This window comes from Micromonospora sp. NPDC050686 (genome assembly GCF_040654475.1).
In the GTDB taxonomy this organism is placed as follows: domain Bacteria; phylum Actinomycetota; class Actinomycetes; order Mycobacteriales; family Micromonosporaceae; genus Micromonospora.
The window spans coordinates 1-54,343 of record NZ_JBFAID010000003.1; the positions used below are offsets into that span (position 1 = coordinate 1).

The following is a 54,343-nucleotide window of genomic DNA, read 5'->3' on the forward strand; positions in this document are numbered from 1 at the left end:
TCAAGAGGGTGTCGAGGTCTTGCGTCACAACATGATCATCGGCACCCTCCCTTCATGCCCAGACATCGACCCCTGACATCGGAACTACTCGTCTAGTCCGCAGCCGTTGAGCCCTCGCTTGTAGGTCGCTTCCGGCATGAGTCATGGCGTCCGCAGACGTCCGTGCCGTCCGTGATGGGTCCCGCGAACGTGCGTGAGAGTCCATCCGCGGGCATCAGCGTTGATGTCGGCGATGGATGTCAACGGCAATGAGGCGGGCCCGCGTCATGGCCCGTGGACCTCGGTCGGCCGGCGGGTCAGGGTGTTGGGGTTGTGGTTGGAGTGATGGCAGCCAGCCCAGCACCGGCGATCATCCAGGTCGAGAAGATCACCGCCGGGGCGAAGAACACATAGCCCATCACGAGCCCGGCCACTGCCATGCCGTGCCCGCTCTTACGGCCGTCATTTGTCTCGGGAAGGGCGATGTGGCCGAGGATCACCGCGAGCAGCGAGAAGATCCCGAACGAACAGCAGCTCAAGCCCGAGGATTCCCAGGATCATGCTAGCCACAGCAAGGCCAGAGGTCGGCCTCGCAGCCTCGACGATGATCGGCCGGATGGACGGTGGGTAGGTGTTGTATGTCAATCGAGTGCCTTTCGGTTGGCGGTAGGCAGGTCGCTCCGCTGGCCTTGTCGATCGAGCAGGTGACCTTCGTGTACCGGCCCTGAGCGCCTTGGTCAGGGCGACGCCTGCGGTCTGACTCCGATGCCGATGGTCGCTCTTCAACGCCTGCTAGACGCGGTTATCGCTAAGCACCGCCGACGCGACCTGCGCGACAAGACCCATCTGTACTGCAGGTTTTCGAGGATGTGCGCTGGCGGTCGCCGAAGCCCGATCGGCCAGCTGCGGTGGTGCCGGGCGCGGTCAAGGCCGGCTCACGATCATGCCCGCGACCGCGCACAACAAGGCCAGGAATGACACAACGGCGATGATCACCTTTTCTTGTGCGGTAAGCCCCCGCTTCGCCGCCGGGGCCGGCCGTGCGCCCTCCGTGAGCGACCATTCTCGAGCGAGCCATCGATGGTCTTCGACTGTGAGCCCTCGGGGACGTTGCGGCGGGCGGTGCCCCTCGTAGCGATACTGCTGCAGGGCGGACAACGCCTGGGCCGAGCGAACTGCCGGTGACCGCCGACTCGTTCCGTAGATTTCGTTCACTGGGCGGGTTTCGTAGAACCATTGGACTCCGAATGCCCCCACGTCTAGCCGCCAGTAGGGCACGCCGGGCATCGGCGGCAGCTGTCCGGGCAGCCATATCGGCGCGGGCACGGGTGGGTACGCCTCTGGCGGGACCTTGGCCCCTAGTAGCGGCCAGCCGGGCACGTGCGGCCAAGGATGCATGTTCCCCCCGCTGGTTAGGCCAGGGTTGTTGCCCTGACAGAACCACCAACCAAGATCCGCAAGACGCGTGCGATTGCGACAAACACAAACCGTCCCAGCGGGGAACGGCTCTACCCAAGCCCTACCATAGTTCCACAAACGGCTATAGCAGGTGACGGAACGGGGCGAGTGGGGCGACACTGAGACGAGAGCGACGTAGAGACGGCGAAGGGCCGGTCCCTGATGGGGCGGGCCCTCGCGTTTGTGCTGCTCAGAGGGCGGAGGATTGAGATTCGAACTCGTGAAGGCGTTAACCCAACACGCTTTCCAAGTCTGCCTGGTGTGGTTCGTGTCCGGTCGGCAGCGTTCTTGCCGCAGGTGGGGACGAGAGGCTGGATCTTGGCGATTGCCGTCGGCCGGCCATGAACGAGACGGGAACTGACTGGGCGTTTTGATCATTCCGGCTATGTATTGCTGCTTTCGTGGGCCTGGTCGCCGAGGCGTCGGCAGGGTCGAATGATCACCACTGAGGCCAGGTTCACCTGATTGATGCCGATGCGAGATGCCCTGCTTTGATCCACTGATCGTGTCTGGTTCACAAAGTTCGGGAATCGGCAGACCCGAAGCGCGATCCATCCACGTTCCACAGTAGACAACTCGTATGGCCGACCGACCTGCCTACCCCTCCGACCTGTCCGACGCCCGCTGGGCACTGATCGCACCACGACTGGACGCCTGGCGCCAGGCTCGTACCGATGCTGGCGTCGGGGGACGCAAACCCACCTACGACCTGCGGGAGATCTTCAACGCGATCCTCTACGTCAACCGCACCGGCATCGCCTGGCGCTACCTGCCGCATGACTTCCCGCCCTGGCAGACGGTCTACGGCTACTTCACCGCCTAGACAAGCGAAGGCATCTTCACCCAGATCAACTTGCCCTCGGCAACCACGGTCACCCACCTGCGGACCGTGTTGCGGACGCTGCTGTCCCAGACGATCACCGAAGGGCTGATCTCCCGCAACGTCGCCTCCCTGGTGAAGCTGCCACCGGTTCGCAAGCGCAAACGGAAGGCGTGGACGAGCGACGAGGCACGGCGCTTCCTGGAGTCGGCCCGCGCCGACGACGATCCGCTCTACGCCGCGTACGTCCTGGTCCTGGTGCTCGGTCAGCGCAAGGGCGAGATGTTGGGGCTCACCTGGGCTGACGTCGACCTCGACGCGGGGGAGTTGACGATTGATCGGCAGCTCCAGCGGGTGGGTGCCGAGCTGCTGCACCGAGAGACGAAGACCGCTGCCTCGGACGCCACCCTGCCGCTGCCGGACATCTGTACCGTCGCGCTCGGCCGCCGCCGCGTCGCGCAGACCGCTGCCCGGGACGCTGCCGGCCCGGCGTGGCAACGGTCGGACCTGATCTTCACCACCCGCTACGGCCGGCCGGTCGAGCCACGCAACTTCAACCGCTTTTGGGACCGCCGTTGCGACGCAGCCGGCGTCCGGCGGATCACCGTCAGGGACGCCCGGCGGACCTGCGCGTCGCTCCTGGCGGACCTGGACGTCCACCCCCGGGTGGCGATGCAGATCCTGAGGCACGCGCAGTTCGCCATCACCATGGAGATCTACACGGTGGTGTCCTCGGCGGCCACCCGCGACGCCCTAAAGCGGCTCGGCAGCGCGCTGGACCGATAAGGCGCTACTGCTGTATTTCGCTGCTGTACGAGCCGTGCTGACAAAGACAGCGGCCCTACAAAGGGTGGCTGACCTGCGGAAGAGTGGGCCGCCAGGGACTCGAACCCTGAACCTATGGATTAAAAGTCCACAGCTCTGCCATTGAGCTAGCGGCCCGCGGCCTCAGGCTACCGGACCTCGCTTCCAGTCGCGATCAGCGAGCCCCGCGGACTGCTCACGGTGGGGGGTGACGTGGACGTGCCGACGCAAGCACCGGCCGCAGTCAGCGAACCACGCCCGAGGCGGTGACGCTCCGCAACTCGCCGGAGTCCGGTCACACCTTCAGGACGTCCACGTCGTACAGCGCTATCGATGGATCGCGAGTAGCCAGCGTCAAATTCTCAGTGATCGCCTGAGCCACCAGCATGCGGTCGAAGGGATCGCGGTGGTGCGACGGCAGACGGCCGGCGACGATGGCGTGGGTGTGGGTCACCGGCAGCTCACGGAAGCCCATGTCTCTTACCCGCTCGGCGAGGTCTGGAGGGCCCGCGAGCTTCCCCGCCTGCTGTTTGATGGTGATCTCCCACAGGGTGACCGGGGAGAGGAAGATGTCCGGCTCGTGGCGTAGCCGGTCCAGGAACTCGGCGCCGAGGGTCGCGTCGCCGGTGATGGCCCAGAGCGCGACGTGGGTGTCCAGCAGCAGGGTCATGCGCCGATGCCGAAGTCAGCGGCAATCTCGGCGTTGGTCTGCGGCGAGTCCCAGTCACCGGAGAGGTCCAGCTGGCCGGCAAGGGAACCGACAGTGGTGCGATTGGCTCGCCGCACCAACGGCACGACCTTCGCCACCGGGGTGCCCGCCCGGTCGATGATGATCTCCTCGCCGCGCTCCACCCGTTCGATGATGCGCGAGAGGTGGGTCTTGGCATCATGCATGTTGTAGTGCACGGCCTCAGCCGACATGACGCGACCTCCTCGGTTAGCTAACAGCTTAGCCTGTCTGGTCGCCGGCTTTCCTGTCGATGGATCGGCGTGCCGGTTAGAGCCCGTTTAGCGGTGGCGAACCCCACCCGAGACACGGTTGGCTGTCCGGCATGACATCGCTGCGTACTCTCGTGCTGGCCGCCGCGACCCTGCTGACCGGGCTGATGGGTGGGCTCTTCTTCGCGTACGCCTGCTCGGTCATGCCCGGTCTGGCCGCGACCGACGATCGGACCCTGGTCGGGACCATGCGGTGGATCAACCGGCGGATCCTGAACGGGTGGTTCCTGACGGCGTTCCTGGGCGCGGCGCTGCTCGGCGGCCTGGCGGTGGTGCTGCACCTGGACGTCGGTGGGCCGGTGCTGGCCTGGACGGTCGCCGGCCTGGTGCTCTACCTCGCCACCCTGGTGATCACGATGGCCTGGAGCGTGCCGTTGAACAACCGGCTGGACGCGGCCGGGCCGGTCGACGGGATCGCCGATCTGGCGGCGGTGCGCGCCGGGTTCGAGCGGCCGTGGGTGCGGTGGAACCTGGCCCGGACGGTCACCAGCGTGGCGTCCTTCGCCTGCCTGGTGGTGGCGTTGGCGGTCGACGCGGCCTGAGGCGGGCATGGGCCGGCGAGGGCGGGGAACTGGTCACGGCATGCGGATGACCAGCAGGCCGGCCGTCGCGGCGTCCGGCGAGGAGACCGGGCCCGACGGGGTACGCGAACCGGCCGGTGAGGCGCACGCCTGGCAGCCCGGGCAGAACTCCACCGTGTGCGGGCTTCAGCTCAGCCGGACCCGGCTGCGCCGGTTCCCGCACGTGCCGTTCGACTACACGTCGACGGACCAGCTGACCGAGGCGGACCCGGTGCGGCATCTCTGCCCGCGCTGCGTGGCCGCGGTGGGCGGGCGGCGCCGGCAGGAGAAGAGCTGGGTACGGCACGCGCCCCGGCCGTGACCGGTTCGGTGGTTGGGGTCCGGTCCAACGGGTACGGGGGCAGGCATGCGGATCGTGATCGTGGGGGCCAGCGGCAACGCGGGCACCGCCCTGCTGCGCCGGCTGGGCCGGGAGTCCGGGGTGGAACTGGTCGGGGTGGCTCGCCGGCTGCCCGGCACGGACGCCGGTGAGCCGTACGACGGGGTGCAGTGGCACTCCTGTGACGTGGGTGCGCCGGGTGCCGCCGACAAGCTGGCCACGATCTTCGCCGGGGCGGCGGCGGTGGTGCACCTGGCCTGGCAGATCCAGCCCAGCCACGACCAGCGCACGCTGCACCGGACCAACGTGGGCGGCAGCCGGGCGGTCGTCGACGCGGTGCTGCGCGCCGGCGTCCCGGCCCTGGTGTACGCGTCGTCCGTCGGCGCGTACGCGGCCGGCCCGAAGGACCATCCGGTCAGCGAGCGGTGGCCGGCGACCGGGGTGCCCGGGTCGTCGTACAGCCGGGACAAGGCCGAGGTCGAGGCGCTGCTGGACGCCGTCGAGGCGGCGCACCCGACGCTGCGGGTGGTACGCCTGCGGCCGGGGCTGATCTTCCAGCGCGACGCCGGCACGGAGATCGCCCGCTACTTCCTCGGCCCGCTCGCCCCGGTCCGCCTGCTCCGGTACGGCCGCATCCCGCTGGTCCCGGCCCACCGCCGGCTGCGGATGCAGGGCGTGCACGCCGACGACGTCGCCGACGCGTACGCCCGGGCGGTGCTGGGTGACGCGCGCGGCGCGTTCAACGTCGCGGCGGACCCGGTGCTCAGCCCGGAGCTGGTGGCCCGGCACTTCCACGGCTGGACGGTGCCGGTGGCCGCCCCGGTGCTGCGCGCCGCCGCCCGGCTGACCTGGCACGCCCGCCTGCAACCGGTCGACGCCGGCTGGGTCGAGCTGGCCCTGGCCGCCCCGCTGATGTCCAGCGACCGCGCCGAAACCGAACTCGGCTGGCGCCCCCGGACGGATGCCCTGACCGCCCTGAAGGACCTCTTCGTCGGCATCTCCACTCGCGCCGGCACCCCCAGCCCACCCCTGTCCACCCGCCCGGATCTCCCCGGCCGCCCCACCGCCCTCCTCAAGGCCCACCCCCCAGGCCAAGGCAACCCCTACTGACCTACGCACCCCCCCCCCGAAGCGTTGATCATGAAGTTTGCGTCGCGTTGCCTGCGTGTCGCCCGACGCAAACTTCATGATCAACTCGGGCGGGTGGGCGGGTGGGCGGGTGGGTGGGAGGGGTCAGCGGGTGGTGGCGGAGGCGCCCAGGAAGAAGATGCCGGGGAGGCCCTTGGTCTGGAAGCCCTGGCTGGGGTTGCCGCGCAGGGTGGAGTTCTCGATCTTCAGGGTGCCGGTGCGGTCGTTGCTGACGAAGAAGGAGGCCGTGCGGCTGGGCCGGGCGGAGGCGCTCGGGGCCGGCGAGTCGCTCGGCGGGGCGGTGCCCCCGGGCGGGGTGGCGCCGCCCGGGGTGGCGGGCTCGGCCGACCAGGCCGCCGGGGCGGCCGCCGGTGGGTCGCCGCCGCAGGCCGGCAGGGTGACGACGGCGACGGCGAGGACGAGCGGGACGACAAGGGACTTCACACGCACCCGGCGAGCCTAGGGGCCGCGACACCGGCGGCACGAGCCGTCGGGAGAGTCTTAACCCGGTGCTAAGCCGGTGCCCGCTCCCGCCGCAGCGCCCGCCGGCCCGACGCGGAGGGCGTGGGGAGAGGGCGGTGTGCCCGGCGCAAAAGCGGGAAGCCCAGCCGTCGCGCGGCGGCGGCGGGGAGGGACATGGACGCCAGATCCTTCGTGGTGGTCGGCGGGACGAGTGGCCTCGGGCTGGCCGTGGCCCGGCTCCTCGTCGACGAGTACCGCGTCGCCGTGCTCAGCGACCGGGCCGACGAGGTCACCGCGATCACCGACGAGCTGGGCTGCGACGGCAGCGTCTGCGACGTCTCCTCGTACGAGCAGGTCCGGGAGGCGTTCGGCGCGCTGGCCGAGCGGTGGGGCGTCATCGACGGGGTGGTCGCCAGCGCCTCCATCTGGGCCGGCGGCGACCTGGAGGACCTCGCCCCGGAGCGGATCCGGCGGGCGGTCGAGGTCAACGCCCTCGGCACCACGTACGTGCTGAAGGAGGCGGTGCGCCACCTGCGGCGGCAGGGCTACGGCAACGTGGTCTGGGTGGGCGCGACGGCGGTGTCCCGGCCCCGGCCCGGCATCCCCGTCTACCGGGCCACCAAGAGCTACGGCAGCAGCCTGGTCGAGTCGCTGGCCGAGGCGCAGCAGAGCAACCGGGTCAAGGTGATGCAGGTGCATCCGGGGCCGATGCCCACCCGGTTGCAGGAACGCGTCGGCGACGAGTTCCGGGACGACCTGTACGCGCTTCCCGAGCAGGTCGCCGCGGAGGTCGTACGGCTGCTCCTGCTCGCCCCCGACGACCTGTACGTCTCCGGCGCGCGGGTGCTGCGCGCGGACGGGCGGTGGTGAACCCGGCGGGACCGCCCGGTCAGAAGTCGGCGAACAGGTACGGCAGCGCGCGCGGGAAGAGCCGGCGCAACTCGGTCACCGCGTCGGCGGGCACCGTGCCGAGCCCGCGCACCGCGACCTCCGCCGGGTCCAGCACCCCGTACGCCAGGGCGGAGAGCCCGGCGGCGGTGAGGGTCGCCGAGGGCACGCCCCGGGCGGCCCGATCGGCCACCAGCTCCAGCTGGCCGGTCGCCCCGTCGAGCAGGTACGTGCCGGCCAGCCACCGGTCGCCGGCCAGCTCGACCCGGACCCGCCCCGGGCCGGCCGGCAGGCCGGCCAACGCGTCCACCGACAGCAGCCGGGCCATCGGGGCGGCGGAGGCCGGCCCGGCCACCCGCGCCTCGACCCGGACGGACAGGTCGGTCAGCCACAGCTCGGGCAGCGCGTCGGCGGGGACCGCGAAGCTGACCCGCGTCACCTGGTCGACGTGCCGGGCGAAGAACTGCAACAGCAGCGCCCGGGCGTACGGGTCGTCGGCGAGCAGGTCGTCGGCGACCAACTCGCCGCCGTAGTTGTCGATCCGGTAGGTCACCGCGCCCATGGTGGCGCCGTCGACCTGGGCGGTGAGCAGCCAGCGGTCGTCCCGGTCGCGCAGCCCGACCGCGCGGAACTCGGGGAAGAGCGCGAAACCGTGCCGGTCGTCCAGACACCGCTCGGTGAAGGCCCGGTAGCGGCTCCAGCCGGCGGCGATCCGCTGCCAACCCAGCTCGCCGGGGAGGTCGGCGCGCAGCAGCGGGCCGAGGTCGGCCGGGGCGAGGGTGACCCGCCGCCGCGCGGGCAGCCCGACGTAGCCGAACCGCTCGTAGAACGAGGCCCGGAACGGATAGAGGGCGGTCAGCGCGTGGCCCTCGTCGCGCATCTCGTCGAGCAGCCGGTGCAGCAGCGTCCGGACGTGGCCCCGCCGGCGGGCCAGCGGATGGGTGGCCACCCCGGCCACCCCCGCCATCGGCAGCACCCGCCCGCGCAGGTTCTGCCGCATCGGGATCGCCGAGGCGGCGGCCACCGCCTCGCCGCCCTCCTCGGCCACCAGCGTCCGGTTGCCCGAGTTGTAGGGCAGGTAGGCGTGGAACTCCTCGGTCCGGGCCGCCGTCAGGGGGGACGCCTCGAAGGCGTACCCCTGGAGGGGGAAGCTGTCGGTCAGTCGTTCCTCGGCGGCCAGGCTGCGAATGCGCACCCGTCCATCCCAACCCGGCCCGGCGGGCGCCGCAACCGCATTGGGAGCCGGCCGTCGGCGGGCCCGCCCGGTCAGGGCCGCGTAACGTCGGTGACCACCACCGTCACGTTGTCCGGCGCGCCGGCCTGGTGGGCCAGCTTGACCAGTTGCTCGCCGCAGTGCTGGCGGTCGCCGTACACGGTCAGGGTCTGGCCGATCACCTCGTCGTCGACGTAGTCGGAGAGCCCGTCCGTGCAGAGCAGCAGCCGGTCGCCGGCGACGACGGTGAGCACGCCGACCGCGGGTGGGGCGTCCGAGCCCTGCACGGCCCGGGTGACCAGCGACCGCTGCGGGTGGTGCCGGGCCTGGTCGGGGGTGAGCGCGCCCTGGTCCACCAGCGCCTGGACGAACGTGTCGTCCCGGGTGAGCTGGGACAGCTCGCCGTCGCGCAGCAGGTAGCAGCGGGAGTCGCCGACCTGGGCGAGCACCAGGGCGTCGCCGGCCAGCAGCGCGGCGGTGAGCGTGGTACCCATGCCGTCCCGCGCCGGGTCGACCTCGATGGCCGCGCGGATGCGCTGGTTGGCCGTGCTCACCACGGCCCGCAGCGCGTTGCTGGCCTCGTCGGGGGTGTCCGGCGGGGTCAGCTCGTCCAGGATCCGGATCACGATCTCGCTCGCCACCTCCCCGGCGGGCAGGCCGCCCATGCCGTCGGCCACCGCCACGAGGCGGTCACCGGCGAGGGCGGAGTCCTCGTTGTTGGTGCGGACCAGGCCGACGTCGTTGAGGATGGCCGAGCGGAGGATCAGCGTCATGGGGTCAAGCTTGCCAAGAGAACCCCGCCGCCGTCTTCATGCACCGGTACGTAAGGCGGTTGCCGGTCTCCGCGCCGCCCGCCGGCTGATCCTCCCGGCCCTCGGGCGTACCCCGACGCGCGCGGCCCGCCGCGCCGCTGGTCCGCTAGGGTGCCGCCACGCCAACGACGACGGGGGTGGGCAAGTGGCGGGGCGACTGCAACCTGTGCTGGCCGGCGTGGTGACCGCCCTGGTCGGCTTCGCCAGCTCGTTCACGGTCGTGCTCGCCGGGTTGCGCGCGGTCGGCGCCGACGACGCCCAGGCGGCGTCGGGGCTGCTGGCGGTGAGCGTCGCCGCCGGGCTCTGCGCGGTCTGGCTCGGCCTGCGGCACCGGCTGCCGATGGCGATCGCCTGGTCCACCCCGGGGGCGGCGTTGCTGGTGGCGACCGGCCCGGTGCCCGGTGGATGGCCGGCCGCGGTGGGCGCGTTCCTGGTCGCCGGCCTGCTGATCACGGCCGCCGGGCTGGTGCCGGTGCTCGGCCGGGCGGTCGCCGCGATCCCCGCCCCGGTCGCCGCCGCGATGCTCGCCGGGGTGCTGCTGCCGCTCTGCACCGCACCCGTACGGGCGCTGGTGGAGACGCCCCGGCTGGCCGCCCCGGTCGTGCTGGCCTGGCTGCTGCTGCACCGCTTCGCCCGCCGGTGGGCGGTGCCGGGGGCGCTGGCCGCGGCGGCGGTGGCGATCGCGCTCACCACGTCCGGGCCGGGGCCGGACGGGCTCGACCTCGCCCCGACCGTCGTGTTCACCCCTCCGGCGTGGACGCTGCCGGCGGTCGTCGGCCTGGCACTGCCGCTCTTCCTGGTCACCATGGCCGCGCAGAACGTGCCCGGAATGGCGGTGCTCGCCGGCTACGGCTACCGGGCGCCGCTGGGCTCCGCGCTGCGGGTCACCGGGCTGGCCAGCGCCGTCGGCGCGCCGGCCGGCGGGCACGCGGTGAACCTGGCCGCGATCACCGCCGCGCTGGCCGCCGGGCCGGACGCCCACCCCGATCCGGAGCGGCGCTGGATCGCCTCGGTCACCGCCGGGGTCGGCCTGGCCCTGCTCGGCCTGGGCGCCGGTGCGGCGACGACGCTGGTGCTGCTCTCCCCGCCGATCCTGGTCGAGGCGGTCGCCGGGCTCGCGCTGCTGGGCGCGCTGGCCGGGGCGGTGTCCGCCGCGGTCGCCGCGCCGGAGGGCCGCGAGGCGGCCGTGGTCACCTTCGTGGTGACCGCCTCCGGGGTGAGCCTGCTCGGGGTGGGCGGGGCGTTCTGGGGGCTGGTGGCGGGCTGCGGAATGCTGCTGCTCTTCCGCCGGCGCGGCGCGGGCCGGGCGGAGCCGACCCCGGAGGTGCCCCCGCAGCGGGCCCGCACGACCTCGACACCGGCCGGCTGACGGGGTCCACGCCGGCCGGGCGGGGCGAGGATACTGAGCGGCATGGGAAAGACGTACCCCCGGATCGACGGCCGCCTCCGGGACTTCATCCTGGCCCAGCCCCTCTTCTTCACCGCCACCGCGCCGCTGGACGCCGACGGCACCGTCAACCTCTCGCCCAAGGGTCTGACCGGTTCGGTCGCCGTCCTCGACGAGCTGACGGTGGCCTACCTCGACTTCGCCGGGAGCAACGCCGAGACGGTCGCCCACCTGCGGGAGAACGGCCGGATCACGCTGATGTGGTGCGCCTTCTCCGGGCCACCGAACATCGTCCGGGTGCACGGCCGGGGTGAGCCGGTCTTCCGCGACGACCCCCGCTGGGCGGAGCTGATCGCCCACTTCCCCGACATCGACCACAGCCTGCACGGGCTCCGCGCGATCATCCTGGTCCGCGCCGAGCTGATCCGGGACACCTGCGGCTACGCCGTGCCGTTGATGAGCTACCAGCAGGACCGGGACCTGCACGCCCGGCGCTTCGCCCGGGAGGACGACGCGTCGCTGGACGCGTACTTCGCGGGGAAGGACCATGTGGCGACGAGCATCGACGGGCTGCCCGGGCTGCCGCTCCCGCTGCCGCCGACCCCGGTGGTGGCGCCGACCGCCCGGTGAGTCACCGCTCGGGCTGACGGCCGGCAGCCCTCACCGCTCGGGCTGACGGCCGGCGGACCTCACTGCTCGGGCTGGAGGTCGGCGGCCGGCACGTCGAGGCGGACCCGGCCGTCGGCGACCGTGGCGATCTGGTCGGCCAGCACGTAGACCGCGCCCGACCGGGCCAGGTCGCTGGTGACCTTGAGGTAGCCGGTGCGTAGCAGCCGGGCGGCGAGGTCGGCGGGCACGTCCGGCTCCTCGGCCGCGGCGGACTCGATCAGCTCGTCCAGGCTGCCGCCGGGGTCGGGGGTGGGCGCCTGGACGGTCACCGCGGTCGGATCGCCGCGCTGGACCAGGTCCACCGTGCCGACCTCCCGGCCGTTGGCGTCCATCACCGCCATCCCGGTGGTGACCCGGGACAGCACCGCCTGTTCCTCAACGCCCTGCTGCTCCATCCTGGCGCGGTTCCCGCCCCGCCCGCCCCCTAAACGCCTCCACCCCGCCCGCATCGATCTTGGCCGGTGTGCGGGGCTGGTGTGCGGGGCCGGTGTGCGGGCCGGTGTGGGCGAAATCGAGCTTGATACCTCACAGGTATAAATATTCCTGAGAGGTATCGCGCGCGCGGGAGTCCTGCCACTCAGGGCTCCGACCCTGGCCGGTCCCCGGCCCGCGGCTCCGACCCTGGCCGGTCCCCGGCCCGCCTGGTCCGCAGCCGGGCTCCCGCACCGCGCCGCCCCCGTCAGATCGTGGGGCGGGGGGAGAGTTCGCGCCAGGTGTCGGGGCCGGTGAGGAGGGCGCGGACGGTCTCTTCGGCCTCCTCGGCGGTGGCGTACTCGTAGAACTGGGAGACCCCCTCGGCACCGCCGGCGCGCTGCTCGACGTGCCAGCGGTCGGCGTCCACCCGGAGGAAGACGTCCCGCCGCGCCAGCCGCCCCCACTTGCCGTTCCACCAGTGCTTCCGCTGCTCCATGGCGGCACTCTATCGAACATGTGTTCGACACACGTCGGCCCCCGCGAGATTCCCGCGAGGGCCGGTGTGCGGGGTGGTTCAGCGCGGGGCCGGCGGCTCCGTGCGGCGACCGAGCACATCGTCCAGCGCGCCGCGCTGACCCGGCGTGCCGTGGCCGGCGGCGACCAGCGCGTCCCGGATCTCGGTGAGCAGCTTGATCTCCTCGCTGGGCGCGGCGGGCGGCGGCTCCTCGCCCCGGCGGCGGCGCTCGGCGAGCTTGTTCATCGGGTAGACCACCAGGAAATAGAGCACCGCGGCGGTCAGCAGGAAGGTGATGATCGCGTTGATGAACGCCGCCCAGTCGAAGAGCTGGCCGCCGATGGTCCACTTGCCGGCCTTGAGCTCGGTGCCCCCGCCGAGGGCCTTGATCAGCGGTTCCAGGAACGACTTCGTGAACTGGGTGACCAGGCCGGTGAAGGCGGCGCCGATGACGATACCGACCGCCAGGTCGACCACGTTGCCGCGCATGATGAAGTCTTTGAAGCCCTTGAGCATCCGTACTCCTGTGCTTTCCGGTTGTCCGTCCGGGACAACCTATGCCCCGGGCGGCGGCTCCAGAAAAGCACCGGCTTCGATCGCCGCCCGGGCCGGGTCGCCGGCCCGGATCGCGGCCACCAGCCGGCCGTGGTCGACGTACCGTTCGGGGGTCAGCGCGTCCCCCATCGCCTGGGCGACGGTGCTGCGCAGCGCGGTGCCGACCGACGCGTAGAGCTCGGCCAGCATGGCGTTGTGCGCGGCGGCCACCACGGCCGTGTGCAGCGCGGCGTCCGCCGCCACGAACCCGTCGACCCGGCCCGCGTGCCAGGCCGCCTCGCGGTCCGCCAGCGCCGCGTCGAGCGCCGCCAGGTCCGCCGGGGTACGCCGGAGCGCGGCCAGTCGGGCGGCCTCCACCTCGAAGGCCCGCCGCACCTCGACCACCTCGGCCATCCGGTCGTCGGTGAGCCGGCGGGCCACCACCGGGGCCAGCTCGTCGGTGGAGACCACGTACGTCCCGGAGCCCTGGCGGCACTCCAGCACCCCGGCATGCACCAGGGCGCGGACCGCCTCCCGGACGGTGTTCCGGCCCACCCCGAGGGCCGCGACCAGCTGCGGCTCGGTGGGGATGCGCTCGCCCACCTGCCATTCGCCGCCGAGGATGCGGCTGCGCAGCTGCTCGATGGTCTGGCGCACCCGGTGGCCGCGCGGCGGCACGGTGGCGGAATCGACGGGGCGTGTCACCGGTTACAACTCCTGCCGGAATTCATCCCATGATTGTAGGTTCGAGGTCATGACACCGCCAGCGACCAGGGCCGAGGCGCCCACCGCCGACCGGAACAGCGCCCCCGCCGAGGCGACGGCCGCTGACCTGCCGCCCGGCCCGACGCCGGAGGCCGGCCCCTCTGTGCCCGGCCTCGCGCCGGACGCCGGACCGGCGCCGGCCCGGCCGGTGGTCGGCGGCGGCGTGCTGGTGCTGGTCGGCATGCTGCTGGTGGCGTTGAACCTGCGGGCCGCGGTGACCAGCCTCGGCGCGCTGCTCGACGAGATCCGCACCGGGCTGGGCCTGTCCGGGGCGATGGCCGGCGTGGTGACCACGCTGCCCACCGTCGCCTTCGCCGCCCTCGGCGCGCTCACCCCGTGGCTGGTCCGCCGCTGGCCGGCCGCCCGGGTGCTGCTGCTGGCCATGCTGGCGCTCACCGTCGGGCAGGTGCTGCGGGTGGTGACCGACTCGGCGGCGGTCTTCGTGGCCACCAGCGCGCTGGCGCTGGCCGGCATCGCGGTGGCGAACATCCTGCTGCCGATGCTGGTCAAGCAGCACTTCCCGCACCGCACCGGGCTGGTCACCGGGGCGTACACGATGGCGCTGACCGTCGGCACGACGGTGGCCGCCGCGTCCGCGGTGCCGGTGGCGCACGCCTTCGGGTCGTGGCGCGTCGGGCTGGGCGTCTGGGCCGGGCTGGCCGCGCTGGCCGTACTCCCGTGGGTGCCGCTGGCGCTGCGGGCCCGCGCCGCCCGGCGGACGGCGACCCCGACGGTGGCCGGCGCGGCCCGGGCCCCGATCTCGCCCGGTCGGACCGGGCTGGGGCGGGCCATGGCGCTGTACTTCGGGGCGCAGTCGCTGAGCGGGTACGCGATCATGGGTTGGCTGGCCCAGCTCTTCCGGGACGCCGGCTACCGGGCGGAGACCGCCGGGCTGCTGCTCGCCGGGGTGACCGCGCTGGGCGTGCCGGTGGCGCTGGCCATGCCGACCCTGGCCGGCCGGCTGCGCACGCTACGGCCAATCGTGCTGTCGCTGACCGCCTTCTCCGCCGCCGCGTACCTCGGCCTGGCGCTGGCCCCGCGCGGCCTGGCGCCGCTCTGGGTGCTGCTGCTCGCCCTCGGCCAGGGCGCGTTCCCGCTGATCCTGACCACCATCGGGCTGCGCGCCCGGACCGCCGACGGAACGGTGGCGCTGTCGGCGTTCGCGCAGAGCACCGGCTATGTGATCGCCGCGCTCGGTCCGCTGCTGGTCGGCATCCTCTACGAGGCGACCGGGGGCTGGACCGCGCCGATCGGCTTCCTGCTCGTGGCGCTCGCCGTGCAGACCGCCGCGGGCATGATGATCGCTCGTCCCCGGTTCATCGAGGACGAGCGGTGAGCGGAAGTCTCAGGAGGAGGCCGGGGTGGCGTCGCCCGCGACCGCCTGCTCGACCGTCGGGTAGGTGTGCAGCACCTCGACCAGGCCGCTGACCTCGAGGATGCGCAGCACGCCACGCTGCGGGGCGGCCAGCCGCACCACGCCGCCGGCCTCGTCGCAGCTGTTCTTGGCGCGGACGAAGACGGACAGGCCGGTCGAGTCGCAGAACGAGACCTCGGACAGGTCGAACACGAGGCGGCTGCGGCCCTTGTCCAGCAGGTCCGTGATCTGGTCCTGCAGCTGGGGCGCCGTCGCCATGTCCAGCTCGCCCGCGACCGCCACGACGACGACGTCGCCGCGTTGTTCCGTGTGCACCGTCAAGGACATTCGCCGACCTCCTGTTATCGGTGGAACGGTATCCCACCGAGGGCTGGACGCGCAGAACGGGAGCGCTGCCGGTGCCCGTTCTCATTCCGTTGTCATGTGGCAAGCAGTTCCCGGAGCCCCGGTGATAGAGTCCGGCCGGTTCGGGTCGAGGGAGGAAACATGGCGCTCAGCGCGGAAGAGAGCGGCCGGCTCGCGGGTCTGCTCGCCGAGCACACGGACCAGGTCGTGCAACGTTGGACCGAGCTGGTGGCGGCCTCGCTGCGCGGCCGGCTGAGCCAGGCCGAGCTGCGCCGGCAGCTGGGAGAGCTCCACGCTAGCATGATCACCGCCGGCGAGAGCGGCCTGACCGACCTGGCCGCCGAGGCCGGCACCGAGCTGCGCGCGGTGCTCGCCGAGCTGTCCCAGGGGCGGGCCCGGCAGGGCTTCTCGGCCACCGAGACCGCCGCCAGCGTCTTCACCCTCAAGGACGTCCTGCTGGAGCTGCTGGAAACCCGGCAGGGCGGCGGCGCCCTGCGCGACTTCGTCGCCTTCTCCTCGTTCGTCGACCAGATGGGCCTGTTCACCTTCGAGACCTACGTGCGCGCCCGGGAGAGCCTGATCGCCGACCAGGCCGAGCAGCTGCTCGAACTCTCCACCCCGGTGGTCAAGCTCTGGGAGGGCGTGGTCGCCGTCCCGCTGGTCGGCACGCTCGACTCGGCCCGCGCCCAGGTGGTGATGGAGCGGCTGCTGCAGACCCTGGTCGACACCGGCTCGCCGTACGCCATCATCGACATCACCGGGGTGCCGGCCGTCGACACCCAGGTCGCCCAGCACATCCTCAAGACGGTCGTGGCCGCCCGGCTGATGGGCGCCGACTGCATCATCTCCGGCATCCGGCCGCAGATCGCCCAGACGATCGTCGCCCTCGGCATCGAGTTCGGTGACATCGCCACCAAGGCGAGCCTGGCCGACGCGCTGCGCCACGTGCTGCGGCTCACCGGGCTGGAGACGGCCCGCCGGCAACCCCGCCGGGAGCTCTGATGGAACGCGTTCCGATCCTGAAGATCGGCGACGTGCTGCTGGTCTCCATCCAGGTCGACATGTCCGACCAGACCGCGCTCCAGCTCCAGGACGACCTGGCCGAGCGGATCGTGGCGACCGGCTGCCACGGCGTCCTCATCGACATCACCGCGCTGGACATCGTCGACTCGTTCGTCGGCCGGATGCTGTCCACCATCGCCTCGATCTCCAAGGTGCTCGACGCCGAGACGGTCGTGGTCGGGATGCGCCCCGCCGTCGCCATCACCCTGGTCGAGCTGGGCCTGTCGCTCAACGGCATCCGTACCGCGCTGAACGTGGAACGCGGCATGGAGCTGATCGCCGCCAGCCGCGACGAGGACGCGTACGAGCTGGACGGTGACGACGCGGACGCCGAGACGACGGCCACGGCATGACCGCCGGAGTCGACCTGGGCGCGCCACGTACCCAGGCGATCCGCAGCGACGAGGACGTGGTGCGGGTCCGCCAGCTGGTCCGTACGGTAGCGGTGGCCGCGAAGCTCTCCCTGGTGGACCAGACCAAGCTGGTCACTGCGGCGAGCGAGCTGGCCCGCAACACGCTGGTCTACGGCGGCGGAGGCACGGTCGAGGTGTCGACGGTGCACAACGACCGGCGACGCGGGGTGCGCATCGTCTTCGCCGATTCCGGGCCGGGCATCGCCGACCTGGAGCTGGCGCTCACCGACGGGTACACGACCGGTGGCGGGCTGGGTCTCGGACTCAGCGGCGCCCGCCGGCTGGTCGACGAGTTCGACATCCGGACCGGCGTGGGCGAGGGCACCACGATCACGGTCACCAAATGGTCCCGATGAGCCGGGATCTGGTCCCCGACGCCGGCCTCTGGTTCCGGGTGGAGGGGGGCAACGCGATCAGCGGCGTACGGCGGGCCGCCGAACGCCTGGGCGGGCAGCTCGAACTCGGCGAGAGCCGGGTGGGCGACCTGGCCATCGTGGCCGCCGAGCTGACCAGCAACCTGGTGAAGCACGCCCGGGGGGGCGCGATGCTGGTCCGTCCGGTGCGCCGCGCCGGCCGGGCGGGTGTGGAGCTGATCGCCGTCGACAGCGGGCCGGGGATGGCCGACCTGACCCTGTCCTTCCGGGACGGGCACTCCACGGCCGGCACCCTCGGCATCGGTCTCGGCGCCATCACCCGCCAGGCCAGCTGGTTCGACGGCTACTCGTGGCCCGGCCGGGGCACCGTGCTCGCCGTGCAGATCTGGGCCGGTCCGCCGCCGCAGCCGTCCTGGGCGGCCGGGCTGACCCGCCCGATCACCGGCGAGCACACCAGCGGCGACGGGTACGCGGTCCGGGTGGTCGAGGGACGCCGTCAGGTGCTGGTCTGCGACGGGCTGGGGCACGGCCCGCTGGCCGCCGTGGCCACCGAGGCCGCGGCCGCGGCCTTCCGGGCCGCGCCGGCCGTCCCGCCCGGCGCGGTGGTGCAGCACCTGCATCGGGCGATGTCGCACACCCGGGGCGCCGCGCTGGCCGTCGCCGAGCTGGACGCGCCGGCCGGGGTGCTGCGCTACGCCGGGCTGGGCAACATCGTCGCCGCCGTCGTCGCCGAGGGCGAACGGCGCCGGGGCCTGGTCTCGCTGCCGGGCATCGCCGGCCACCAGCGGCCGGCCGTCCGCGAGTACGACTACCCGTTCGGGCCGGCCACCACGCTGGTGATGCACAGCGACGGGGTGGTGGACCGCTGGGACCTGGCCGACTACCCGGGACTCGGCGGCCGGTCGCCGCTGGTGACCGCGGCCACCCTGCTGCGGGACGCCGGCACCCGCCGCGACGACGCCTGCGTACTGGTGGCGAGGGCGCAGCCGTGACCGGCGCGATCGATCCGGAGCCGCTGCTGCGGATGGCCCTGCGGGTGGAGCAGGACATCTTCCTGATCCGCCAGCGGGGCCGGGAGGTGGCCGCCGCGGTGGGCCTGGAGCACCAGGACCAGGTCCGCATCGCCACCGCGCTCAGCGAGGTGGCCCGGGACCTGCTGCACGCGGTGGGCGGCGCCGACGTCACGTTCCGGACCGAACTCGACACCACGGACGGCCGTTTCGTGCTCTGGGTCGACCTGACCCCCGTCCGCCCGCTGCCCGACGGCCGGTACGCACCCGCGTCCGGCGCGGTGGCCCGCCTGGTCGACACACTGAGCGCGGTTTGGACCAGAGGGGATACGGTCGTCAGGATGTCCCGACGAGTGCCCGCCAGCGCGCAGGCGCTGACCTCGGACCGGCTGGCCGAGCTGCGCGCGGAGCTCGGCCGCAGCGCCCCGGGCAGCGCCCTGGACGAGCTGGCGGAGCAGAACGGCCAGCTGATCGCCGCGCTGGATGAGGTGCGCAGCCAGCGGGACGAGCTGGCCGTGCTGAACGCCGAGCTGGAGGAGACCAACCGGGGCGTCATGGCGCTCTACGGCCAGCTCTCCGAGGAGCTGGAGGAGACCAACCGGGGCGTGGTCGCCCTCTACGCCGAGCTGGACGAGAAGTCCGCCCAGCTCCGCGCGGCCAGCGAGTCGAAGAGCCGGTTCCTGGCCAACGTCTCGCACGAGCTGCGGGCCCCGGTCACCGCGATCATCGGGCTGGGGCGGTTGCTCACCGACTCCGCCTCCGACCCGCTCACCCCCGAGCAGTCCGAACAGGTCGAGTTGATCCGCGCCGCGGCGGCCGACCTGCTCACCCTGGTCAACGACCTGCTCGACCTGGCGAAGGCCGAGTCGGGCCGGATCGAGCCCGACTGGACCGACGTCGACCTGCGGGTCGTCTTCGGGCAACTGCGGGGGACGCTGCGCGCGCTCAGTGCCCGGCCCGAGGTCGCCCTGGTGGTGGAGGAGCCGCCCGCGCCCGCGATCATCCGGTCGGACGAGGTGCTGTTGGCGCAGGTGCTGCGTAACCTGCTGCACAACGGGCTCAAGTTCACCGAGCGGGGAGAGGTCCGGATGCACGCACGTCGGGTCGGCGACCGGTGGCGGCTCGCCGTGTCCGACACCGGCGCGGGCATCCCGCCCGAGCTGCAAGAGCGGATCTTCGAGGAGTTCTACCAGGTGCCCGGGAGCAGCCGGGTCGGCGGCACCGGGCTCGGCCTGCCGTACGCGCGGCGGCTGGTGACCCTGCTCGGGGGCAGCCTGGAGCTGGCCAGCGAGCCGGGTCGGGGCAGCACCTTCACCGTCGACCTGCCCGTGGACCGGGCATGACGCAGGAGGTCTTCGCCGGCGCCACCGTGCTGGTCGTCGACGACAGCCGCACCAAGCGCTACCTGCTGGTGAGCTGGCTCACCCGGGCCGGCTTCCGGGTGGTCGAGGCGGAGACCGGCGGCGCCGCGCTGGAGCGCGTCGACCAGGAGCCGGTCGACCTGGTGGTGCTCGACGTGCGGCTGCCGGACCTGAGCGGCTTCGACGTCTGTGAGCGGATCAAGGCGGCTCATCCCGCCGTCCCGGTCATCCACGTCTCCGCGCACGCGGTGGACGTGGTGGACCGGGCGCACGGGCTGACCCGGGGCGCGGACGCGTACCTCGCCGAACCGATCGAGCCGGAGGAACTGGTCGCGACCGCACACGCGGTGTTGCGCTACTACCAGGCCCGGCAGCGGGCCGAGTGGCTCGCCGAGCGGTTGACCGGGCTGGCCGACACCACCGTAGCGGTGCACGCGGCACCGAACTTCGCCCGGCTGCTGGAGGCCGCGGCCGCCGGCGCCGCGCAGATCTTCAAGGCGCCGGCCGCGGTGACGGCGGAGACCTTCGACGGCGACTGCATTGCCGGGGTGGCCGACGGCCCGGGAGCCCCGGCCCGGATCGTCCCGTGGATCGTCGACGACACCGGGGTGCCGACCGGCGCCACCGTACGCGTCGACGAGCCCGGCAACTGGGGGCTGGTCGACTGGCCGGCCGGGGACACGGTGACCGTGGCCGCCGCCCGGCTGCGGGAGGACCGGGCGCCGCTGTACGTGGTGGTGCCCTCGCAGACCCAGACCCGGCGGACCCCGGTGCTGGTGCAGCTCGCCCAGGCGGTGGCCTCGGCGGTGGAGGCGCAGCGCTCCTTCGACGAGGAGCACCGGATCGCGGTCACCCTGCAACGCAGCCTGCTGCCCCGGCGGATCCCGGAGATCGCCGGGCTGGACCTCGCGGTGCGCTACGAGCCGGCGAGCGCGCAGACCGAGGTGGGTGGCGACTTCTACGAGCTGGTGATGCTCGACGGGCACCTGCTGATGGCGATCGGCGACGTGGCCGGCCACTCGCTGCACGCGGCGACGGTGATGGCCGAGCTGCGGCACGCCGTCCGGGCGTACGCGGTGGAGGGGCACCAGCCGGGGATGATCCTGGAACGGGTCAACGAGCTGATGCGAACCTTGCTTCCCAACGAGCTGGCCACCATCTGCGTGCTGCTGCTGCACCCGCCGTCCGGCCGGGTGCGGCTGGCCAGCGCCGGCCACCTGCCCGCGCTGATCAGCCTCGACGGCCGGACCGAGTTCGTGCAGCAGTCCGCCCCGCTGCTCGGGGTGCGCGCCGACCGGCCGGCCGACCTGGAGTTCGTGCTGCCGGCCGGCGCGACGCTGGTGCTCTACACCGACGGGCTGATCGAACGGCGGGACGCCACCATCGACGAGGGGCTGACCGCGCTGGCCACCTGCGCCGAGCGGGTCGACGAGGACCTGGACCGGTTCTGCGAACGGCTGCTGGTCGAGCTGGCGCCCCCCGAGATCCAAGACGACGTCGCCGTGGTCGCCCTCCGCCGCGTGTGAGGTGTAAGGCGGGGCCCCCGCTTAACACCCTCCGGCCAGCGACCGGCCGTCAGGCCAGCGAGCGGGCGTACGCGGCCGGAGAAACGCCGGTGACCGCGCGGAACTCCCGGGCCAGGTGGGCCTGGTCGGCGTACCCCAGGTCGGCGGCGAGGGCGGCCCAGTCGGGCGGTCCGGCGGTGGCCCGCTCGATCGCCTCCTGGAGCCGGTAGCGGCGGATCACCCACTTCGGGCCGATCCCCACGTGGTCCAGGAAGAGGCGTTGCAGCTGCCGGGTGGAGACCCCGTGCCGCCGGGCGAAGTCGTCGACCCGCAACACGTCCCGGTCGGTGCGGATCTCCTCGGCCAGCGTGATCACCTCGGCGGCCACCGGGTCGGGGGCCGGCGACCAACCGGCGAGCAGGTCGTCCAGGCGGCGGCACCGCTCGTCGTCGGTGCCCGCGCCGCGCCGGCCCGGTGGGACGGGCAGCCCGAGGGCGGCGAGCGGCCGCCGACGCCCGGTCAGCTCGGCGACCGGCCGCCGCCAGAACGGCCGGAAGCCGCCCGGACGGAACTGCACGCCGGTGGCCCGCCCCACGCCGTGCAACGTGATCGAGAAGAGTTGGGTGGCGACGCCGGAAACCTCCGCGGTCTCCGGCGCGTCGTCGTTGCCGTGGAACACCACGTTGACCGCCGGGTGCGGCACCAGCCGCTGCTCGTGCGGCTCGGTCAGCGCCCAGTCGATCAGCCAGTAGTGCTCCACGTACGGCCGCAGCGCCGCCGCCGGCAGCCGCCGCCGGAACCGGACCTGGCGCCGCAGCCGGCCGGGGTCGAGAATGCCCCGGTCGTCGCCGCGCGGTCGTTGTCGCATTTGTTCAAGACCACCTTCGTACGCTGGCGCTATGAGCACGAAGACTAGTGAGCTGCTGACCGAGATCGCACCACGGACGGTGACCGTGGTCCGGGGCGTCACCGACGATCAGCTCGACCTTTCCACGCCGTGCCCCGAATACACGGTGCGGGACCTGCTGAACCACCTGTACGACGTGGCGGTGAACTTCCAGAGCATGGCCCGCCGGGAGGCGCCCGACTGGTCCCGCAAGGAGGACCACCTGACCGAGGGCTGGCGGGACCGGTTCGCGGTCGAGGTGGACCGGGCGATCGAGGCGTGGTCGGATCCGGCGGCCCTGGAGGGCGACTCCCCGGGGATGGGCCTGCCGCAGGCCACCGTCGGCGACATGCTGCTGGTCGACCTCACCGTGCACGGCTGGGACCTGGCCCGGGCCACCGGGCAGCGGATGGACGCCCCGGCCGACGTGGTGGCGACCGGGCACGCCTTCATGGACCGGATGGGCGAGATGGGGCAGCGGATGGGCGCGTTCGGCGCGCCGGTGCCCACCGACGCCGGCGCCACCGACCTGGACCGCCTGCTCGGCCGGAGCGGACGCGATCCCGCCTGGACCCGGGCCACCGCCTGACCCTGCCGGTCCTCCTGCCGGACGAGACGCCACTGCGACTCGCGGACGGGCAGGTCTGGGCGTAACGCTGCCGCACGCCGGCACGCTGATGGCTGCGAGGGCCCGCCCGGCGGGCCGGCGTCGGGGCGGAGTCCCCCGCCCAGTGCGACAGCGGGAGTGCACCAGATGCGGAACCAGCCGGGCGGCGCGCCGCCGGTCTTCGTCGATCGAACCGGCCGACGTCGGCGGCTCACCGTGATCGCCGGAACCGTCCTCGGTCTCGGCCTGCTCACCAGCGTCGGGCTGATCGCCGCCGGGCTCTTCTCGGACTCGTCCGTGTCGCTGCCCGGATGGTCCGACACCGGCAGGGGGCAGTCCCCGATCAAGGCCGATGTCGGCAAGGGCGACCGCCTGGACGAGGCCGCCCAGCCGCCCGGCCGGCGGCCCGGCCCGTCCGCGGTGACCAGCACCGCCGCGCCGGTGGTCACGAGGTCGTCACCGGCCGCCACCGGGCAACCGTCCGGCCCGACCGCCGCGCCGACTACCCAGCCCACCGCCACCCACCGCGGCCAGGGTGTGGAGCGGCGCAACAGCGCCCGGCCGAGCAGGTCCCCGGGCAAGCCCTGACGATGGCGCTGCACGCGGCCCGACGCGATCCCCGGGCACACTGGCTGCTGCTCCTGCTCGGCCTGGCCGTCCTGCTCGCCGCGCTCAGCCTGAACGCGTTGGTGACCGGCGTCGCCGGCGGCTCGGGCCCGTCCGCCACGGGCACCCTGCCGGCCCCGCGGCAGGTCACCGCCGGCGGCCCGGTGCTCCGGCTGGACCAGGCGAAGCCGCTGGTCCGCTCGGTGCCCGACCGGACGGTGGCGCTGACCTTCGACGACGGGCCGGATCCACGGTGGACGCCGCAGGTCCTCGACGTGCTGCGCCGGCATCGCGCACACGCCACCTTCTTCCTGGTCGGCGCCCGGGTCAACGAGCATCCGGAGCTGGCCCGGCGGATCCTCGCCGAGGGCCACGAGATCGGCTCCCACTCCTTCACCCACGCCGACCTGAGCGCCTCCTCGACCTGGCGGACCGACCTGGAGCTGTCGCTGACCCGTAAGGCGATCGCCTCCGCCACCGGCCGGGAGGTGACCCTGTTGCGACCGCCGTTCACCTCCACCACCCGGTCCCTGACCGGCCGGCAGTACGACGTGCTGCGCGCTGCCGCGGGCAGCGGCCACGTGGCCGTGCTCGCCGACCGGGACACCAAGGACTGGCAGCGCCCCGGCGCCCCGGCGATCGTGCGCGCCGCCACCCCACCGAGCGGCCGGGGCGCGGTGGTGCTGATGCACGACGGCGGCGGCGACCGGAGCCAGACGGTGGCCGCGCTCGACCAGCTGCTGCCCCGGCTGACCAAGGCGGGTTACCGCTTCACCACCGTGTCGGAGGCCGTCGCCGCCCCGGGGTCGACGGTGTCGGCCGGGCTCACCACGACGCTGAGCGGCGCCGCGTTGCGCTGGGCCCAGGCCGGCGCCGAGTGGCTGGCCGCCGCGATGAACGCCCTGCTCGGCGTGGCGCTGGCGCTCGGCCTGGCCCGGCTCGCGGTGCAGGTGGCCTGCGCCCAGCTGCACGTCCGCCGGGTACGCCGGCCGCGGCACCACGGCGCGGCGGTGGGCGCCCCGGTGTCGGTGATCGTGCCGGCGTACAACGAGGCGGCGAACATCGCCGCGACCGTGCGGTCCCTGGTGGCCAGCGCGTACCCGGCGCTGGAGGTGATCGTGGTGGACGACGGGTCCAGCGACGGCACCGCCGACATCGTGGCGCGGCTGCGGCTGCCCGGGGTGCGCGTCATCCGGCAGGCCAACGCCGGCAAGCCGGCCGCGCTGAACACCGGCATCCGGGCGGCCCGGGCCGGGCTGCTGGTGCTGGTGGACGGCGACACCGTGTTCCAGCCGGACACGATCCACCAGCTGGTGCAGGGTTTCGCCGACCCGCGGGTGGGCGCGATTTCCGGCAATACCAAGGTGGCGAACCGGCGGCGGTTGCTCGGTCGCTGGCAGCACCTGGAGTACGTGATCGGCTTCAACCTCGACCGCCGGATGTACGACGTGCTGCGGTGCATGCCCACCATTCCCGGCGCGATCGGGGCGTTCCGCCGCGACGTGCTGCTCGATGTCGGCGGGGTCCCGTCGGACACCCTCGCCGAAGACACCGACCTGACGATGAAGGTGCTCCGCGCCGGGTGGCGGGTCACGTACGAGGAGCGGGCGATCGCCTGGACGGAGGCGCCCTCCTCGCTGCGCCAGCTCTGGCGGCAGCGCTACCGCTGGTGCTACGGCACCTTGCAGGCGATGTGGAAGCACCGCCACTCGCTCCGTGAGGCGGGGGGCGGGGGCAAGCTGGGACGGCGCGGCCTGCCGTACCTGACGCTGTTCCAGATCGTGTTGCCGCTGACCGCGCCGGCGGTGGACGTGTTCGCCCTGTACGGCCTGATCTTCATGCCCTGGTCGAAGCTGGTGCTGGCCTGGCTGGGCCTGCTCCTGCTCCAGGGCTGCACCGCCGCGTACGCGCTGCGGCTGGATCGGGAACGTTTCGGTCCGCTCTGGACGCTGCCGCTCCAGCAGCTCGTCTACCGCCAGGTGATGTACCTGGTGGTGGTGCAGTCGGTGGTGACCGCGGTGATCGGGAACCGGTTGCGCTGGCAGCGGATGGTCCGCACGGGCGAGGCCGCCGCCCTGGTCCGGGGGTAAGGAGGGGCCCCGGTTAACGCATTTCGTCTAGCCGGGGCCCCCGGGTTAACACCCTGATACCGCGAAGCTCAGCCGTCGTGGAAGAGGCCGGCCGACCACGAGACCGCCAGGCCGACGACCGCGGAGCAGCAGCAGACCAGCAGGGCGGCGGCGACCACCGCGAGGATCACCCAGGCCGGCCCGCGCCGGGCCGCCCCGGGCGGGCGTACGTCCGCCCCGGCCCGCTCCTCGTCGTCGGCCTCGCTCACCCGCGCAGTCTAGGCGCCCGCTCGTGCGCCCCTCCCGCATGATCGTGCTCGATCCAGGGAGGCGCCCCTTCCAAGCCTCGGGAAGGCCACTCTTTTCACGATCGAGCGCCGCCCGCGACGGGTGGACCGCGGCGGCGCGGGGCAGGATGGGGCGATGGAGCTGGTCTCGATCGCCGATGTCCGGGCCGCCGCCGCCGACCTCGCCGGCGCGGTGCTGCGTACCCCGCTCGTGCCGGCGCCGTGGGACGGCGACCTGTGGCTCAAGCCGGAGAGCCTGCAACCGGTGGGGTCGTTCAAGTTGCGCGGCGCGACCCACGCGGTGGCCCGGCTCGACCCGGCGGCCCGGTCCCGGGGCGTGGTCACCCACTCCTCGGGCAACCACGGCCAGGCCCTGGCGTACGCGGCCCGGACCTTCGGCGTGCCGTGCACCGTGGTGGTGCCGGACGGCGCACCGCGGGTCAAGGTGGACCGGATGCGGGCGTTGGGCGCCGACGTACGGCTGGTGCCGCCGGCCCGGCGGCTGGCCGAGGCGGAGCGGGTCGTGGCGGCGACCGGGGCGACGCTGGTGCCGCCCTTCGACGACCGGCGGATCATCGCCGGGCAGGGCACGGTCGGGCTGGAGATCGTCGCGGACCTGCCGGACGTGGACGTGGTGCTGGTGCCGGTCGGTGGCGGCGGCCTCTCCGCCGGCGTGGCCACGGCGGTCGCCGCGCTGCGCCCGTCGGCGGTGGTGGTCGGGGTGGAACCCGCGCTGGCCGCCGATGCCCGCGAGTCGCTGGCCGCCGGCGAGGTGGTGGTCTGGGACGTGGCGCGGACGTACCGGACCAGCGCCGACGGGCTGCGCACCAGCCTGTCCGAGCTCACCCTCGCCCACCTGCGGGAACGGCTCGACCGCATCGTCACGGTCGGCGAGGAGGAGATCGCCGCGGCGATGGGCCGGCTGGCCCGTGAGGCGCGGCTGGTGGCCGAGCCGAGTGGCGCGGTGGCGCTGGCGGCCCGGCTGTTCCACCCGGATGAGCTGCCGCCGGGGCGTACGGTCGCGGTGGTCACCGGCGGCAACGTCGAGCCGGCGGTGCTGGCCTCGGCGCTCGCCGCTGCGCCCGTCCCGGGGTGTTGAGCGGGCCCCCGCCTCTACCGAATGCGTTGAGCGGGGGCCCCTCCTTACATCCGGTCGAGAATCCAGGCGTTGATGAAGGCTTCTTCGCGCCAGGCGTCGTAGCGGCCGCTGGGGCCGCCGTGGCCGGCGCCCATCTCGGTCTTGAGCAGGTAGTCGCCCTGCGGGGCGACGGCGCGCAGCCGGGCGATCCACTTGGCCGGCTCGTGGTAGAGCACCCGGGTGTCGTTCAGGCTGGTCACCGCGAGGATGGCCGGATAGTCGACGGCCGTCACGTTCTCGTACGGGGTGTACGACTTCATGTACGCGTACACCTCGGGGTCGTCGAGCGGGTTGCCCCACTCCTCCCACTCGGTGACGGTCAGCGGCAGCGACGGGTCGAGGATCGTGTTGAGGGCGTCCACGAAGGGCACCTGCGCGACGACCCCGGCGAACGCGTCGGGGGCCAGGTTGGCCACCGCGCCCATCAGCAGGCCGCCGGCCGACGCGCCCCGGGCGACCAGCCGGTCGCTCGCCGTCCAGCCGGCCTTGACCAGGTGCCGGGCGCAGGCCACGAAGTCGGTGAAGGTGTTCTTCTTGGCCAGCAGCTTGCCCTGGTCGTACCAGCGCCGGCCCAGCTCGCCGCCGCCGCGGATGTGCGCGACGGCGAAGACGACGCCTCGGTCGAGCAGGCTGAGCCGGGCGATGGAGAACCACGGGTCCATGCTGGCCTCGTACGAGCCGTAGCCGTAGAGGACGGCGGCGGCGGTGCCGTCGCGCGGGGCGCCCCGGCGGCAGACCAGCGAGATCGGCACCCGGGCGCCGTCGTCGGCGACGGCCCAGTCCCGGTGCTGCTCGTAGTCGGCCGGGTCGTACGGTCGCCCGTCCGGCCCGGGGCGGACCGGCCGCTGCCGGCGCAGCACCAGCTCCCGGGTGACCAGGTCGTAGTCGTAGACGGAGTCCGGGGTGACCAGCGAGGTGTAGCGCAGCCGGACCGAGTCGGTGCGGTACTCCGGGTTGGCGTCCAGCCCGACGCTGTAGATCGGCTCCGGGAAGTCGATGTCCCAGCCGTCACCGCCGCCGACCGGCAGCACCCGCAGCCCGGTCAGCCCGTTGCCGCGCAGGGAGACGACCAGGTGGTTCTCGAACGCGTCGACGGCCTCCAGCCGGGTGCCGGGGGAGTGCTCGATCAGCGGCACCCAGTCGCCCGGCGCGTCGGCCGAGGTCCAGGCCAGGGCGAAGTCCTCCGCGCCGTCGTTGTGCAGGATCAGGAAGCGGTGGCCGTGGTGCTCCACCGCGTACTCGACGCCCTGCCGGCGCGGGGCGACGACCGCGGGCTCCCCGGTGGGGTTTCCGGCCGGGATCACCCGGACCTCGCTGGTGACCTTGCTGTGGATGTCGATGACCACGAACCGCTCGGAGCGGGTCAGCTCGACGCCGACCCAGAACCGCTCGTCGTCCTCGGCGTGCACCACCACGTCCTCGCTCGACGGGGTGCCCACGGTGTGCCGCCACACCCGGTTGGGCCGCCACGCGTCGTCGACGGTGACGTAGAAGAGCACCGAGGCGTCGGTGGACCAGGCGGTGCCGTAGAACGAGTCGGGCACCTCGTCGGGGAGCACCTCGCCGGTGCTCAGGTCCTTGATCCGCAGGGTGAACCGCTCGTCGCCGGTGAAGTCGGTGGAGTACGCCAGCCAGCGGCCGTCCGGGCTGACGTCGAACGCGCCGAGCGCGAAGAAGTCGTGGCCCTCGGCGAGCAGGTTGCCGTCGAGCAGCACCTCCTCGCCGTCGAGGGGGGCGCCGTCGGCGCTCATCGGCGGGGCGGTCTCGCCGTCGCGGACCGCCCGGCGGCAGTGCACGCCGTACTGCTGGCCCTCGACCGTGCGGGTGTAGTACCAGTGCGCGCCCTTGCGGGCGGGCACCGAGAGGTCGGTCTCCTGGGTGCGCCGCCGGGTTTCCTCGAACAGTTGCTCGCGCAGCGCCGCCAGGTGCGCGGTGCGCGCCTCGGTGTACGCGTTCTCCGTGGTGAGGTGCGCGATGGTCGCCGGGTCGTCCTTGGCGGCGAGCCAGGCGTACTCGTCGACGACCGTGTCGCCGTGGTGGGTGCGCTCGGTGGGGACGCGCCTGGCGACGGGCGCCGGCCGCGCCGAGCTGGCGTTGTCGGGAGTCTCGGTGGTCACGGCGCCACGTTACCGGCCGGCCGTCGCCGCCGGCCCGGCGTCGGCCGCCGAACCGCCGCCACGATCGTTCGAACATGTGTACGATAACCGCCATGGCGGCTGCAGCGAGTTCGACCGGCGCGATGGAGATCACCCGAAAGTTGACCGAGATCTGCGGCCCGCCCTTCGCCCGCTTCGCCGGGGCCGCCGACGAGGTCGCCGGCCGGTCCGCGCGCTGGGTGGCGGTGCCCGGCGGGCCTGCGGCGGCGGCCGAGGTGCTCCGGCTGGCCGCCCGGCACGACCTGACCGTGGTGCCCCGGGGCGCCGGCACCAAGATCGACTGGGGGGCGGCGCCGGCGCGGGTCGACATCATGCTCGACACCGGCCGGCTCGCCGGGCTGGGGCACCAGCCCACCCGCTCGCCGGTGACCGAGATCGGCGCCGGCACGCCGCTGCGCGCGGTGCAGTCCGCCCTGGAGCGCACCGGCCGGCGGCTGCCGCTCGACCCGCCGTCGCCGGGCGCCACCCTGGGCGGGGTGCTCGCCGCCGACGAGGCCGGCCCGCTGCGGCTGCGGCACGGCACCGCGTGCGATCAACTGGTCGGCCTGCGCTGGCTGGACGCCGACGGCGAGCTGGTCGGCGCCGGCGCGGCCGAGGCGGCGGGCGGCGCGCCGCCGGTCGGGCTGGAGCTGGGCCGGTTGCTCTGCGGCTCCCAGGGCGGCCTGGGGGTGCTCGTCTCGGCCACCCTGCGGGTGCAGGCCCTGCCGGCGACCCGGGTCTGGGTCTCCCGCCCGGTGTGGACGCCGCTGGAGGTGCACGACCTGGTCCGGGCGGTGCTCGCCGCCCGCCTCGACCCGGCGGCCATCGAGCTGGATCTGCCCACCGGCCCCCGGGCCTGGCGGCCGATGCACCCGTCCCGTGCCGCCGCGATGGCCAACCACCCGTCGGCGGCCGGCCGGCGGCGGGACCCGGCCGCGGCCCGGGGCGGCGCCGGCACGCTGGCCGTGCTCCTCGAGGGCGGCCCGGCCGAGGTCACCGAGCGCGCCGAGCGGCTGGTCGCCCTGGTCGGGGGCGACGCGACGGTGGCCCACTCGGCCCCGGACTGGTGGCGGCGCTACCCGTTCGCCCCGGGCGACACCGCGCTGCGGGTCGAGGTGCCGATCGGCGACCTGCACGCCGCGGTGTACGCGCTCCGCGACGCCGCCGGCGCTCCCGTCCCGGTGCGCGGCTCGGCCGGCCTGGGCGTGGTGCACGCGGCCCTGCCAGGTTCGCTGCCCGCCGAGCGGGTCGGCGCGATCCTCGCCGCCGTGCGCGGGGTGCTGCTGGCCCGCCGGGGCCGGTGCGTGGTGCTCTCGGCGCCGCCGGCGGTCCGGCAGGCCGTCGACGTGTGGGGTGAGCCGGCGGTGATCCCCCGGCTGCGCGCCGCGAAGGAGCACCTCGACCCGCACCGCCGACTGGCCCCGGGTCGGCTGCCGGGCGGCCTGTAGGTCAGGCCGCCACGGTCAGGCCAGCGCGGTCAGGCCGCCGTGGTCAGTCCAGCCACCACCGGTGCATGTCGGCCACCGCCGGGAGGAACCGCAGCGCGAGCACCAGCAGGCCGCCGACCGCGCCGCCGAGCAGCAGGGCCCTCGCCCGCCCGGACAACGCGCGCCGCTCGCGGGCCACGGTCACCACGGCGAAGACCGCCAGCGCCGGGGCGAGCACGGCGCCGGCCAGGTGGAGCAGCGCCACCACGAGATAGAGCCAGGCGAACGGGTTCCAGCCGGTCAGGCCGAACGGCACCATGTCCTTCGGGTCGTACTGGCCGGTCACCATCTCGGCGGGGCCGACCCCGGCGGCGAGCATCCGGCCGACATACATGGCGGCGACCACGGCGAACGCGCCGATCACCGCCAGTTGGGCGACGATCACCGTGCGGACCAGCGGGGGCCGCGGGTCGGCGGGTTCGGCGCGGCTGGACATGCCCGTCAATGTAGTCACCGGCGGGCGGACCCGCCGCCCCTCAGAGCGCGTCGTTGCGCAACACCAGCACGGCGATGTCGTCCCGGGGCGCCTCCACCGAGAAGTTGATCGCGGTGGAGCGGAGCCGGGCGGCGATCACGTCGGCCGAATATCCGGCCAGCGGGGCGGCGGCGTCGCGCAGTCGGTCGGTGCCGAAGAGCTCCCGGCCGCGCCGCCGCTCGGTCACCCCGTCGGTGTAGAAGACCAGCGCGTCGCCCGGGTCGAGCGGGAACTCGACGGTCGGCGTGGCGATCGAGTCGAGCAGGCCGAGCGCGGTGCCGCCGGTGCCGACGAAGGCCGCGCCGCCCCCACCGCGCAGCAGCACCGGCCGGTCGTGGCCGGCCAGGTGCAGCGAGACGTCGAGCTGGTCGCCCTCGCCGGGGGTGACCGCCGCCAGCGCCAGCGTGCAGTAGCGCCCGCCACCGCGTTCCACCAGGGTCTCGTTGAGCCGGGTGAGCACCTCGGGCAGCGGCTTGCCGTCGCCGGCCAGCACCCGGATCACGTCCCGGACCAGCCCGGTGACGGCGGCCGCCTGCACGCCCTTGCCGGAGACGTCGCCGATCACCACCAGCCACCGGCCGTCCGGCAGTGGCAGCACGTCGTAGAAGTCGCCGCCGACCTCGGCGTCGTCGCCGGTCGGCACGTACTCGGCGGCGAAGCCGATCCCCTCGATCACCGGCAGCACCGGCGGCAGCAGGGACTTCTGCAGGGTCTGCGCGATGCGCCGGCGCTCGGCGTGGATCCGGGCGTTCTCGATGGCCAGCGCGGCGCGGCGGGCCACGTCCTCCAGCACGGCGACCTCGTCCGGGTCGTGCCGGTGCCGCTGGTGCCGGCCCACCGCGAGGGTGCCGAGCCGCTGGCCGCGGGCGATCAGCGGGACCGCGAAACCCTCCATCGGCGCGCCCAGCGGCACCTGGGCGGCGCTGCGCGACGCCTCCCGCAGCCGGGCGTGCACCGAGTCCGGGCCGGTGGCGCGCAACGCCTGGTCCAGTTGGGGCAGCACCGACTCGTCGGCATGGGTGGCCGCGGCGAGTTTGAGCCGGCCCCACTCGTCGGTGGTGTGCACCGCGCACCACTGGCCCAGCCGGGGCACCACCAGCTGCGGGATGAGCGCCATGGTCAGCTCGACGTCCAGCGACTGGGCGAGCAGCTCGCTGGCCTCGGCCAGGAAGGTGAGCCAGGCCTGCCGCCGGACGTCCGCCCGGCGCAGCCGGTCGTTCTCCAGGTGCAGGGAGAGCCGCTCGCCGACCAGCATGGCGAGCGGCTGCGCGTACGCGGTCGGCGCCGCGTCCAGCTCCAGCTCGCCGGAGTACGGCCGGTGCACCGCCAGCCGCACCCGGAGCAGCTCGTTGCCGGGGCGGGGCTGCCGGCCGTACCGGGCCAGCGGCTGGGTGCCCTGCCCGTCGCCCCGGTCCAATCGGACCGTGCCGCCGGCCGCGCCCACCATCTCGGCGAGGCGCCCGAGCAGGTCGGCGGCGAACTCGGGCAGCGGATCGGCGGCGTACGGGTCGGGGCTGGCCTGCATCAGCTCGTTCATCGCGGTCACGCTGGGCGTCGAGCTCTCCACCTGCCCGCCGTTCCCGCTTCCGGACCGGAAATGCGCCCCGGCGGCGTCGGCGGGGCGGGTGTCGGGCCGGTCGAGCCGGAACCACACCCCCTTACCGGTCGGCTGGTACGTGGTGCCCCAGCGGCTGGCGAAGTGGTCGACCAGGAGCAGCCCCCGGCCGCGCTCGGCCACCTCGCCGATCTCGGCGGAGTCGTTGCGGACCCCGACGACCAGCTCCTCCACCGGGCCGCCGGCGAAGTCGCTGACCGTGACGGTCAGCCCGACGCCGTCCGCGAGGACCTCGATGTCCAGCTCGGTCCGCGCGTGCTCGACCGCGTTGGTGGAGAGTTCGGTGGTGAGCAGCAGCGCCTCGTTGAGCAACTCGTCGAGGTGCGCCTCGGTCAGCACGGAGCGGACCAGGGCGCGCGCGGCGGCGGGCGTACGCGGGTCGGCCGGGAGGCGGACGCGCCGCACGTGCTCCTCCGGGCCGTCCCACTTCGCGGCCCCCGGCTCCGCTGACACCCTCGTATCCTCCACCGTCGCCCGCCCGGTGCCAACCCGCCCGGGCCGACCGGGTCCCGGGCGTGGCGCCCGGCCGGAGGGGCCGGCGTTTTTCCCGGTGAGCAGGGCCCACGTGCGGCCCGCCGGGCGCGGCGAGTCCGCAGCCGGCCTGGCGCGGACGCGGGCGCGGGCACAATGATGGGATGGCCCGCGGTCTGGCACGACCCGGGGGCCCCGAGCTGAGCGAGGAATGATGACCACGGCGAAACATCCGGTAGCCGCAGATTCGTCCGCTTCAGACCACGAGGTGATGCTCGCGGAGCTGGCGCAGGCTCTGCGCCAGGTGCGCCGAGGCGACCTGAAGGTCCGGTTGCCGCGCCGGGCGGGGGCGGCCGGGGAGGTCGCGGACGCCTTCAACGAGGTGGTCTCGCTCCAGGAGCGGCAACACCTCGACCTGCGCCGGATCAGTCGGATCGTGGGCCGGGACGGCCGGCTCACCGAACGCCTCGACGAGGAGGGGCTGGACGGCTCGTGGGCGGAGGGTCAGCGGGCGATCAACTCGCTGATCGACGACCTGGGCCGCCCGACCACCGAGATCGCCCGGGTGATCGTGGCGGTGGCCGACGGCGACCTCTCCCAGCACATGGCGCTGGAGATCGACGGTCGCCCGCTGCGCGGTGAGTACCTGCGCATCGGCCGCACCGTGAACACCATGGTCGACCAGCTCTCCTCCTTTTCCAACGAGGTGACCCGGGTGGCCCGCGAGGTGGGCACCGAGGGCAAGCTGGGCGGCCAGGCGGACGTCCGCGGGGTGGCCGGCACCTGGAAGGACCTCACCGACTCGGTGAACACCATGGCGTCGAACCTGACCGGCCAGGTGCGGTCGATCTCGCAGATGGCGACGGCGGTGGCGAAGGGCGACCTGAGCCAGAAGATCACCGTGGGCGCCCGGGGCGAGGTCGCCGAGCTGGCCGACACGATGAACTCGCTGACCGACACCCTGCGGCTCTTCGCCGAGCAGGTCACCCGGGTGGCCCGCGAGGTGGGCACCGAGGGCAAGCTGGGCGGCCAGGCGGACGTGCCGAACGTGGCCGGCACCTGGAAGGACCTGACCGACAGCGTCAACTCGATGGCGTCGAACCTGACCGCCCAGGTGCGTAACATCGCGCAGGTCTCCACGGCGGTCGCCCGGGGCGACCTGTCGCAGAAGATCACGGTGGCCGCGCAGGGCGAGATCCTGGAGCTGAAGGACACCGTCAACACGATGGTGGACCAGTTGTCATCGTTCGCCGACGAGGTGACCCGGGTGGCCCGCGAGGTGGGCATCGAGGGCAAGCTGGGCGGTCAGGCCCAGGTCCGCGGGGTGTCCGGCACCTGGCGGGACCTCACCGAGAACGTCAACCAGCTCGCCGGCAACCTGACCAGCCAGGTGCGCAACATCTCCCAGGTCTCCACGGCGGTGGCGAAGGGTGACCTGAGCCAGAAGATCACCGTGGACGCGCAGGGCGAGATCCTGGAGCTGAAGAACACCGTCAACACGATGGTGGACCAGTTGTCGTCGTTCGCCGACGAGGTGACCCGGGTGGCCCGCGAGGTGGGCACCGAGGGCAAGCTCGGCGGCCAGGCCCAGGTGAAGGGCGTCCTGGGCACCTGGCGGGACCTGACCGACAACGTGAACTCGATGGCGTCGAACCTGACGTCGCAGGTGCGCAACATCGCCTCGGTGACCACGGCGGTGGCGAAGGGTGACCTGTCGCAGAAGATCACGGTGGATGCCCGGGGCGAGATCCTGGAGCTGAAGTCGACGGTGAACACGATGGTGGACCAGTTGTCGTCGTTCGCCGACGAGGTGACCCGGGTGGCCCGCGAGGTGGGCACGGAGGGCAAGCTGGGCGGTCAGGCCCAGGTCCGCGGCGTGGCCGGCACCTGGCGGGACCTGACCGACAACGTGAACTCGATGGCGTCGAACCTGACCGCCCAGGTGCGCAACATCGCGCAGGTCTCCACGGCGGTGGCGAAGGGTGACCTGTCGCAGAAGATCACGGTGGATGCCCGGGGCGAGATCCTGGAGCTGAAGTCGACGGTGAACACGATGGTGGACCAGTTGTCGTCGTTCGCCGACGAGGTGACCCGGGTGGCCCGCGAGGTGGGTACGGAGGGCAAGCTGGGCGGCCAGGCCCAGGTGAAGGGGGTCTCCGGCACCTGGCGGGACCTGACCGGCAACGTGAACTCGATGGCGTCGAACCTGACGTCGCAGGTGCGCAACATCGCCTCGGTGACCACGGCGGTGGCGAAGGGCGACCTGAGCCAGAAGATCACCGTGGACGCGCAGGGCGAGATCCTGGAGTTGAAGAACACCGTCAACACGATGGTGGACCAGTTGTCGTCGTTCGCCGACGAGGTGACCCGGGTGGCCCGCGAGGTGGGCATCGAGGGCAAGCTGGGCGGCCAGGCCCAGGTGAAGGGGGTCTCCGGCACCTGGCGGGACCTCACCGAGAACGTCAACCAGCTCGCCTCGACGCTGACCACGCAGCTGCGCGCGATCTCCCAGGTGTCCACCTCGGTGACCCGGGGCGACCTGACCCAGCGGATCGCGGTGAAGGCGCAGGGCGAGGTCGCCGAGCTGAAGGACAACATTAACCAGATGATCGTCACCCTTCGGGAGACGACCAAGAAGAACGCCGAGCAGGGCTGGCTGGACTCCAACCTGGCCCGGATCGGTGGCCTGCTCCAGGGCCAGCGCGACCTGGGCGAGGTGTGCCGCATGATCATGTTGGAGGTGACCCCGCTGGTCGACGCGCAACTCGGCGCGTTCTTCCTGGCGGACAGCTCCGACGGCAGCATGCGGCTGTGCCTCACCGCCTCATACGGGTACGTGGCCCGCGGCCACGACGTCACCTTCGGGCCGGGCGAGGGGTTGGTCGGGCAGGCCGCGCTCTCCCGCCGGACCATCCGGGTCAAGGCCCAGCCGGACGGGCGGCTGGTGCTCCGCTCAGGGCTGGCCGAGACGCCGCCGGCGGACCTGGTGGTGCTGCCGGTGCTCTTCGAGGGCGAGCTGCTCGGCGTGATCGAGTTCGCCGGGGTGGCCGCCTTCTCCGAGCTGCACCTCTCCTTCCTGGAGCGGTTGGTGCTGACCATCGGCGTCGCGGTCAACACCATCCAGGCCAACCGGCGTACCGAGGAGCTGCTGGCCCAGTCGCAGCGGCTCGCGCACGAGCTCCAGGAGCAGTCGGCCGAGTTGCAGCGCACCAACGCCGAGCTGGAGGACAAGGCCAAGCTGCTCTCCGAGCAGAAGGGCAACATCGAGACCAAGAACCGGGAGATCGAGCTGGCCCGGCTGGGCCTGGAGGAGAAGGCCCAGCAGCTCACCCGGGCCTCGGCGTACAAGTCGGAGTTCCTGGCCAACATGAGCCACGAGCTGCGTACGCCGCTGAACTCGCTGCTGCTGCTGGCCCGGCTGCTGGCCGAGAACTCGGAGCACAACCTCACGCCGAAGCAGATCGAGTTCGCCCGGACCATCCACAGCGCCGGCTCGGATCTGCTCTCGCTGATCGACGACATCCTGGACCTGTCCAAGATCGAGGCCGGCCGGATGGACGTCGAGCCGACCGACGTGCGGTTCGACGAGATCCGCGGGTACGTCGAGCAGGCGTTCGCCCCGCAGGCCGAGGAGAAGGGCCTGGACCTCCAGGTACGGCTGGCCCCGGAGCTGCCGCCGGCGCTGGTCACCGACGCGCAGCGGTTGCAGCAGATCCTGCGCAACCTGCTCTCCAACGCGGTGAAGTTCACCGACGAGGGCGCGGTGACCCTGCGGATCGGGCTGGCGCCGGCGAACGCGGTCTTCGACGTGCCGGCGCTGATCAACGCGCGGCGGGTCATCGCGTTCACCGTGATCGACACCGGCATCGGCATCTCGGACGACAAGCTGTCGCTGATCTTCGAGGCGTTCCAGCAGGCCGACGGCACCACCAGCCGCCGGTACGGGGGCACCGGGCTGGGCCTGTCCATCAGCCGGGACCTGGCCCGCCTGCTCGGCGGCACGATCGCGGTCACCTCCGAACCCGGCCAGGGCTCGACGTTCACCCTCTTCGTACCCGACGTGCTGGCCCCGGACGCGGTGGTGGCGCCGCAGCCGCCGTCCCCGCAGCGGGCGGGCCTGCCGTCGTCGTTGCTGATGCCGCCGGTGGAGCTGCTGCACGAGCGGCCGGAGGCACCGGCCACCCGGCAGCTCGACGGGGCGACCGTGTTGATCGTGGACGACGACGTGCGGAACGTCTTCGCGCTGACCTCCGCATTGGAACTGCACGGGATGACCGTGTTGTACTCGGACAACGGGGCGGACGGCGTCCGCCTGCTGGCCGAGCATCCGGAGGTGGACATCGTGTTGATGGACGCGATGATGCCGGACCAGGACGGCTACGAGACCACCCGGCAGATCCGGCGCAACCACCGCTTTGCCGACCTGCCGATCGTCTTCCTCACCGCGAAGGCGATGCCCGGCGACCGCGAGTCCGCGCTCGCGGCCGGGGGCAGCGACTACATCACCAAGCCGGTGGACCTGGACGAGCTGATCGAGCTGATGGCGTCCTGGATCAACGGCAGCCGAGGCGAGGAGCATTCGTGACGCAGACCGCGAAGGCGCTGCTGGTGGACGATCGCCGGGAGAACCTGATGGCCCTGGAGGCGATCCTCCAGGGGCTACCCGTGCAGTCGGTGGCCGTGGAGAGCGGCGAGGCGGCGCTGAAGCAGTTGCTCGTCGACGACTTCGCGGTGATCCTGCTGGACGCGCAGATGCCGGACATGGACGGCTTCGAGACCGCGAGCCACATCAAGCGCCGGGAGCGGACCCGGCACGTGCCGATCATCTTCCTGACCGCCGCCGACCGGGACGCCCAGCTCGCGCTGCGCGGGTATGCGGTGGGCGCGGTCGACTACCTGACCAAGCCGTTCGACCCGTGGGTGCTGCGGGCCAAGGTCTCCGTCTTCGTCGAGCTGTGGGTGAAGAGCCGGCAACTGGCGATGCAGTCGGACCTGGTCCGTGAGCGCGAGACGCAGTGGCGCACCCTCACCGACGCGGTGGACGAGGCCACTGCGCTGCTGCGCTCGGGCGACCCGGACGGTGCCGACCGGGCGGTCGAGCTGCTGGAGCAGGCCCGCTGGGGCTCCGCGGGCGAGCGATGAGTTCGGGCGCCCGATCCGGTCCGCACCGGTATGACGCGCATCATCGCTGACATCTCGGTCTCCCTCGACGGCTTCGTCACGGGGCCCGACCCCGGCCCGGACAACGGCCTGGGCGACGGCGGCGAGGCCCTGCACACCTGGGCCTTCTCCGACGACCCCGACGACCGCCGGATCCTGCGCGAGGCGACCGCCCGCTCCGGTGCCGTCGTGCTCGGCCGCCGGCTCTTCGACGTGGTCGACGGGCCGAACGGCTGGAACGACGAGTCCGGTTACGGCGCCGGGGAGGTCGGCAAGCCCGCGTTCGTCGTCGTGACGAGCGCGCCGCCGGAGTCGGTGCGCCGCACCGACCTCGACTGGACGTTCGTCACCACCGGTCTGCCGGACGCCGTCGCCGCCGCGCGGGAGCGCGCCGAGGCGGCGTCGGCGGCCAGCGGCAGGGACCTCGACGTGGTCCTCATGGGCGGCGGCGCCACCGTCGGCTCGGCGCTGCACGCCGGGCTGGTCGACGTACTGACGCTGCACCTCGCGCCCGTCGTGCTGGGCGCCGGGACGCCGCTGTTCACCGGCGGAGCACCGCGCACGCTGGTGCGGCGCAGCGTGGTCCCGACCTCGACCACCACGCACCTGACCTACGACGTCCGCTGACGAGCGGACGGCGCGCCGGCCGGCCGCCGCCGTCAGGATTGACGGCTGGCGCGGCGGGCGCGCCAGCGCTCGCCGAGACCGTCGATCTCCTCCTGGACGAAGGCGAAGAAGTCGCGCATCTCGGCCACCCGTTCCCGGCCGGGGCCGGCGCCGTCCAGCGCGCCCACCCCGGCCGTGGCGATGTCGATGAAGTTCTTGTAGAGGCCGGTCTTGGTGATGGTGGCCTCGTACCAGGGGTTGTCCGGCACCCGGTAACGGTCCCGGCGGGAGCCCTTGACCGGCTCCCGGACCAGCATGCCGAACTGGGTGAGGTAGCGGACCGCGCCGGAGACCGCGGCGGCGCTGACCCCGAGGCGTTCGCCGATCTCGGCGGCGGTCAGCGGCTCGTCCGCGCTCATCACGGTGAACAGCACCCGGGCGGCCATCCGGGGGAAACCGACGTCGGCGAACGCCATCGCCATCCGTTCGACGAAGAGGTGGACCTCCTCCTCGTTCGGGGTGGGACGGGACGCCTCAGCCATCGGTCGGATCTCCTCTTCGCGCCGGTCCGGAACCTGATCGTGCCTCACACGACAGTGTCTTCACAAGTTTGTGAAACGAGCGTAGCTTCTGATGTATGGAAACTCCCATTGAGGTGTCCGGCCTGGTCAAGACGTTCGGCCGGATCAGGGCCCTGGACGGGCTCGACCTGAACGTCCGCGCCGGCGAAGTGCACGGCTTCCTGGGCCCGAACGGCTCCGGCAAGTCCACCACCATCCGGGTGCTGCTCGGCCTGCTGCGGGCGGACGCGGGGGCGGTCCGGCTGCTCGGCGGCGACCCCTGGCGGGACGCGGTGCCGCTGCACCGCCGGCTGGCGTACGTGCCGGGTGACGTGACCCTCTGGCCCAACCTCTCCGGCGGCGAGGTGATCGACCTGCTGGGCCGGATGCGCGGCGGCCTCGACCCGCGGCGCCGGGCCGAGCTGCTGGACTCCTTCGAGCTGGACCCGCGCAAGAAGGGCCGCACCTACTCCAAGGGCAACCGGCAGAAGGTCGGCCTGGTCGCCGCCCTCGCCTCCGACGTCGAGCTGCTCATCCTCGACGAGCCGACCTCGGGCCTGGACCCACTGATGGAGGAGGTCTTCCAGCAGTGGGTCGGCCGGGCCAAGCGGGACGGCCGCACCGTGCTGCTCTCCAGCCACATCCTGGCCGAGGTGGAGGCGCTCTGCGACCGGGTGACCATCATCCGCAACGGCCGGGCGGTGGAGAGCGGCACCCTGACCGAGCTGCGCCACCTGCACCGCACCGCGATCGACGCCGAGCTCACCGGCTCGGTGGACGGGCTGGGCGAGCTGCCGGGCGTGCACGACCTGCGGGTGCAGGGGCAGCGGGTGCGCTTCGACGTCGACACCGTGGCCCTGGACGCCGCGCTGCGCCGCCTCACCGAGCTGGGCGTACGCAGCCTGGTCAGCCAGCCGCCGACGCTGGAGGAGCTCTTCCTGCGGCACTACGAGGCGACCGACGAGCCGGCCGGGGTGACGCGATGACGACGCTCACCGGCACCCGCCACCTGGCCCGGCTGATCCTGCGCCGGGACCGGATCCTGCTGCCGCTGTGGGTGCTGGTCCTCGCGGTGCTGCCGATGACGTACGCGGCCAGCTTCTTCGAGCTCTTCCCGACCGCCGCCGAACGGGCCGCGTACGCCACCGGCACCGGGCGGAACCCGTCGATCGTCGCGCTGCTCGGCCCGCTCTACGGCGAGAGCGTCGGCGCGCTGACCGCCCAGCGCGGCGGCTTCCTGCTGGCGATCGTCGGGATGGCCGCCCTGCTCACCGTCGTGCGGCACACCCGCACCGAGGAGGAGGCCGGGCGCCGGGAACTGCTCGCCGGCAACGTGCTCGGCCGGTACGCCGGCCTCACCGCCGCCCTGCTCGTGGCGTACGCGGCCAGCCTGCTGCTCGGCCTGCTCACCGCGGCCGGCCTGGTGTCGGCCGGGCTGCCGGCCGCCGGCAGCCTGGCGTACGGGCTGGCCACCGCGCTGACCGGCGTCGTGTTCGCCACCCTGGGCGGGCTGGCCGCCCAGCTCACCGAGAGCGCCGGCGGCGCGCGGGGGATCGGGATCGGTGTGCTCGGGCTGGCCTTCGCGCTGCGGCTGGCCGGGGACGCCGGCGGGCGGGAGTGGCTGAGCTGGCTCTCCCCGCTCGGCTGGGCACCCCGGGTCCGGCCGTACGAGGGGGACCGCTGGTGGGTGCTGGCGCTGCCGGTCGCCGCCTCGGTGCTGCTGGCGGCCGTCGCGTACCCGCTGTCGGTACGCCGGGACCTGGGCGCCGGGCTGTTGCCCTCGCGGCTCGGCCCGGCCACCGCGGGACGAGGGCTGTCCGGGTCGTTCGGGCTGGCCTGGCGGCTGCACCGCGGGCAGATCCTCTGGTGGTCGGTCGGCTTCGGCCTGCTCGGGCTGATCCTCGGCGGCGCGGCCGAGGCGGCCGGCCGGTCGGTCGAGGGCAACCCACGGCTGGAAGAGATCCTGGCCCAACTCGGGGGAGCGTCCGGGCTGGCCGACGCGTATCTCGGGGCGACGCTGGGCCTGACCGGGATGGCCGCCGCCGGCTACGGCATCCAGGCGGCGTTGCGGATGCGTACGGAGGAGACCGCCGGGCGGGCCGAGCCGCTGCTGGCGACGGGGACCCACCGCTCGACCTGGCTGCTCTCGCACCTGCTGTTCGCGCTGCTCGGCCCGGCGGTGGTGCTGCTGACCACCGGCCTCGCCACCGGCCTGGCGTACGGGATCAGCATCGGCGACGTGCCGCGCGAGCTGCCCCGGATGCTCGGGGCCGCACTGGCGCAGCTACCCGCGGCCTGGGTGCTGGCCGGCCTGGCGGTGCTGCTGTTCGGGCTGCTGCCCCGGCTGGCCCCGCTCGCCTGGGCGGCGCTGGCGGCCGTCGTGCTGCTCGGTCAGCTCGGCCCGGTGTTGAAGCTGGACCAGTGGCTGCTGGACCTCTCCCCGTTCGCCCACACGCCCCAGGTCCTGCGCCCCGACTGGAGCGCCACCCCGCTCGGCGTGCTGGCCGCCCTGGCCCTCCTGCTCTCCCTGGCCGGCCTCGCCGCCTTCCGCCGCCGGGACATCCCCGCCGGCTGACCGCCGGTGGGTCAGGGGGCGGTCTCGTTGCGGATCATCAAGGCGCTGCGCAGGCCGGTGATGTCCAGGACCCGGAGGAGGAAGTCGCCGACGTTGCTGAGAACCAGCAGGCTCTGGGCGTGGCTGGCCTTACGGCTGAGCACGACGAGGGTGCCGAGGCCCTGCGAGTCGCAGAAGGTCACCCCGCCCAGGTCGAGCACCACGCGCGGCGGCGGATCCGCCAACGCCTCGTTGACGACGGTGCTGAGTTGGGCGGCCGTGAGCATGTCGATCTCACCGACGAGGCGAAGCACGACCTCATCGCCAGTCCGGTGTACGGTGACGGACAGTTCGGCACGATCCACCCGGTCAGCCTATCGCGATCTCGCTGGCGCGGCCCGTCGAGGCGATGGGCGTTGCGGCGTGAGTCCGACCCCGGCGCGCGTGAGCCGGGTAACCCCGCAGCCGGGGTGCCTGCCGATTCGCCGTCCGGCGCTGACACAATGGCGGCATCGTGACCGATACCTTTTCTGCCGGATCCGGCCGCTACCCGGCCGCCGCGCCGGCCTCCGAGGCCCTGTTCGACCGCGCCAAGGCCATCGTGCCCGGCGGGGTGAACTCCCCCGTGCGCGCCTTCCGTGCCGTCGGTGGCACCCCGCGCTTCATGGTCCGGGGGGAGGGTCCCTGGCTGTACGACGCCGACGGTCGCCGCTACGTCGACCTGGTCTGCTCCTGGGGGCCGCTGATCCTCGGCCACGCCCACCCGCAGGTGGTCGAGGCGCTGCGCGAGGCCGCCGCGCTCGGCACCAGCTTCGGCACCCCCACCCCGGGTGAGGTGGAGTTGGCCGCCGAGATCGTCGCGCGGACGCCGGTCGAGCAGGTGCGGCTGGTCAACTCGGGCACCGAGGCGACCATGTCGGCGATCCGGCTGGCCCGCGGTTTCACCGGCCGCGCCAAGATCGTCAAGTTCGCCGGCTGCTACCACGGGCACTCCGACGCGCTGCTCGCCGCCGCCGGCTCCGGGGTGGCCACCCTCGGCCTGCCCGACTCGCCCGGCGTCACCGGCGCGGCGGCCGGCGACACCATCGTGCTGCCCTACAACGACCTGCGCGCGGTCGAGGAGGTGTTCGCCGCCGAGGGTCGGCACATCGCCGCGATCATCACCGAGGCGGCGGCCGGCAACATGGGCGTGGTCGCCCCGCGCGACGGCTTCAACGCCGAGCTCGCCCGGATCGCCCACGCGCACGGCGCGCTGCTCATCGTGGACGAGGTGATGACCGGGTTCCGGGTCTCCCGCGCCGGGTGGCACGGCCTCGACGCCTCCGACGCCGACCTGTGGACGTACGGGAAGGTCATGGGTGGTGGCCTGCCCGCCGCGGCCTTCGGCGGGCGCGCGGAGATCATGGCGAAGCTGGCCCCGGCCGGCCCGGTCTACCAGGCCGGCACCCTCTCCGGTAACCCGCTGGCCTGCGCGGCCGGCCTGGCCACCCTGCGGCTGGCCGACGACGCGCTCTACCGGCGCCTCGACGAGACGGCGGCCGTGGTGGGCGAGCTGGCCGGCGGCGCGCTGGCCGCCGCCGGGGTCCCGCACCGCCTGTCGTACGCGGGCAACATGTTCTCGATCTTCTTCACCGACGCCGACGTGGTCGACTACGACAGCGCCCGCACCCAGCAGGTGCCCGCGTTCAAGGCGTTCTTCCACGCCATGCTCGCCGCCGGCGTCTACCTGCCGCCGAGCGCGTTCGAGTCGTGGTTCGTGTCGGCGGCGATCGACGACGCCGCCCTGGAGCAGATCGCCGCCGCCCTGCCCGGCGCGGCGAGTGCGGCGGCAGCGGCGGGACACGGGGGATAACGATGAGCGAGACGGTGGTGCACGTGCTGCGGCACGGTGAGGTGTACAACCCGGGCGGCATCCTCTACGGCCGGCTGCCCGGCTTCCGCCTCTCCGAACTCGGCGTGCAGATGGCCAAGGCCGCGGCGCAGGCGCTCGCCGACAAGACCGTGGTGCACGTGGTGGCCAGCCCGCTGGAGCGCGCCCAGCAGACCGCCGAGCCGATCGCCGCCCAGTTCGGGCTCTCGGTCGGGGTGGACGAGCGGCTGATCGAGAGCGCCAACTGGTTCGAGGGCAAGAAGGTCTCCCCGGGCGACGGCTCGTTCCGGGACCCGCGCAACTGGTGGGTGCTGCGCGACCCGGTCACCCCGTCCTGGGGCGAGGCGTACCAGGTCATCGCGGAGCGGATGTTCGCCGCCCTGCACGCCGCCCGGGTGGCCGCCGAGGGGCGGGAGGCGGTGCTGGTCTCCCACCAGCTGCCGATCTGGACCCTGCGCCGCTACGTCGAGCGCAAGCGGCTGTGGCACGACCCGCGCCGCCGGCAGTGCGGGCTGGCCAGCCTCACCTCGTTCCACTTCGACGGCGCCAAGGTGGCCGGCATCGGCTACACCGAGCCGGCCGCCCACCTGATCGCCATCTCGCCGACCGCCCGGACGGCCAAGGGGGCCTGATGCGTACCCGGAGGCCGACGGCCGCCCTGCTCACCGCTGCCGCCGTCGCCGCGGTGGCGGCGCTGGCCGGTTGCGCCTCCGGCAGCCAGGAGAGCCGCTGCGCCAACTCCGACGGCATCGTGCAGTGCGCCCCGGACCAGCGCTCCGCGGCCCCGGAGATCGCCGGCAACCTGCTCGACAGCAGCGGCCGGTACGACGTCTCCCAGGCCCGCGGCCAGGTGGTGGTGCTCAACTTCTGGGGCTCCTGGTGCGCGCCCTGCCGCGCCGAGGCGGACGACCTGGAGGGGACCTACCAGGCGACGAAGGCCGCCGGGGTGACCTTCCTCGGCATCAACGTGCAGGACAGCCGGGACAAGGCGATCGCCTTCGAGGAGGGCCGGGTCACCTACCCGAGCCTGTTCGACCCGGCCAGCCGGCTGGCGCTGGCGATGAACATCCCGCCGAACACCATCCCGGCGACGGTGATCCTGGACCGGGAGGGCCGGGTCGCCACGGTGATCCGGGCGGCGGTGCGGCAGGAGGGGCTCCAGCCCCTCGTGGAGAAGGTCGCCGCCGAGCAGCCGCCCGCCGACGGTTCCCGCTGATGGGCGAGACCTTCCGCCAACTCGCCCTCTCCGGCCCGCTGCTGCTGGCCGTCGGCGCGGCGGCGCTCGCCGGGCTGGTCAGCTTCCTCTCCCCGTGCGTGCTCCCGCTGATGCCCGGCTACCTCTCGTTCGTCACGGGCCTAACCGGCACCGACCTGGAGGGCCGCGATGCAAGGAAGGGCCCCCGGTTAACGCCTCCGGTAGCGGAGGGGACCCCGCTCAACACCCCCGCCAGCACCGGCGGCGGGCTGGCGGTGGCCGCGCCGCCGGCCGCCCGGCGGGTGGTCGCGGTGAAGGGCCGGGTGCTCGCCGGCACGCTGCTGTTCATCGCGGGCTTCACCTTCGTCTTCACCTCCACCGCGATCCTTTTCGCCAGCTTCGGCCGGGTCTTCTTCGACCACGAGCGGACGCTGGAGATCGTCATCGGCACGCTCGTCGTCCTCCTCGGCCTCGGCTACCTCGGGGTGATCCCCGGCCTGCAGCGGGAGTTCCGGATCAACCGCCTCCCCGCCGCCGGCCTGCTCGGCGCCCCGGTGCTCGGCGCGGTCTTCGCGCTCAGCTGGCTGCCCTGCACCGGCCCGACCCTCGGCGCGGTGCTCGGCATGGCCACCGCCGGTGGGCAGACCGATCGGGCGGTGGTGCTGGCGGTGGCGTACTGCCTCGGGCTGGGGCTACCGTTCGTCGTCTTCGGGCTGGGCTTCCACCGCCTGCTCGGGGTGTTCCGCGCCGTCCGGCGCAACAGCCGCTGGGTCACCCGGATCGGCGGCGCCCTGCTGATCCTGATCGGCCTGGCGCTGGTCACCGGGGGTTGGCAGAACTTCGTGATCTGGTTGCAGACCAGCGTGGGCACGGGTGAGGTGAGCATCTGATGACGTCCGTGGACGACCGGCCGGCGGCGCCGCCCGCTCCGGTGCCGCGTCGGCGGGTCAACCCGGTGCTGGCCCTGCTGCGCAACTCCTGGCGGCAGCTCACCAGCATGCGTACGGCGTTGGTGTTGCTCTTCCTGCTCGCCGTCGCTGCCATTCCCGGCTCGGTGCTGCCGCAGCGGGGGGTCAATCCGGAGAATGTCGACAGGTACTTCGTCGACCACCCGGAGTGGGCCCCCCGGCTGGACCGGATCGGCGCGTTCGAGGTCTTCGGTTCGGTCTGGTTCTCCGCCATCTACCTGCTGCTCTTCGTCTCGCTGGTCGGCTGCATCACGCCCCGGATCCGCGACCACGTGCGGGCGCTGCGGGCCCGCCCGCCGGCCGCGCCGAAGCGGCTGGAGCGGCTGCCGCAGCACGCGGTGCTGGCGGCGCCGGCCGCCGCCGACCCGGCGGCGATCGCCGCGGTGCTGCGCCGCCGCCGCTGGCGGACCGAGGTACGCGGCAACGAGGTCTCCGCCGAGAAGGGCTACCTCAAGGAGACCGGCAACCTGCTCTTCCACACCTCGCTGGTCGCGGTGCTGCTGGGGGTGGCGCTGAACTCCTGGTACGGCTGGCACGGCAACCGGCTGCTGGTGGCCGGCGAGGACAACGCCTTCTGCAACACCCGCCAGCAGTACGCCGAGGCGAAGCTCGGCCCCCGGGTGGACAGCGCGGACCTGCCGCCGTTCTGCCTGACCCTGGAGCAGTTCCAGGCCCGGTTCCTGGAGACGGGTCAGCCCGAGTACTTCAACGCCACCGTCTCCGTGGAGGAGCTGGGGAAGGCCGCCCGCAGCGCCGACTTCTCGGTGAACTCGCCGCTGCGGCTCGACGGCGCCAACGTCTACCTGCTCGGCCACGGGTACGCCCCGGTGATCCGGTACACCGACCGGTTCGGCCGCAGCCAGACCAGCACGGTGCCGTTCCTGACCACCGGCGACATGGGGCTGACCGGCGAGGGGCTGGCCGCGTTCCCGGACGCCAACGTCGACCCGAAGACCGGCCGGCGGGACCCGAACCTCCAGATGGCGTTCACCGGTCTCTACCTGCCGACCGCGCCGGACTCCCCGCCGTACGTCCGCTCGCAGTACCCGGCCGAGCGGAACCCGGCGTTGAACCTGATCGCGTACCGGGGGAACCTCGGCCTGGACGCGGGCATCCCCGGCTCGGTCTACAAGCTGGACCAGCGGCAGGTCGACGCGGGCCGGGTCAAGCAGGTCGGGGACAAGCTGCTCCGGCGGGGCCAGAGCTGGCAGTTGGACGACGGCACCACCGTCGAGTTCCTGGGCACCGAGCGGTACGTCACCCTCTCCGTCCGGAAGGACCCCGGCTCGACGCTGCTGCTGGTCAGCAGCGGGACGCTGCTGGTCGGGCTCATGGGCTCGCTGTTCGGCCGGCGGCGTCGGGTCTGGTTCCGGGTGGTCCCGCCGGGCGGCGACCCCGGAAACCGATCTCCGACGAGCGGTAGTAGCTTGGTGGAGGCCGGTGGACTGCCGCGCACCGACAATCCCGGGTTCGCCGACGAGTTCGCGCAGCTCGTGACGGCGGTGCGCGGGGACGCGAAGCCGGCCGGGGCGGGAGTCGACGGGCGCGCGCCGACCGGGAGCCGAGAAGGGGCCGAGTGATGTCCGCACTCTCCGACCAGCTGGTCACGTTCGCGATCCTGGCGTACCTGGTGGCCATGATCAGCCACGCCGTCGAGTACGCCCTCGGCGGCGCCCGGCGCGGGACGGCCGCCGCGGCGCCCGCCCGCGAGCTGGTCGGCGCCGGGGTGGGCGCCGCCGGCGGGGCCGAGCCGCCCGCGACGGCCGACGCGCCGCCGGTGCGGGACCGGGTGGCCGAGCGCGGCCGGCTGGCCGGCCGGATCGCCGTGGTGGTCACCGCGCTGGCCGCCGCGCTGCACCTGGGCGCGCTGGTCACCCGTGGGGTCGCGGCCGACCGGATGCCGTGGGGCAACATGTACGAGTTCGTGCTCACGGTGACCTGGATCGGCGTCGCGGCGTGGCTGGCGGTGCTGGTCAAGCGCCCCGCGCTGCGCCAGCTCGGGCTCTTCCTGACCCTGGTCCAGGTGCTGCTGTTGGCCTTCGCGGAGCTGAAGCTCTACACCGAGGTGGTGCCGCTGGTCCCGGCGCTGAACTCGTACTGGTTCATCATCCACGTGTCGACGATCGTCTTCTCCTCCGGCATCTTGCTGCTGGGCGTGGTGCCGGCGGTCGCCTTCCTGATGCGCAACGGGTACGAGCAGGGCCGGCGGAGCTTCCCGTACACCCTGGCGAAGCGGCTGCCGGCGGCGGCCGCCCTGGAGCGGCTGACCTTCGGGCTGCACGCCTTCTCGTTCCCGATCTTCACCTTCGCGGTGATCGCCGGGGCGATCTGGGCGGAGGCGGCCTGGGGTCGGGCCTGGGGCTGGGACCCGAAGGAGACCTGGGCGTTCATCTCCTGGGTGGTGTACGCGGGCTACCTGCACGCCCGGGCCACGCCGAGCGTGCGGCGCAACGTGGCCACCTGGATCGCCGTGCTCGGGTTCCTCACCGTGCTGATGAACCTGTTCGGGGTGAACTTCTTCTTCACCGGTCTGCACTCGTACGCCGGGATCTGACCCGGCCCAGGACGCCCTCGACGCGCAGCGTGACCTGGTAGGCCACCTCCGGCAGGTCGGCTCAGCCGCCGAACCAGCCGGGCACGTCGAGGCGGAAGACGTCGGCGGCGGTGACCCGGCGCAGGTCGTCCTCCAGCTCGGCGACCCGTTGCGCGCCCAGGGTGGCGCACCACCGGTCGCGCAGTTCGTCGAAGACGACCGCCGACCGGCGCAGCCCGTCGAGGCCGCGGGGGGTCGTCCGGACCAGCTTGCGGCGGGCGTCGCGCGGGTCGTCGGCGCGTTCCAGGTAGCCGAGGGCGACCAGCCGGTCCACCGTCTTGCCCGCCGCCTGCTTGGAGACGCCGAGGCGTTGGCCCAGGTCGGAGGCGGTGGTGCCGGCGGTGCCGACGGCCTGGAGGACGAAGCCGTGCAGCGGGCGCAGCTCCGGGTGCCCTTGCCGGGCCAGCTCCGCGTGCAGGTCGTCGATGAGCGTACGGAAGCCGGCCAGCAGCAGCAGCGGCAGCGCGAAGCCGGGGCGGTCAGGGGTTGCCACGTTCGACAACCTGGTTTACGGTTTGGTCAACCACGTTGACTATCGTACCCGAGAGGGGTCGGCATGTCCCGACCGGTCTTCACCGTCCACACCCCCGACACCGCGCCCGCCGCAGCCCGCCCGGCCATGGCCGGCGTGCAGCGCAAGCAGGGCCACCTGCCCGCCGCCGTCGCCCTGATGGCCGAGTCGCCCGAACTGCTCAAGGGCTTCCTCGGCGCCACCGCCGTCTTCGAGTCCACCGACCTCGACCCGGTCGCCCGCGAGGTGGTCGTGCTCACCGTCGCCACCCACAACCGGTGCCACCTCTGCGTGGCCATGCACACCCCGGCGCTGGCCCGGCGCGGCGGTACGCCGACGCTGATCGGCGCGCTGCGGGCCGGCGCCGAGTTGCCCGACGCGCGGCTGGAGGCGCTACGCCGGTTCACCCTCTCCGTGCTCGATCATCGAGGCGCCGTGCCCGACGCGGACCTCGACGCCTTCCTCGCCGCCGGCTGGCGGACCCGGCATGCGCTGGACGTGGTGCTCGGCGTCGGGACGTACACCATCTCCACCTTCGCCAACCGGCTCACCGACGCGCCGCTGGACCCGCCGCTGGCCGCGTACGCCTGGGAGCCGGCCGCCTGACGGCCGCCGCCGAAGTGGCGGCCGGGGGCCGGCGTGGGCCGCCCGGCCGAGGAACCGCTCGGGCGGCGCGTCGGGCTTCGGCGCGGCCCGCTGGTGATGCGCGGGCAGTGACCTGCCCGGGTGTCCGTCAGCCCCGGAGGAATGGCAGCAGCAGGGCCGCGAGCTTCGCTGGTTGTTCCTCGAAGAGCCAGTGGCCGCAGTCCTCGACCACCTCGCCGGTCACCGTGTCGGCGTACCGGTGGGCCTGCTCGACCACCTGGCCGCCGAGGCTGGCCTGCGCGCCGACCGCGAGCACCGGCATCGGCAGCTTCGTGGCCCGGTACGCCGCGTTGTCCGCGATGTCCTGCCCGAACGCCCGGAAGTAGCCGAAGCTCGCCCGCAGGTGCGCCTCGTCGCGCAGGTGGCCGGCGTACTCCTCGATGTCGTCCGGGCCGAGGCTGCCCTTGTTGACCATGATGGAGTCGGTGAACCGGTCGACCCAGAGCGCCTCCCGGCCGGCGACGAGCTGCTCGGGCAGGCCGTTGGGGACGTTGAAGAAACCGAAGTTCCACACGGCCGGGCCGGCGGCGGTCAGCGCGGGAATCGTGTAGATGCTCTCGTCGGGGATCGGCGCCTCGGTGAGGGCCAGCCGGGCGACCGAGTCGGGATGGGCGGCGGCGTAGGCGTACGCGACCATGGTGCCCAGGTCGTGGCCGACCAGCCGGATCTCCCCGGCCAGGTCGAGCGCGGTGAGCAGTCCGTGCAGGTCGGCGGCGACGGTCTTCTTGTCGTACCCGCCGGCTGGGGCGTCGCTGTCGCCGAAGCCGCGCAGGTCGGGGGCGATCACCTCGTACGACTGCGCCAGCTCCGGCAGCAGGTGTCGCCACATACGCCAGCACTGCGGGTAGCCGTGGAGCAGCACCACCGTGGGCCCCCGGCCGCCTCGGACGTAGTTCCAGGCCACCTCGCCGACCCGTACCCGCTGCTCGGTGAACCCCGCTGGCACCCGTTCGTAGCCCATGCCGCCCCTTCCACCGCCGGGCGCTCGACTACCCGGCTGGTCTCCGTCCATGCCGCCGGTTGTCAAGCGGGGGCCCCGCCGCTGCCGAATGCGTTAACAAGGGGCCCTTCCTTGCACCTCAGTGCGGTGGGGGAGGATGGATGTATGGCGGCTCGTGGGTTTCCGTACACCGATCTCAAGGACTTCCTCGCGGCCCTGGAGCGCGCGGGCGAGCTGCGCCGGGTGAGCGCCCCGGTCGACCCCACGCTGGAGATCAGCGAGATCGTCACCCGGACGGTACGGGACGGCGGGCCGGCGCTGCTCTTCGAACGGCCCACCCGGGGCGAGATGCCGGTGGCGATCAACCTGTTCGGCACCGAGAAGCGGACGGCGATGGCGCTCGGCGTCGACTCGCTCGACGAGATCGGCGAGCGGATCGGCGAGATGCTCAAGCCGGAGCTGCCCCAGGGCTTCGCCGGCATGATGGGCGGGCTCGGCAAGGTCATGCAGCTCAAGTCGATGCCGCCGAAGAAGGTCAGGACCGCCCCCTGTCAGCAGGTGGTCTACCGGGGCGACGACGTCGACCTGAACCGCCTGCCCGGGTTGCAGGTCTGGCCGGGCGACGGCGGGATCTTCCACAACTTCGGGCTCACCCACACCAAGCACCCGGAGACCGGCAAGCGCAACCTCGGGCTCTACCGGCTCCAGCAGCACTCGCACAACACGCTCGGCATGCACTGGCAGATCCACAAGAACTCGACCGCGCACCACGCGGTCGCCGAGCGGCTCGGGCAGCGGCTGCCGGTGGCCGTCGCCATCGGCGCCGACCCGGTGGTGGCCTACTCGGCCAGCGCGCCGCTGCCGGCCGACATCGACGAATACCTCTTCGCGGGCTTCCTCGCCGGTGAGCGGGTCGAGATGGTGGACTGCCTGACCGTCCCGTTGCAGGTGCCGGCGCACGCGCAGATCGTGCTGGAGGGCTACCTCGAGCCGGGCGAGCGGCTGCCCGAGGGGCCGTTCGGCGACCACACCGGGTTCTACACGCCGGTGGAGCCGTTCCCGGTGCTGCACGTCGAGGCGATGACCATGCAGCGCGACACGGTCTACCACTCGATCGTCACGTCCCAGCCACCGCAGGAGGACCACGGTCTCGGCAAGGCCACCGAGCGGATCTTCGCGCCGCTGCTGCGCTTCCTGATCCCGGACATCGTCGACTACGACCTGCCCGCCGCCGGGGTCTTCCACAACTGCGCGATCGTGTCGATCCGCAAGCGCTACCCGAAGCACGCGCAGAAGGTGATGAACGCGATCTGGGGCGCGCACATGATGTCGCTGACCAAGCTCATCGTGATCGTTGACGAGGACTGCGACGTACACGACTACAACGAGGTCGCCTTCCGCGCCTTCGGCAACGTCGACTACGCCCGGGACCTGCTGCTCACCGAGGGCCCGGTGGACCACCTGGACCACGCGTCGTACCAGCAGTTCTGGGGTGGCAAGGCGGGGGTCGACGCGACCCGCAAGCTGCCCGAGGAGGGCTACACCCGGGGCTGGCCGGAGGAGATGACCATGTCGCCCGAGGTGGTCTCGCTGGTCGACAAGCGCTGGAAGGAGTACGGGATCTGATGGCGACCGCCGTCGTGGAACGCCCGGGACGGGTCACGTCCTTCCTCAAGCTCGTCGCGATCGAGCACTCGGTCTTCGCGTTGCCGTTCGCGTACCTGTCGGCGCTGACCGCGATGCAGGTGAACGGCGGGCGGGTGCGCTGGCTCGACCTGCTGCTGATCACGGTGGCGATGGTCGGGGCGCGGACGTTCGCGATGGCCGCCAACCGGATCCTCGACCGGCGGATCGACGCGCGGAACCCGCGTACGGCCGGGCGGGAACTGGTCACCGGGGCGGTGAGTGTGCGGACGGCCTGGACCGGCGCGGCCGTCGCGCTGGCGGTGTTCCTCGCCGCCGCCGCCCTGCTCAACCCGCTCTGCCTGGCGCTGGCCCCGCTCGCCGCGATCCCGCTGGTGGTCTACCCGTACGGCAAGCGGTTCACCAACTGGCCGCATGCCATCCTGGCGGTCGCCCAGGCGGTCGGCCCGGTCGGCGCCTGGCTGGCGGTCACCGGCACCCTCGCCGGCTCCGGGCCGGCCTGGCTGCTCGGCGCGGCCGTCGGCCTGTGGATCGGCGGCTTCGACCTGATCTACGCCTGCCAGGACGCGGACGTCGACCGGAAGATCGGCGTGCACAGCGTCCCCGCCCGGTACGGCCTGCGCTTCGCGCTGCACGCCTCCACCGTGGCGCACGTGATCACCTTCGCGCTGTTCATCTGGTTCGGTGCGCTGGTCGGCTTCGGCTGGCTCTGGTGGATCGGGCTGGCGCTCACCGCCGTGGCCTTCGGCTACCAGCACCTGGTGGTCAGCCCCACCGACCTGAGCAAGGTCAACCGGGCCTTCTTCAGCGCCAACGGCTTCGTCGGCATCGCGCTGTTCGTCTTCGCCCTGCTCGACCTGGTGCTCCGCCTCGGCCTGCGGGCCTGAGCCGATGCGTGAACCATGGGTGGTGGGGGTGTCCGGGGCATCCGGCACGCCGTACGCCGCGGCGGTCGTCCGCGGGCTGCTCGACGCCGGCCAGCCCGTCGACCTGATCGTGTCCCGGGCGGCGCGGCTGACGATCCTGGACGAGACCGGGCGGCCGTTCCGCGACGGGCACTGGGCCGAGGACCTCGCCGGCTGGCTCGGCCGGGACCTGGCCGACGCGGACGTGCGGCACTGGCCCGCCGGGGACCTCGCGGCCGGTCCGAGCAGCGGCTCCTACCGGGTACGCGGGATGGCGGTGGTGCCGGCGAGCACCGCGGCCTGCGCCGGGATCGCCATCGGGCTCTCCAAGGACCTGCTGCAACGGTCGGCGGAGGTCAACCTCAAGGAACGCCGGCCGGTAGTGGTCGTGCCCCGGGAGACCCCGGTGACCCGCAGTCATCTGGAGCACCTGATCGCCCTGCACGACGCCGGGGCGGTGGTGCTGCCGGCCAGTCCCGGCTTCTACGGCGCCGGCGCCTCCGCCTCGGCCCCGCAACTGGTCGACTTCGTGGCCGGCAAAGTGCTCGACGCCCTCGGCGTGCCGCACACCCTGTTCCGGCGGTGGTCGGGTCGGTTGGGCGCGGACCGGTCCTGAGGCCGGTCCGCGTACCCTCGGCACCATTCAGTACATGCCGGCGTTGGCCGGACCAGGGCCGGTCGAGGCGGTCGGGCCCGCATTTCGCGGCTTGCCCATCTCCTCCGCCTCGTCCAGCATGCCCTCCCCCTCAAGCAGGGCCCGCACCTCGGATTCCCGAAACCGGCGATGCCCGCCTGGAGTCCGGATGCTGCCGATCCGGCCGGCCGCCGCCCATCTCGTCACAGTTTTCGGGTCCACCCGAAACAGCGCGGCGACCTCACCCGGTGTCAGCAGGCGATCTCCAGTGTCCACAGCCCCCTCCTCGCGTCGACGAAGCCCCCGGCTGAACACACTGCCCCCGGCCGGTGCGAGCCCAGAGCCGTCATGAGGGACGTATGGCAATTACAGCACCAGCGACCTGGCCTGTCCGCCAAACGCGAAAAAAGCACTGAGTGGGAAGTTAGTAAATGGTACCGGCGCCGGGGTCCCCTGACTGTGAGTCTGCGAACTGTTACCTACTGTCATGTGCAACGGACGTCGAGCGCCGGGCGTTACGCCGGGGCAGATAGGGTCACCGTCCGTGGACGCCATCGACCTGAGCCTCGTGGAGCTGCTCCGCGGCAACGC

At 73.1% G+C, this 54,343-nt stretch carries 55 protein-coding genes, 1 tRNA gene and 2 pseudogenes (1 of these 58 cut by a window edge); 36 read left to right on the forward strand and 22 right to left on the reverse strand.

What is annotated here, in order from left to right:
• Positions 1-296: 296 nt before the first annotated feature.
• Positions 297-518 carry a DUF4190 domain-containing protein gene (locus AB0H57_RS03770; protein WP_357502326.1) on the reverse strand — a complete coding sequence of 74 codons (222 nt, stop codon included), beginning with the start codon at positions 516-518 and terminating at the stop codon, positions 297-299.
• A 1,499-nt stretch (positions 519-2,017) separates the two neighbouring features.
• On the opposite strand from AB0H57_RS03770, the pseudogene AB0H57_RS03775 reads away from it, so the two are divergent.
• A pseudogene (locus AB0H57_RS03775) lies at positions 2,018-2,257 on the forward strand (transposase); the annotation flags it as partial.
• A 33-nt stretch (positions 2,258-2,290) separates the two neighbouring features.
• A pseudogene (locus AB0H57_RS03780) lies at positions 2,291-3,043 on the forward strand (site-specific integrase); the annotation flags it as partial.
• Positions 3,044-3,127: 84 nt separating this feature from the next.
• Here AB0H57_RS03780 and AB0H57_RS03785 read toward each other — a convergent pair.
• The 3 genes from AB0H57_RS03785 to AB0H57_RS03795 all read right to left on the reverse strand — a co-directional run bounded on the left by AB0H57_RS03785 (position 3,128) and on the right by AB0H57_RS03795 (position 3,982).
• A tRNA-Lys gene (locus tag AB0H57_RS03785) sits at positions 3,128-3,199 on the reverse strand.
• Between the two features lie 157 nt (positions 3,200-3,356).
• Complete coding sequence (locus tag AB0H57_RS03790; protein ID WP_357502328.1) at positions 3,357-3,731, reverse strand: type II toxin-antitoxin system VapC family toxin; 375 nt, start codon at positions 3,729-3,731, stop codon at positions 3,357-3,359.
• The gene (locus tag AB0H57_RS03795; RefSeq protein WP_357502330.1) at positions 3,728-3,982 is read right to left on the reverse strand and encodes a type II toxin-antitoxin system prevent-host-death family antitoxin; all 255 of its coding nucleotides are present in this window, start codon (positions 3,980-3,982) and stop codon (positions 3,728-3,730) included. The genes AB0H57_RS03790 and AB0H57_RS03795 overlap by 4 nt, the downstream gene beginning before the upstream one ends.
• A gap of 131 nt (positions 3,983-4,113) precedes the next feature.
• On the opposite strand from AB0H57_RS03795, the gene AB0H57_RS03800 reads away from it, so the two are divergent.
• Genes AB0H57_RS03800 through AB0H57_RS03810 form a run of 3 tightly spaced genes read left to right on the forward strand, consistent with a single transcriptional unit; the run spans position 4,114 to position 6,070 of the window.
• Entirely contained in the window at positions 4,114-4,602 is a 489-nt protein-coding gene (locus AB0H57_RS03800; protein ID WP_357502332.1) for an anthrone oxygenase family protein, read from the forward strand.
• A gap of 46 nt (positions 4,603-4,648) precedes the next feature.
• Complete coding sequence (locus AB0H57_RS03805; protein WP_357502334.1) at positions 4,649-4,942, forward strand: hypothetical protein; 294 nt, start codon at positions 4,649-4,651, stop codon at positions 4,940-4,942.
• Between the two features lie 45 nt (positions 4,943-4,987).
• Entirely contained in the window at positions 4,988-6,070 is a 1,083-nt protein-coding gene (locus AB0H57_RS03810; protein ID WP_357502336.1) for an NAD-dependent epimerase/dehydratase family protein, read from the forward strand.
• 123 nt (positions 6,071-6,193) lie between these two features.
• Here the strand turns inward: AB0H57_RS03810 and AB0H57_RS03815 are convergent, their stop codons facing one another.
• Entirely contained in the window at positions 6,194-6,538 is a 345-nt protein-coding gene (locus AB0H57_RS03815; RefSeq protein ID WP_357502859.1) for a hypothetical protein, read from the reverse strand.
• 186 nt (positions 6,539-6,724) lie between these two features.
• Here AB0H57_RS03815 and AB0H57_RS03820 point away from each other — a divergent pair, with 186 nt between their 5' ends.
• Positions 6,725-7,420: an SDR family oxidoreductase gene (locus tag AB0H57_RS03820; RefSeq protein ID WP_357502338.1), complete on the forward strand. Its 696-nt coding sequence runs from the start codon at positions 6,725-6,727 to the stop codon at positions 7,418-7,420.
• Positions 7,421-7,439: 19 nt separating this feature from the next.
• On the opposite strand, the gene AB0H57_RS03825 is transcribed toward AB0H57_RS03820, so the two are convergent.
• Positions 7,440-8,633, reverse strand: a complete 1,194-nt coding sequence (locus tag AB0H57_RS03825) for a GNAT family N-acetyltransferase (RefSeq protein ID WP_357502340.1) — start codon at positions 8,631-8,633, stop codon at positions 7,440-7,442.
• 71 nt (positions 8,634-8,704) lie between these two features.
• Complete coding sequence (locus tag AB0H57_RS03830; RefSeq protein WP_357502342.1) at positions 8,705-9,424, reverse strand: protein phosphatase 2C domain-containing protein; 720 nt, start codon at positions 9,422-9,424, stop codon at positions 8,705-8,707.
• 184 nt (positions 9,425-9,608) lie between these two features.
• Here AB0H57_RS03830 and AB0H57_RS03835 point away from each other — a divergent pair, with 184 nt between their 5' ends.
• Together AB0H57_RS03835 and AB0H57_RS03840 are read left to right on the forward strand one after the other, a co-directional pair.
• Positions 9,609-10,832: a benzoate/H(+) symporter BenE family transporter gene (locus AB0H57_RS03835; protein WP_357502344.1), complete on the forward strand. Its 1,224-nt coding sequence runs from the start codon at positions 9,609-9,611 to the stop codon at positions 10,830-10,832.
• A gap of 42 nt (positions 10,833-10,874) precedes the next feature.
• On the forward strand, positions 10,875-11,480 hold the full coding sequence (locus AB0H57_RS03840; protein WP_357502346.1) for a pyridoxamine 5'-phosphate oxidase family protein: 606 nt from the start codon (positions 10,875-10,877) through the stop codon (positions 11,478-11,480).
• Positions 11,481-11,539: 59 nt separating this feature from the next.
• Here the strand turns inward: AB0H57_RS03840 and AB0H57_RS03845 are convergent, their stop codons facing one another.
• The 4 genes from AB0H57_RS03845 to AB0H57_RS03860 all read right to left on the reverse strand — a co-directional run bounded on the left by AB0H57_RS03845 (position 11,540) and on the right by AB0H57_RS03860 (position 13,686).
• Entirely contained in the window at positions 11,540-11,914 is a 375-nt protein-coding gene (locus tag AB0H57_RS03845) for a hypothetical protein (RefSeq protein ID WP_357502348.1), read from the reverse strand.
• 284 nt (positions 11,915-12,198) lie between these two features.
• A complete protein-coding gene (locus tag AB0H57_RS03850; RefSeq protein WP_357502349.1) occupies positions 12,199-12,429 on the reverse strand; it encodes a hypothetical protein in 231 nt (76 codons plus the stop codon).
• A 78-nt stretch (positions 12,430-12,507) separates the two neighbouring features.
• Positions 12,508-12,963 (reverse strand): large conductance mechanosensitive channel protein MscL, encoded by a 456-nt coding sequence (mscL, locus tag AB0H57_RS03855; RefSeq protein WP_357502351.1) that lies wholly within the window; start codon positions 12,961-12,963, stop codon positions 12,508-12,510.
• Between the two features lie 39 nt (positions 12,964-13,002).
• Positions 13,003-13,686, reverse strand: a complete 684-nt coding sequence (locus AB0H57_RS03860; RefSeq protein ID WP_357502353.1) for an FCD domain-containing protein — start codon at positions 13,684-13,686, stop codon at positions 13,003-13,005.
• Positions 13,687-13,735: 49 nt separating this feature from the next.
• On the opposite strand from AB0H57_RS03860, the gene AB0H57_RS03865 reads away from it, so the two are divergent.
• On the forward strand, positions 13,736-15,082 hold the full coding sequence (locus AB0H57_RS03865) for an MFS transporter (RefSeq protein ID WP_357502355.1): 1,347 nt from the start codon (positions 13,736-13,738) through the stop codon (positions 15,080-15,082).
• A gap of 9 nt (positions 15,083-15,091) precedes the next feature.
• On the opposite strand, the gene AB0H57_RS03870 is transcribed toward AB0H57_RS03865, so the two are convergent.
• A complete protein-coding gene (locus tag AB0H57_RS03870) occupies positions 15,092-15,448 on the reverse strand; it encodes an STAS domain-containing protein (protein WP_357502357.1) in 357 nt (118 codons plus the stop codon).
• Between the two features lie 159 nt (positions 15,449-15,607).
• Here AB0H57_RS03870 and AB0H57_RS03875 point away from each other — a divergent pair, with 159 nt between their 5' ends.
• From AB0H57_RS03875 to AB0H57_RS03900, 6 genes are read left to right on the forward strand one after another with little or no spacing between them, the layout of a single operon-like run.
• Entirely contained in the window at positions 15,608-16,468 is an 861-nt protein-coding gene (locus AB0H57_RS03875) for an STAS domain-containing protein (protein ID WP_357502359.1), read from the forward strand.
• Positions 16,468-16,881 carry an STAS domain-containing protein gene (locus tag AB0H57_RS03880; protein WP_357502361.1) on the forward strand — a complete coding sequence of 138 codons (414 nt, stop codon included), beginning with the start codon at positions 16,468-16,470 and terminating at the stop codon, positions 16,879-16,881. The genes AB0H57_RS03875 and AB0H57_RS03880 overlap by 1 nt, the downstream gene beginning before the upstream one ends.
• On the forward strand, positions 16,878-17,297 hold the full coding sequence (locus tag AB0H57_RS03885; protein WP_357502363.1) for an ATP-binding protein: 420 nt from the start codon (positions 16,878-16,880) through the stop codon (positions 17,295-17,297). Before AB0H57_RS03880 ends, AB0H57_RS03885 begins: the two co-directional genes overlap by 4 nt.
• Positions 17,294-18,307 carry an ATP-binding SpoIIE family protein phosphatase gene (locus tag AB0H57_RS03890; protein ID WP_357502825.1) on the forward strand — a complete coding sequence of 338 codons (1,014 nt, stop codon included), beginning with the start codon at positions 17,294-17,296 and terminating at the stop codon, positions 18,305-18,307. Before AB0H57_RS03885 ends, AB0H57_RS03890 begins: the two co-directional genes overlap by 4 nt.
• 32 nt (positions 18,308-18,339) lie before the next feature.
• On the forward strand, positions 18,340-19,668 hold the full coding sequence (locus AB0H57_RS03895) for an ATP-binding protein (protein WP_357502827.1): 1,329 nt from the start codon (positions 18,340-18,342) through the stop codon (positions 19,666-19,668).
• The gene (locus tag AB0H57_RS03900; RefSeq protein ID WP_357502365.1) at positions 19,665-21,212 is read left to right on the forward strand and encodes a SpoIIE family protein phosphatase; all 1,548 of its coding nucleotides are present in this window, start codon (positions 19,665-19,667) and stop codon (positions 21,210-21,212) included. Before AB0H57_RS03895 ends, AB0H57_RS03900 begins: the two co-directional genes overlap by 4 nt.
• A 49-nt stretch (positions 21,213-21,261) precedes the next feature.
• On the opposite strand, the gene AB0H57_RS03905 is transcribed toward AB0H57_RS03900, so the two are convergent.
• The gene (locus AB0H57_RS03905) at positions 21,262-22,059 is read right to left on the reverse strand and encodes an AraC family transcriptional regulator (protein WP_357502367.1); all 798 of its coding nucleotides are present in this window, start codon (positions 22,057-22,059) and stop codon (positions 21,262-21,264) included.
• 31 nt (positions 22,060-22,090) lie between these two features.
• Here AB0H57_RS03905 and AB0H57_RS03910 point away from each other — a divergent pair, with 31 nt between their 5' ends.
• From AB0H57_RS03910 to AB0H57_RS03920, 3 genes are all read left to right on the forward strand, one after another.
• The gene (locus tag AB0H57_RS03910; RefSeq protein ID WP_357502369.1) at positions 22,091-22,666 is read left to right on the forward strand and encodes a TIGR03086 family metal-binding protein; all 576 of its coding nucleotides are present in this window, start codon (positions 22,091-22,093) and stop codon (positions 22,664-22,666) included.
• 165 nt (positions 22,667-22,831) lie between these two features.
• Positions 22,832-23,272, forward strand: coding sequence for a hypothetical protein (locus AB0H57_RS03915; RefSeq protein WP_357502371.1), 441 nt, complete (start codon positions 22,832-22,834; stop codon positions 23,270-23,272).
• Positions 23,273-23,274: 2 nt separating this feature from the next.
• Entirely contained in the window at positions 23,275-25,380 is a 2,106-nt protein-coding gene (locus AB0H57_RS03920; protein ID WP_357502373.1) for a bifunctional polysaccharide deacetylase/glycosyltransferase family 2 protein, read from the forward strand.
• Between the two features lie 68 nt (positions 25,381-25,448).
• Here the strand turns inward: AB0H57_RS03920 and AB0H57_RS03925 are convergent, their stop codons facing one another.
• Complete coding sequence (locus AB0H57_RS03925; RefSeq protein WP_357502374.1) at positions 25,449-25,628, reverse strand: hypothetical protein; 180 nt, start codon at positions 25,626-25,628, stop codon at positions 25,449-25,451.
• 154 nt (positions 25,629-25,782) lie between these two features.
• Between AB0H57_RS03925 and AB0H57_RS03930 the strand changes: the two genes are divergently transcribed.
• A complete protein-coding gene (locus AB0H57_RS03930) occupies positions 25,783-26,745 on the forward strand; it encodes a threonine/serine dehydratase (RefSeq protein ID WP_357502376.1) in 963 nt (320 codons plus the stop codon).
• Between the two features lie 44 nt (positions 26,746-26,789).
• Here AB0H57_RS03930 and AB0H57_RS03935 read toward each other — a convergent pair whose 3' ends face one another.
• Positions 26,790-28,901, reverse strand: coding sequence for a S9 family peptidase (locus tag AB0H57_RS03935; protein WP_357502378.1), 2,112 nt, complete (start codon positions 28,899-28,901; stop codon positions 26,790-26,792).
• 92 nt (positions 28,902-28,993) lie between these two features.
• Here AB0H57_RS03935 and AB0H57_RS03940 point away from each other — a divergent pair, with 92 nt between their 5' ends.
• Positions 28,994-30,367 (forward strand): FAD-binding oxidoreductase, encoded by a 1,374-nt coding sequence (locus AB0H57_RS03940; protein WP_357502380.1) that lies wholly within the window; start codon positions 28,994-28,996, stop codon positions 30,365-30,367.
• 43 nt (positions 30,368-30,410) lie between these two features.
• Here AB0H57_RS03940 and AB0H57_RS03945 read toward each other — a convergent pair whose 3' ends face one another.
• Together AB0H57_RS03945 and AB0H57_RS03950 are read right to left on the reverse strand one after the other, a co-directional pair.
• The gene (locus AB0H57_RS03945; RefSeq protein ID WP_357502382.1) at positions 30,411-30,842 is read right to left on the reverse strand and encodes a hypothetical protein; all 432 of its coding nucleotides are present in this window, start codon (positions 30,840-30,842) and stop codon (positions 30,411-30,413) included.
• Between the two features lie 40 nt (positions 30,843-30,882).
• Positions 30,883-32,949 carry a SpoIIE family protein phosphatase gene (locus AB0H57_RS03950; protein WP_357502384.1) on the reverse strand — a complete coding sequence of 689 codons (2,067 nt, stop codon included), beginning with the start codon at positions 32,947-32,949 and terminating at the stop codon, positions 30,883-30,885.
• A gap of 289 nt (positions 32,950-33,238) precedes the next feature.
• On the opposite strand from AB0H57_RS03950, the gene AB0H57_RS03955 reads away from it, so the two are divergent.
• The 3 genes from AB0H57_RS03955 to AB0H57_RS03965 are packed head-to-tail and all read left to right on the forward strand — an operon-like array spanning position 33,239 to position 38,754.
• On the forward strand, positions 33,239-37,552 hold the full coding sequence (locus AB0H57_RS03955; RefSeq protein WP_357502386.1) for a HAMP domain-containing protein: 4,314 nt from the start codon (positions 33,239-33,241) through the stop codon (positions 37,550-37,552).
• Complete coding sequence (locus AB0H57_RS03960) at positions 37,549-38,109, forward strand: response regulator (protein WP_357502388.1); 561 nt, start codon at positions 37,549-37,551, stop codon at positions 38,107-38,109. Before AB0H57_RS03955 ends, AB0H57_RS03960 begins: the two co-directional genes overlap by 4 nt.
• A 30-nt stretch (positions 38,110-38,139) precedes the next feature.
• Positions 38,140-38,754 carry a dihydrofolate reductase family protein gene (locus tag AB0H57_RS03965; RefSeq protein ID WP_357502390.1) on the forward strand — a complete coding sequence of 205 codons (615 nt, stop codon included), beginning with the start codon at positions 38,140-38,142 and terminating at the stop codon, positions 38,752-38,754.
• 32 nt (positions 38,755-38,786) lie between these two features.
• Here the strand turns inward: AB0H57_RS03965 and AB0H57_RS03970 are convergent, their stop codons facing one another.
• On the reverse strand, positions 38,787-39,275 hold the full coding sequence (locus AB0H57_RS03970; protein WP_357502392.1) for a MarR family transcriptional regulator: 489 nt from the start codon (positions 39,273-39,275) through the stop codon (positions 38,787-38,789).
• 95 nt (positions 39,276-39,370) lie between these two features.
• Here AB0H57_RS03970 and AB0H57_RS03975 point away from each other — a divergent pair, with 95 nt between their 5' ends.
• Complete coding sequence (locus AB0H57_RS03975) at positions 39,371-40,279, forward strand: ABC transporter ATP-binding protein (protein WP_357502393.1); 909 nt, start codon at positions 39,371-39,373, stop codon at positions 40,277-40,279.
• Complete coding sequence (locus AB0H57_RS03980; RefSeq protein WP_357502395.1) at positions 40,276-41,868, forward strand: ABC transporter permease; 1,593 nt, start codon at positions 40,276-40,278, stop codon at positions 41,866-41,868. The genes AB0H57_RS03975 and AB0H57_RS03980 overlap by 4 nt, the downstream gene beginning before the upstream one ends.
• A gap of 11 nt (positions 41,869-41,879) precedes the next feature.
• On the opposite strand, the gene AB0H57_RS03985 is transcribed toward AB0H57_RS03980, so the two are convergent.
• The gene (locus tag AB0H57_RS03985) at positions 41,880-42,212 is read right to left on the reverse strand and encodes an STAS domain-containing protein (protein ID WP_357502397.1); all 333 of its coding nucleotides are present in this window, start codon (positions 42,210-42,212) and stop codon (positions 41,880-41,882) included.
• Positions 42,213-42,361: 149 nt separating this feature from the next.
• Between AB0H57_RS03985 and hemL the strand changes: the two genes are divergently transcribed.
• From hemL to ccsB, 6 genes are read left to right on the forward strand one after another with little or no spacing between them, the layout of a single operon-like run.
• Positions 42,362-43,699, forward strand: coding sequence for a glutamate-1-semialdehyde 2,1-aminomutase (hemL, locus tag AB0H57_RS03990; protein WP_357502399.1), 1,338 nt, complete (start codon positions 42,362-42,364; stop codon positions 43,697-43,699).
• Positions 43,700-43,701: 2 nt separating this feature from the next.
• Entirely contained in the window at positions 43,702-44,349 is a 648-nt protein-coding gene (locus AB0H57_RS03995; protein ID WP_357502401.1) for a histidine phosphatase family protein, read from the forward strand.
• Positions 44,349-44,933, forward strand: coding sequence for a TlpA disulfide reductase family protein (locus tag AB0H57_RS04000; RefSeq protein ID WP_357502403.1), 585 nt, complete (start codon positions 44,349-44,351; stop codon positions 44,931-44,933). Before AB0H57_RS03995 ends, AB0H57_RS04000 begins: the two co-directional genes overlap by 1 nt.
• Positions 44,933-45,802: a cytochrome c biogenesis protein CcdA gene (locus AB0H57_RS04005; protein WP_357502405.1), complete on the forward strand. Its 870-nt coding sequence runs from the start codon at positions 44,933-44,935 to the stop codon at positions 45,800-45,802. The genes AB0H57_RS04000 and AB0H57_RS04005 overlap by 1 nt, the downstream gene beginning before the upstream one ends.
• The gene (locus tag AB0H57_RS04010) at positions 45,802-47,460 is read left to right on the forward strand and encodes a cytochrome c biogenesis protein ResB (protein WP_357502407.1); all 1,659 of its coding nucleotides are present in this window, start codon (positions 45,802-45,804) and stop codon (positions 47,458-47,460) included. The genes AB0H57_RS04005 and AB0H57_RS04010 overlap by 1 nt, the downstream gene beginning before the upstream one ends.
• Positions 47,460-48,434 carry a c-type cytochrome biogenesis protein CcsB gene (gene ccsB / locus AB0H57_RS04015; protein WP_357502409.1) on the forward strand — a complete coding sequence of 325 codons (975 nt, stop codon included), beginning with the start codon at positions 47,460-47,462 and terminating at the stop codon, positions 48,432-48,434. Before AB0H57_RS04010 ends, ccsB begins: the two co-directional genes overlap by 1 nt.
• Before the next feature lie 61 nt (positions 48,435-48,495).
• On the opposite strand, the gene AB0H57_RS04020 is transcribed toward ccsB, so the two are convergent.
• Positions 48,496-48,966: a MarR family transcriptional regulator gene (locus tag AB0H57_RS04020; protein ID WP_357502411.1), complete on the reverse strand. Its 471-nt coding sequence runs from the start codon at positions 48,964-48,966 to the stop codon at positions 48,496-48,498.
• Positions 48,967-49,029: 63 nt separating this feature from the next.
• On the opposite strand from AB0H57_RS04020, the gene AB0H57_RS04025 reads away from it, so the two are divergent.
• On the forward strand, positions 49,030-49,590 hold the full coding sequence (locus AB0H57_RS04025) for a carboxymuconolactone decarboxylase family protein (protein ID WP_357502413.1): 561 nt from the start codon (positions 49,030-49,032) through the stop codon (positions 49,588-49,590).
• A 127-nt stretch (positions 49,591-49,717) separates the two neighbouring features.
• On the opposite strand, the gene AB0H57_RS04030 is transcribed toward AB0H57_RS04025, so the two are convergent.
• Positions 49,718-50,590 (reverse strand): alpha/beta hydrolase, encoded by an 873-nt coding sequence (locus tag AB0H57_RS04030; protein ID WP_357502415.1) that lies wholly within the window; start codon positions 50,588-50,590, stop codon positions 49,718-49,720.
• A 144-nt stretch (positions 50,591-50,734) separates the two neighbouring features.
• Between AB0H57_RS04030 and AB0H57_RS04035 the strand changes: the two genes are divergently transcribed.
• Genes AB0H57_RS04035 through AB0H57_RS04045 form a run of 3 tightly spaced genes read left to right on the forward strand, consistent with a single transcriptional unit; the run spans position 50,735 to position 53,734 of the window.
• Complete coding sequence (locus tag AB0H57_RS04035; RefSeq protein ID WP_357502417.1) at positions 50,735-52,195, forward strand: menaquinone biosynthesis decarboxylase; 1,461 nt, start codon at positions 50,735-50,737, stop codon at positions 52,193-52,195.
• The gene (gene mqnP / locus AB0H57_RS04040; RefSeq protein ID WP_357502419.1) at positions 52,195-53,100 is read left to right on the forward strand and encodes a menaquinone biosynthesis prenyltransferase MqnP; all 906 of its coding nucleotides are present in this window, start codon (positions 52,195-52,197) and stop codon (positions 53,098-53,100) included. The genes AB0H57_RS04035 and mqnP overlap by 1 nt, the downstream gene beginning before the upstream one ends.
• 4 nt (positions 53,101-53,104) lie before the next feature.
• Entirely contained in the window at positions 53,105-53,734 is a 630-nt protein-coding gene (locus AB0H57_RS04045; protein WP_357502421.1) for a UbiX family flavin prenyltransferase, read from the forward strand.
• 27 nt (positions 53,735-53,761) lie between these two features.
• Here AB0H57_RS04045 and AB0H57_RS04050 read toward each other — a convergent pair whose 3' ends face one another.
• The gene (locus tag AB0H57_RS04050) at positions 53,762-54,028 is read right to left on the reverse strand and encodes a BldC family transcriptional regulator (RefSeq protein WP_222954216.1); all 267 of its coding nucleotides are present in this window, start codon (positions 54,026-54,028) and stop codon (positions 53,762-53,764) included.
• Positions 54,029-54,296: 268 nt separating this feature from the next.
• On the opposite strand from AB0H57_RS04050, the gene AB0H57_RS04055 reads away from it, so the two are divergent.
• A protein-coding gene (locus AB0H57_RS04055; RefSeq protein ID WP_357502423.1) for an Lrp/AsnC family transcriptional regulator crosses the window boundary here: on the forward strand, positions 54,297-54,343 show its start. It continues 412 nt past the right edge of the window; only the first 47 of its 459 coding nucleotides appear in the window; the start codon lies at positions 54,297-54,299; its stop codon lies off the right edge, out of view.

Bases quoted from the DNA above. Each gene is read 5' to 3' on its own strand.
- AB0H57_RS03790 (WP_357502328.1), bottom strand. From the start codon at position 3,731: ATGACCCTGCTGCTGGACACCCACGTCGCGCTCTGGGCCATCACCGGC.
- AB0H57_RS03795 (WP_357502330.1), bottom strand. From the start codon at position 3,982: ATGTCGGCTGAGGCCGTGCACTACAACATGCATGATGCCAAGACCCAC.
- AB0H57_RS03800 (WP_357502332.1), top strand. From the start codon at position 4,114: ATGACATCGCTGCGTACTCTCGTGCTGGCCGCCGCGACCCTGCTGACC.
- AB0H57_RS03805 (WP_357502334.1), top strand. From the start codon at position 4,649: ATGACCAGCAGGCCGGCCGTCGCGGCGTCCGGCGAGGAGACCGGGCCC.
- AB0H57_RS03810 (WP_357502336.1), top strand. From the start codon at position 4,988: ATGCGGATCGTGATCGTGGGGGCCAGCGGCAACGCGGGCACCGCCCTG.
- AB0H57_RS03820 (WP_357502338.1), top strand. From the start codon at position 6,725: ATGGACGCCAGATCCTTCGTGGTGGTCGGCGGGACGAGTGGCCTCGGG.
- AB0H57_RS03830 (WP_357502342.1), bottom strand. From the start codon at position 9,424: ATGACGCTGATCCTCCGCTCGGCCATCCTCAACGACGTCGGCCTGGTC.
- AB0H57_RS03840 (WP_357502346.1), top strand. From the start codon at position 10,875: ATGGGAAAGACGTACCCCCGGATCGACGGCCGCCTCCGGGACTTCATC.
- AB0H57_RS03845 (WP_357502348.1), bottom strand. From the start codon at position 11,914: ATGGAGCAGCAGGGCGTTGAGGAACAGGCGGTGCTGTCCCGGGTCACC.
- AB0H57_RS03850 (WP_357502349.1), bottom strand. From the start codon at position 12,429: ATGGAGCAGCGGAAGCACTGGTGGAACGGCAAGTGGGGGCGGCTGGCG.
- mscL (WP_357502351.1), bottom strand. From the start codon at position 12,963: ATGCTCAAGGGCTTCAAAGACTTCATCATGCGCGGCAACGTGGTCGAC.
- AB0H57_RS03865 (WP_357502355.1), top strand. From the start codon at position 13,736: ATGACACCGCCAGCGACCAGGGCCGAGGCGCCCACCGCCGACCGGAAC.
- AB0H57_RS03870 (WP_357502357.1), bottom strand. From the start codon at position 15,448: ATGTCCTTGACGGTGCACACGGAACAACGCGGCGACGTCGTCGTCGTG.
- AB0H57_RS03875 (WP_357502359.1), top strand. From the start codon at position 15,608: ATGGCGCTCAGCGCGGAAGAGAGCGGCCGGCTCGCGGGTCTGCTCGCC.
- AB0H57_RS03880 (WP_357502361.1), top strand. From the start codon at position 16,468: ATGGAACGCGTTCCGATCCTGAAGATCGGCGACGTGCTGCTGGTCTCC.
- AB0H57_RS03885 (WP_357502363.1), top strand. From the start codon at position 16,878: ATGACCGCCGGAGTCGACCTGGGCGCGCCACGTACCCAGGCGATCCGC.
- AB0H57_RS03890 (WP_357502825.1), top strand. From the start codon at position 17,294: ATGAGCCGGGATCTGGTCCCCGACGCCGGCCTCTGGTTCCGGGTGGAG.
- AB0H57_RS03895 (WP_357502827.1), top strand. From the start codon at position 18,340: ATGGCCCTGCGGGTGGAGCAGGACATCTTCCTGATCCGCCAGCGGGGC.
- AB0H57_RS03900 (WP_357502365.1), top strand. From the start codon at position 19,665: ATGACGCAGGAGGTCTTCGCCGGCGCCACCGTGCTGGTCGTCGACGAC.
- AB0H57_RS03905 (WP_357502367.1), bottom strand. From the start codon at position 22,059: ATGCGACAACGACCGCGCGGCGACGACCGGGGCATTCTCGACCCCGGC.
- AB0H57_RS03910 (WP_357502369.1), top strand. From the start codon at position 22,091: ATGAGCACGAAGACTAGTGAGCTGCTGACCGAGATCGCACCACGGACG.
- AB0H57_RS03915 (WP_357502371.1), top strand. From the start codon at position 22,832: ATGCGGAACCAGCCGGGCGGCGCGCCGCCGGTCTTCGTCGATCGAACC.
- AB0H57_RS03920 (WP_357502373.1), top strand. From the start codon at position 23,275: ATGGCGCTGCACGCGGCCCGACGCGATCCCCGGGCACACTGGCTGCTG.
- AB0H57_RS03930 (WP_357502376.1), top strand. From the start codon at position 25,783: ATGGAGCTGGTCTCGATCGCCGATGTCCGGGCCGCCGCCGCCGACCTC.
- AB0H57_RS03940 (WP_357502380.1), top strand. From the start codon at position 28,994: ATGGCGGCTGCAGCGAGTTCGACCGGCGCGATGGAGATCACCCGAAAG.
- AB0H57_RS03945 (WP_357502382.1), bottom strand. From the start codon at position 30,842: ATGTCCAGCCGCGCCGAACCCGCCGACCCGCGGCCCCCGCTGGTCCGC.
- AB0H57_RS03955 (WP_357502386.1), top strand. From the start codon at position 33,239: ATGCTCGCGGAGCTGGCGCAGGCTCTGCGCCAGGTGCGCCGAGGCGAC.
- AB0H57_RS03965 (WP_357502390.1), top strand. From the start codon at position 38,140: ATGACGCGCATCATCGCTGACATCTCGGTCTCCCTCGACGGCTTCGTC.
- AB0H57_RS03970 (WP_357502392.1), bottom strand. From the start codon at position 39,275: ATGGCTGAGGCGTCCCGTCCCACCCCGAACGAGGAGGAGGTCCACCTC.
- AB0H57_RS03975 (WP_357502393.1), top strand. From the start codon at position 39,371: ATGGAAACTCCCATTGAGGTGTCCGGCCTGGTCAAGACGTTCGGCCGG.
- AB0H57_RS03980 (WP_357502395.1), top strand. From the start codon at position 40,276: ATGACGACGCTCACCGGCACCCGCCACCTGGCCCGGCTGATCCTGCGC.
- AB0H57_RS03995 (WP_357502401.1), top strand. From the start codon at position 43,702: ATGAGCGAGACGGTGGTGCACGTGCTGCGGCACGGTGAGGTGTACAAC.
- AB0H57_RS04000 (WP_357502403.1), top strand. From the start codon at position 44,349: ATGCGTACCCGGAGGCCGACGGCCGCCCTGCTCACCGCTGCCGCCGTC.
- AB0H57_RS04005 (WP_357502405.1), top strand. From the start codon at position 44,933: ATGGGCGAGACCTTCCGCCAACTCGCCCTCTCCGGCCCGCTGCTGCTG.
- AB0H57_RS04010 (WP_357502407.1), top strand. From the start codon at position 45,802: ATGACGTCCGTGGACGACCGGCCGGCGGCGCCGCCCGCTCCGGTGCCG.
- ccsB (WP_357502409.1), top strand. From the start codon at position 47,460: ATGTCCGCACTCTCCGACCAGCTGGTCACGTTCGCGATCCTGGCGTAC.
- AB0H57_RS04025 (WP_357502413.1), top strand. From the start codon at position 49,030: ATGTCCCGACCGGTCTTCACCGTCCACACCCCCGACACCGCGCCCGCC.
- AB0H57_RS04030 (WP_357502415.1), bottom strand. From the start codon at position 50,590: ATGGGCTACGAACGGGTGCCAGCGGGGTTCACCGAGCAGCGGGTACGG.
- AB0H57_RS04035 (WP_357502417.1), top strand. From the start codon at position 50,735: ATGGCGGCTCGTGGGTTTCCGTACACCGATCTCAAGGACTTCCTCGCG.
- mqnP (WP_357502419.1), top strand. From the start codon at position 52,195: ATGGCGACCGCCGTCGTGGAACGCCCGGGACGGGTCACGTCCTTCCTC.
- AB0H57_RS04045 (WP_357502421.1), top strand. From the start codon at position 53,105: ATGCGTGAACCATGGGTGGTGGGGGTGTCCGGGGCATCCGGCACGCCG.